The organism is Streptosporangium longisporum (assembly GCF_039534895.1).
Lineage (GTDB): Bacteria > Actinomycetota > Actinomycetes > Streptosporangiales > Streptosporangiaceae > Streptosporangium > Streptosporangium longisporum.
Genome location: NZ_BAAAWD010000012.1, coordinates 1 through 57,671 on the forward strand (window position 1 = coordinate 1; position 57,671 = coordinate 57,671).

The following is a 57,671-nucleotide window of genomic DNA, read 5'->3' on the forward strand; positions in this document are numbered from 1 at the left end:
GTCAGCACGGACTCTGTTCTCCCGGCCCGGTCTTCGGCGGGCGTGCTGGACGAGGCGGGCCGCGGGACGCGTATGCGGCCGGAACGGACGAGCTCTCTCGTACCGGCGGGTGGGCGGGGCCGTCATGTCGAACGGCGGTGGACGGCTTTTGGATCGACCGCTGGAGCGACGGCGAGCTCGTCGCACCGGACAGCGGGGCGGCGGTGCGAAGGTGGTAAGGTCCGTGACCGATCTGGGGGGCCGCACGACCTTCGCCGAGCTCGCCGCGGTGCTCGCGCGGCGTGCGTCGTGGTTCGCCCGCCGACAGCTGGCCCACCTCCCACCATCGCGGCGGTGCCGGTCGCACGCCCGTGGTCAGGCCTGTTTCGCCCCCGTGGTCCTCGCCTGGGCGCTGGGCGCCGTACGGGGTCCCGGTTGGTGATCCTCTGGACCACGTGGGCGCCCTGTGCCGGGGCACCCGCGGCCGTCACTGCCCGGTCCCGTGTGGCATCCGTGCCTGTCGGTCGTGGCGGAGTTCACGGTCGTCAGCGTCGAGCCGCCTGACGTTCGTCGAATGTGGAGAGCGTGAACGCATGACGTTCACGAAGAGACCCTGACATGAGGACCGTGAACATGAGGGCCCGGACATGAAGGCCGGACATGATCGCCGACCCCGCGGGCCGAGAACAGGCGGACCCTCAATCCCGCCGCGCCGGGGCTCGGAGGAGGACGGGCGCCCGTCGCGGCCCGGTGGACTCGGTTGGAACCGGGTGGACCTGCGGTGGACCGCGGCGGCCCTGGATGGCTTCGACGATTCCCGGCGGACCCGGCGACCCGGGTGGCCCTGACGCCCCGGCGACCGGCCCGGTCTGGTGGTGCTGCGCGGCCTGGGCATGGCGACCTGCTCACCGCCGTGCCCGCGCTGCGCGCCCTGCGGCGCTCCCAACCGATTCACTGGATCGTGCGGCCGTACCCTCCGCCCTGGCACCCCTGGTCGCTGATCGTGCGCGGTGGACGATATTCGTGCGAAGTCGCCGGTCCCCGGTCCGTTCCCGCCGCTGGGGCGGATGCGTGGAGCGTCGCCGTCAACTCTGTACGGCGGGGCCCTCGACGGTCGCCGCGCTGCACCTACCGGTCCGGCCCGGCTGTCTGACCCACGCGCAAGCGGCCTTTCCCACCGTGGCACGGGCCGCCCTGGCGGGAGGTTCTGCACGATGTGACGCGCTGGTGCGACTATGATCGGCTGGTACGGCTCCCGGGCGAACCGGCAGGCCGATCTGCCCTGGACGCCCCGCCTGCGCCGAGGGGAGCCCGGCGTCGTCGTGCATCCCGGTGGCCGCTTACCCGGCAACGCTGGCCACCGGACGGGGTTCGCGCTGGTCGCCGCGGCGCTGCGGGAGGACGGGCACGAGGTGGTCGTCACCGTGGCGGTCGCCAGGGAGCGCGACTGGCCGAGCGGGTGGCGCTGCTCGCGCGGCTGCCGTCCTCGTGCGTGCTGCCGGGCGTACCGGGCCGCTGGAGCTGGCCGCGCTGGTGGGCCGGGGCTTGCCTGGTGATCTGCGGGGACACCGGTGTCGCCCACCTGGCGACCGCGTTCGCCACCCCGTCCGTGGTGATTGTTCGGCCCGTCCATCGCCCACGTCTCTGGGGTACCCCGCCGACGGACCGCACGTCGTGCTCTGGTCGGGCGGCCAGGGGGAGCCCTACGCCTACCGGCCCGCCAGGGGCTGCTGGAGATCGGTGTGCGGGACGTCCTCGGCGCCGCGGAACGCCTGCTTGAGGTGAGCGTACGGTGAGCGCCCGGCGGGTGGTGGTCACCGTGACGGTCGTCGATGCCGGGCGTCGTGGGGACGACGGTTGGGGGTCAGGCCCGGTGTGGGGGGGCTCGCGCGGGAACGCGCCGAGGCGAGGAACGCCTTAAGCCCGGTGATGACCTCGTGGTTGTCGGTGAGACCGTCCACGGTGTCCTCGAAACGCCGTGCGAGCCCGGTATGATCCGGCGGTCCAGGCCTCGTCGCCGGTCGCGCAGGGCGGCCCGGAGCGACTCGGCGTCCCGTGGAGCCGCTCGGTGGTCTCGTTTCACGCGGCCATCACCTCGGCGGTCAGTAGTCCACCCTGGCCCGAGAGCGGAGACGACGTCCCGCGCGGATGCCGGGCCTCGCTCATCAGCGTGGCGACCCGCTCGGCGCAGGTGCGACAGGTAGGCGCCTCGCGCGGCGGAAGAACGTGCTCGCATGTGAAACCGGCGAAGTAGTTAGCCACCCGACCGCCGGAGAAGTAGTGGTACCGCCAGGATCAGTGCCGAAGACGAGATGGCCGCCGACGCGGAACGAGCATCCGCCGGCGATCTCCAGGGCCCTCCGCCTCGTGCCGGCGGTGCACCTCTGATGCCGGGCGCTCCCGGGACACGCCGATCTCGTGCACCACTCTGCCGTGCCCCGAAATAGAGGTTCCACGGCAGGGTGAGGAGCACGACCAGCCAGATCAGACTGATCGCGCCGAGTCCCAGGACAGGAACGTGGAGCAGCGGGACGTCGGCGTACACGAGGAGCCACGCGGCGACCACGTGCAGACGAGGGCGGCAGTAAAAAATCCACATTTTCATGATCAGAGCATTTCGAAGGATCGCGAAGTCCGCGGGAGAGGCCGGGCACTCAGCCGCGCCTGAGCATCCTGACTCAGATCCGCGCCGCCCGTGCTACGGTCCCGCCCGGCCGTCCTCACTCCGGCGTGTGCCTCACTTCGCCTCGTGCCGGTTGCCCCGTTTCCGTTCCCCGGTCGGTCCTCACCCGTGGGACGTCCCGTCGGCCGCGTCCGTGGCCCGCTATCAGTGGGTTTCGGTCGTCCGGTCTCCGGGGCCTGGGTTTCGTCCCGTCCGATCTCCAGACTACCGTCGGCCGTCCACCGTGCCGAGGTCGTGCGGCCAGGCCGCGCGCGGCGCGCCACCGCCGAAGAGGCGGCGTGATCGGGATTGGACGGTGTGCGTGACGACGGTCGCCGTACCGGCGGTCCCTGAGCCAGCCGACGAGGCGCGCGGCGGCCTCCCCGGCGATGCCCCGGCCCTGCCAGGCGTCCCCACCACCCAGGCCACGGCCGTCGCGGTCCTGGGGTGACTGGTCGCCTGGACGTAGCCGCCACCGGTCCGGGCCGTCGAAGGCGGATCACCCGTGAGCCATGACTCCGCTGTTGCCGGGTAAGGGGCGGGCCGGCGACCAGGCGGGCCGTACCGGCTCGCGGAGCCGTTCGGGGGTCTCCGGAGAGGCCCCGACGAAGGTGTTGCAGGGCCGGATCGCCGAGCACCTCGGCCATCTCGTGCGCGTGCGTGGTGCACCGCAAGGGGTAGCGACGTGTGAGCCGGGCGGTCTCGGTGGTAGTTCGGCGTCCATAGTTCCGGACGAGTGTCCCACGGGGCGCCGCCGGGCGCTCCCCGGGTGAGTGGTGACTTTTCACGGTCCCACTCACGTGGAGCCCGGGGGACCTCCCGACGTGGGTGCGCGAAGGCCGCGGTGGGTCGTGGTGTGTGCCCGCCCGAGCGTGGCCGGAACGCGGATCCAGGCGTGTCATCGGACGCGTCCGTGAGCGCGGTCCGCGCGCGGTCAGGCGGTGGTGTGGCCGGTCGACGCTGCCCGTGCAGGACGTGCTTCGATGACCATTGACGCGGCACCGATTCATGCCCGCTACGGTTCGCCCAGCTCGCTGGCGGTGATCGTCAGGTGGCTTGGGTTGGCCCAGCGTGGACTCGTTTTGGCTGTAGATGACCTCGTGCGCGGCCCTCGAGCACCTGCTCCCCGCCTCGGAGATGTCGCCCGCCCGACGACTAATCACCGCGGGGTTGAAGAGAGATTTGACGATCGAGGGCGAGCACGTTCCGGCCGACGCTCGTCGGCCCGCCTGCCCTGGATCAGCTGGACGGTGCCTGGGTGTTTTGCCGGTCCGGTACCAGGCGGAACCACGTCCGCGGCTGTGTCCTCGCGTCCACCCCCTCCGCGCGGAGCCGGGTGGCCATGGCGGCGCCGCGCGACGGCCCTCCAGGCAGCCGAGGTTGCGTCAGCGGCGTGACTGTGTCGAGCCCGGAGCCACCCGGATGTGGCCATGTCGCGTGCGCGCCATGGGCACCCCGGGTGGCGGGCGGCGGTCGCTGATGATGCCGCAGCCGATACCGGTGCCGATCTTTATGAAGGTTAAGGTGTGGGTCGGGCCTGCGGGCGGGCCGCCCCAGTGCTCAGCCGAGTCGCCATGATGTTCACGTCGTTGTCGACGAGGACGGGGACGCCGAGGCGCTCGAGCGCGTAGCCACTCCGGGACGGTGAAAACCGTCCCACCCGGCATTATCGGCGGGTTTGACCGGGCTTTCTCCCTGAGCCGTAGACTCGACCGGCTCTCGTGAGACCGACGCCGTACGCCGCAGACTGGTGGTCGAGGCGGTGGCCGGTCCCGGCGAGTCATGGTCCTTCGAAGGTGTGCTGCAGCCAGCCGAGGGTCTGCCTCGGGGCGCGGTCTATGGGCATTCTCTCGACCGCGCGTTCGCGAGGACGTAGTGGTGCCGTGAGGTCGGTGATCGCGAACCGGGCGTGGGTCGCGCCCAGGTCGGCTGGCGAGGCCACCGCGGTCGGTTGCGGTTGAACGTGAGGCGATGGGGGACTGCCCCCGGAGGAGATGGCCTCCTCGGTGGGCACGATCACTCCAGGCTCACCGCGCGTCGAGCCGTGGGCGAGGGTGGACCTTGGCCAGCCGGTCAGGCTGGACCACTCGCGCGGGTCCGTGGGCCTGCGGCGTCGCGCAGGATGTTCAGAGGAGCGCCCGGCCCGGCGATCGAGCCGTTTCGGCCTCGTTGATTCATTCGCACAGTCAACACCTCTCGTCTCACGTGTTGAGGACTTTAAGCCCGTCAACGGCTCCATTATGCCCAGCGGAGAGGTACTTTTTGACGACCGCCGACTTAAGACGTGTGATGTGTGACGTTTTGAGGGTCCCGATGGTCCTGAACCGCCGGTCCGCCCGGCTTCCGGGGCGCCGGGTTCACGGGCGCCCCGGTTCCGTCCGGAAGCCCGGTGGCGCGCCGGGACGGCGGAAGAACGCGGCCACCTCGTAGGGGTCGGACGGGGTCGTGTGGCGAGGGCGAGCATCTCCTTTCGGCGTTCCGGTTCGACCTTGACGGGTGGGCCGAACACGTGCGGGCCCGCTCCGTCGTCCAGCAGCCGGGTGAGCATCAGGTCGCCGGGCAGTGCCTGGCCGCCAGCAGCTACGTGTCGGCCAGCGTCCCCGCTCCCCACCGGCCGACCCACCGGCCGACCCACCGGCGTCCCCGGTCGCGTCCCGGCGTCCGTGCCGCTTCCGGATGGGGCCGGTGCCCGCGGACGGGTCGTTCCCCGGACGGGTCCTTCCGCGGGTCGTTCCCGGGTCCGGTGACCGCGGCCACGGTGATCTCGTTCCCCGGACACGTCCCAGGACTCCCACAGCCGCAGCGGCGTCCGCCGCCAGGACTCCAGCAGGCTCACCTCGTTCGTCGCGCAGCCAGTCCCCTCGCGCGGGCCAGGAACTCGCCGACGACGTCGTTCTCGAACAGCGCCAGGTCCGCCAGGGCGGGCTCGGCCCGCGGACGCTCAGCCCGATCAGGTCCTCGATCAGCGCCTGCGGGCCGGGCGGTAGGCGTACACGAGCAGCCTGGCGGAACAGGTGCGCGGCCCGTTCGGGCAGCGGGTCGCCCGGGTCGGTGGGCCACGCGGCGTACTCGGCCGCGTCGCGCTCGGCCGGCCTCCAGGCCGGGGGAGAGGAAGAGCACCTCGGAGTCAGCCCGGCGGCCTCGATACGAGCGGCTCCTCGCCTCGGCCGACCTGTCGCCAGCACAGCGCGGCCGGTTCGTAGGGGCAGCGCCTCGGCCCACGGCCGGGGCGAGCGGCTCGCGGCTCCACCTCGTCGGCGATCCTGGCGATGTCACCTTCTGCGACCGGGCAGGTAGGTGAAGGCCTTGGACATTGGTCGGCGCCCTCGCCGTAGGTGCGCAGCGCGCTGCGCACCAGGGCCAGCATGATGATGTCCAAGGGGGTCGAGATTCGGCGACGGCGCCACGTCCACTGCGCGCCGGACGATGCCCAACCGGCCGTCGCGCAGCTCCAGCGAGGCGTTGTCGCGTCAGCGGGGCCAGCGGCGGCAGCGGGTCGGCGAAGGTCTCGGGCGCCTTCATCAGTAGCTCAGACCACGACTTCGACCGGCACTGCCTGGCTGGGCTCGCAGGCCCTCGTGCGAAGGCGCGCAGCGGGTCGATCGCCTGCTCGCCAACGCCTGACGACCCGCATCGCGCGTTCGGGCGGGGTCGTCCTCCAGCCGGCCACGGAGCACCTTCAGGGCGCAGCCGCGCAGGCGCAGTCTCGGAGCCTCCTGGCCCGGTTCCACCCCGTCTCACCAGCCGTCGGGCCCGGTCAGCGCGGGCTCGCCGTGGTGTCGATCGGAGGTACGGGATCCCGGCCGCCCCGGGCCAGCGCACGCCGTCGCCGTCGGCAAAGACGTGCCAGCAGCCTCAGGTCGTCGGAGGCCGGAGCACCCCGCTCGCCAGTGTCGGCCGGGTTGAGTGAGGTGCGTCAGCCCGGGGGCGCCTCTCGCTCAGCGTCAGGAGGTCGTGCTCATCCCCTCATTGTTTCTCGACGTCCGGCATGGGGATGCCGCCCTCCCCCCTTTCGGAGTCCCGTTCGCTCCGTAAGGGGTAAGGGCGGCCGGGGGGTGCGGCCGGGGTGCCGGCCGCCGGACCGGCCGGAGGTTCTCGGGCCGGTGTGGGGCCGATCGCGCGGCGGGTCGGGTGACGTCCGCGTGCTCATGGCCCCGCCGGGGCCGTCCGCCTACGGCCTGGTCAGGCCGAGGGTGTACGAGCCCGAGCCGCTGGTAGGCGTGCACCCGCACCCGGTAGGTGCCGCGGTGCCGTTGTAGGTGAACGCCTCGTCGGGGCCGGAGCTGTGTCCGCTGGCCACGGTGGTCCAGGTGGAGCCGCTCAGCTTCCTGCAGGTAGGCGTCGTTAGTCGGTGCCGTTGGGGCCGTCCAGGCAGACGCGGTGGACGCCCGCCGCGGCGCTGTAGCCGGCGGTGCCGGGCTGGTAGGCGTTGGCGTTGGAGGTTCAGCGAGCCGGTGTAGGTGTTGGTGTGTAGCCGGTGCAGCGGTGGGCGGCGTTGGTCCGCCCGGTCACCAGGGTGAGCCCGTAACACCGAGAGGATCTCGTTGATCGGCGTGTGGTAGAGGTCGTGCCGCGGAGGTGGCAGTTGCCCGAGCCGCCGAGGTGACGCCCTGCGCCTGCGTGCCGGAGATGTAGGAGCCGCCGGAGTCCACCGGGCTCGGCGCAGACGGTGGTGCGGGTCAGGCCCGTGATCGTGCCCTCGGGGTAGGTGTGACGCTGGTGTTGTGCTGGCTGACTAGGTGCCGCAGCGGTACTGGTGGTGGAGCCCGAGCGGCAGATGAGCTGCCACGACCTGCTGGGTGGAGCCGTTCACCGGCAGGATGCCGGCGCTGTAGCCGTTCACCACGCGGTGGGCGTCCAGTTGGCGTTGACCGGACCCACGCGTAGTCGTTGCCCGGGAAGGAGGAACCCTGGAAGGTGCCCTGGGCGACCCGGTTGAAGCCCTGGGTGGCGGTGCGACCGTGCCGCAGTGACCGGCGGTGGCGAAGCGCCCTGGCTGCCGCGGGTGACCGAGAAAGCCGACCGAGCACCGGCCGCCCATGTAGTAGGCGTCGCCGCCGCGGGACGTCGTACAGCGGCGTGGGTCTCCTGGGAGGCCTCGATGCGCGGACCAGCGAGGCGTCCACGCCGCTGCCGTTCACGAACGCCTGTGCTCGGCGACGTCGCCCGCAGCACGACGACGCTGTTTGGTGCGCGCGGTCGACGTACCAGGAGGGACGGACTTCGCGGCGCTGGCTCACGAGCCGTCCGAGGTGGGCCTTGGCCGCCTCCAGCGTGGGCAGGGATGCTTGAAGAGCTTGACCTCCCGCGCCGACTTCGCCAAGGAGGCGACCTTGGTGGAGTCGCTGTGGCGACGACCAGTGTTCCGAGGTGGGGGCCGTTCACCCATGCCCCGGCGTAGGCGGCACCGAGCTGTCGCGCGCAGGGCGGGCTCGATCTTGGCCGCGGCGGCCTCGTTGATCAGCCGGGGGCGGCCTGCTCGCCGGTCCGCGCGAGGTCACGCCGGATGGCGTCGAGCACCCGGGGGAGGGCTTGGCGGCGTTCGCCGCCACCTTGGCGCGGGCCTCGGCGAAGGTAGGGGGTCGCGGACTGCGCCCGGACCCTGCTGGCCAGGGCGGTGGCGGCCACCAGTGTGAGGCGAGCGCGAAGCCCGCCGTCACGGCACTTCTGCGGAGCATTGGTTCTCTCCTTGCGTGGGGGTCCCGTCACGGTAACGGTCCGTCCGCAAGGCAGGGGTCTACCAAATGTCTATCGTCACGTTATGGAGCGCGTAGCCCAGTCCGGGATTGTCGACCAGCCATTCGGCGCTACCTTCGTGCTCCGACACCCGACCGCGTCGGAGTGACGCGGCCTGGCGTGCTCGAGGATCGACGCCGCGACCGCGGCGCCGGAGGCCTCCGGGTGCCAGCCGAACAGCTGCCGCCAGCGCAACGGGGCCCCGGCGATCGGCACCAGCCGCAGCCCTTCGCGGGCTGGAAGGTCCCCTGGACACAGGCGGGTCGGCACGGCCCACCCTTGGCGAGGTCATGCAGGTGGCCACTCGGTCTCGTAGATGCGTCCGGGGGGTGAACCGGCGTGGGCAGGCCGTGGCGAGCAGTCGTGCCGAAGCAGCTGTCGCCCGGGGTGACCGTCCACTGCTCGTCGGCCAGCTCGGCCAGCTCCTCCCTCCTTCCTTCCACCAGCGGATGGTCCTCGTTGAGCAGCACGAAGACCGGGTCGATGCCCACCGTCGACCACACCACCGGGCCCCTCCACCGGAGCGGGCTCATCCCGCACGCCCCGATGAACGCGAAGTCGATCCGGCCGAGCATCACCATGGGTGGTGAGCTCCTTGGCCGACCAGGAGGTGTGGGTGCTGACCGGTGGTGTTGGGCCAGGCGGTGGCGAGGCGGTCCATCAGGCCGCCCAGGATCGGCCCCGTTGGTGGCGCCGAGCGGTAGCTGGGAACGTCGAGTTCGCGTTGGCGAACTGAGTGCCTCCTCCTGGGTTCACGGGCGGGCGTGTGCAACAGCACCATCCGCCCTGGACACACCAGCTCCCCCGGGGCGTGGGCCGTGCGCGTTGTGGTCGTGCGTTCGAAGAGAGCTCCCCCGAGCCACGCTCTATCCGTTTGAGTTGCGCGGTCGTGCGGGTTGTGCAAGTCCGAGGTGAGTGGCGGCCTTGGTGGACGCTGCAGCCTGTCACACCGCGCGCACGATCTTGAGATGTCGGAGCTCGAGATCCATACCGGGAACGTAAGGCCGCAACGTTTATGGCGCAATGCCAACATGTCATGAAATATGACTCAATTTTGTCGAATCGTTCCAATGGCCGTTGCGGATGGAAGAAGGACGCCGGGTTTTCGGACGACCTTTTTATCCTCCTCTGAGACTGAATATCCGTCCGTCCCTGGTGGGAGGCTAGCTTCGACCCTTCCTTACCACTCGTTTTCCGGGATCCGGATTCACCGATGTTTTCGGTCAGCCCGACGGCCCCTATCTCAGCATGCGAGATATCCCCCCGAGCCCTCGGCGGACAGGAACCCGCGATGACCGGAAGGAGTCCGCTGAGCGGCCGGTACGGCGGTGCGGGGAAGCGCCGGGAGAAGGCCGGGACGCCCTTGGTTGACGCTTCGTGACACCGTACGACGGGACGTGACGGCGGGCGGCGAGGGGTGACGGCACGGGGTGACGGCACGGGGTGATGTGCGGGACGACGGCACGGGACGACGGCAGGGGACGCGCGTGGTGCCGGCCGGGTGCCCGTGACGGCGGGGCCCGCGCGGGGCGAGGAAGGGAAGTGTGCGGGTAGGGACAGGGGGGTTTCCCGGTCGGGGACGCGGTTATGATCCGCCGATGGAACGTGGCCGCGACTCACCTGTCCGCAGGCCCGGATCCGCCCGGCCCGGTGTCCTCCCCGGGACGGACGAGCCGGGCCAGCCGCGCGGCAGAGGAGGCGCGCCGGACGGTTGTCGATCTCGTCGTGTGCGGTGAGGCGACGGGCGGCCGGGTCCACCCTGATTGGCCCGCAGGTATCCTGAAGCGGCCGAGCTTGCCCCATCCCTGCCGAGCCCCCTGGCCTCTCAGCCGGGAACGCAGGGCCGGGCCGTCCGAGCGGACCCAGAGCAGGCGCACCACGGGCCCTCCCAGCTGCTCGACCCATCGCTCCCAGACGGCCGCGTCGTGCATCACCTGGGTGGTGAAGGGGCCCTCCACGCACACGTGCGAGACCGGTGCGAGCGGATCTGCCGGGCGACCTCGGTCAGGCCCTCGTGACTCGTGCCTCTTGACGTTCTCGTCGTACAGGGGGCCCTCGTCGCTCGCCCTCGTCGCGGCCGTGGGCCCGAGGGTGGCCGCCACGAAACCGCCGTAGACGGTGTCCTTTGTGGAGCAGGCCGGGACCGGGTTCCAGCAGCGTCAGCAGCGCCGGCCGCCACGGTCGACTTGCCGGCCCCCGTCCGGCCGTCTCACCACCCACAGCGCCGCCGGCCGCCCGCACGCGTGCCCCCGGAACCACCGGAACCACCGCAACCGCCGGGAGGCGCCGTGACCGCCGGACCACCCCGGGCCCGTCCCCCGTCATGCCGTCCTCAGTCTTCCAGACCTCGTCCACGCTCCCGGCGACGCCGGACGCCTGGGCGAGCCCGGCCTTCGAAGGCCGGGCGCCACAGGGCCGGGTCGAGGACGTCGGCTGCCGAACACGGTGATCGCCGCCTCGTGCGGGCCGACGTGCGCGATCCGGGCGTCGCCCAGCTCGGCGACCTCGGCCTCGAAGCGGGCCCTGGGCGAGACGTGCGCCAGCGGCTCCATGATGAGACGAACGGAGCTGCCCGCGGCCAGGTTCGTGACGTTGCTCGCCGAGCGCACCCCGCCGTCCATGTAGCGGCGCCCGTTGATCTCACCGGCGGGAACCGCACGGGAACCGCGCAGCTGGAGGCGACGGCCGAGACCAGCGGTTGCCCCGGAGTCGTGCGGTCCCAGACCACGAACTCGCCGGTCCCGGCTTCGACCGCGGTGATCAGCAGGCGGCGCACGTGCCACTCCCTTTGACGGGCAGCCGGTCGCCGATCGTCTCGAGTCCTGGCACCGGTGTCCGGCACGGCCAGCGGAGCTCGCCCACCCGGCGCCGGGCCTCCTGCGGCTCAGGGTCGGGTCGTAGAGCAGGCTGAAGGCGGCCTGACCGCCTCCATGTCCACCGTGAGTAGGCGGTCGCGGTCCTCCGACCGCGCCCGCCCGCCGCAGACCGCGGTCTCCAGATCGGCCCCCTCGTGGCCACGAGGGCCCCCACCACCGATCCGCCGGAGGTCCCCGGCACCACCAGGTCGGCCTCCCCAGGTCCGACGCCCGCCCGGCGCAGGCCCCGTGATTGACCCGGGCTCCAGGCGATGCCCGCCACTCCCTCCGCCAACCCCACCATGCTCTCGTCATGCGCCCCATTCTTACCTGTTCATCCCTTGAGGCCGAACGGGAGATGCCCTCGATGACCCAGCGCTTGGGCGACGGGTAGATCAGTGATCACCGGATTGCTGGCGATCACGCACGCCGGCCATCACAGGTCGTAGCGGATGCTGTTGGCGCTCTGGTAGTTGCCGCGGCGCGCCAGGCAGGGTCAGCGTCCTCGGACTGGGAGCAGCACGAAGATCGGCCACAGGAAGTTCGTTCCAGTGGTCAGGAACGACAGCAGCAGGAACAGCGTGCCAGCGCCGGGCGGGCCAGCGGCAGCGCGATGGTGGTGAAGATCTGCCACCGGTGTTGCAGCCGTCCGAGCTCTCGGAGCGGCCCTCCTCGTTTAGCTCCCGGGCAGGGTTGATGAAGAACTGCCGCGGAAGAACACCGCCGAACGCCCCCGCCGCCGCCGGGACGATCACCGCGGCCGGCTGTCCACCCAGGCGAACTCGTTGACGATCAGGAAGTTGGGGATCAGCAGCATCCACCGCACCGGCGGCCGACAGCGTGCGCCACGACCGTCGCGAAGATCGTGCTCCGCCCGCGGAAGCGGAGCCTGGCCAGCGCGTACGCGGCCGGAGCGGCGGTCACCAGGACCAGGGCGCGTGGCCGGTGGCGGCGGCGAGGCTGTGTTGAGGAGGACCACGTCACTGATCGGCGCTGATCCGCGCTGCGAGCAGCTGCGGTAGGCGTCCAGCGAGATCGGTCGGGGATACTCACTGCGGCTCGGTGAGCGGCCGCCTCGCGGGTCTTGAACGAGGGGACGACATGTAGACCAGCGGGCTCTGTACAGCGCCGCGATCACCGCCGAGGACCAGGTGCAGCAGGTGCGCCGCAGCCTTCGGATGTCGGTGTGTCATCCGTGCTCCTGTCCCTGAACGGCGCCGAAGACGCAGGGCGCTGAGCCACCATTCAGGAACGCGGCGAGGATGAAGCTCATCGCGGACGCGGTGGCCCATGTCGAACTGGCGCAGAGCCTGGTCACTCGTGCGATGAGGTGTACTGATCGCGTCTTCGTCCTGGTCGGCGGGCGCCCCGCGGGTGATGATGTAGGACGGGCCGAACATGTTGGCCGAGGCCATGATCGTGGCGCTTGCCAGCACGAACACCGTGACCGGCGCAGCCCCGGCAGGGTGCACCGAGCGGAACCGGTGCCAGGCGGAGGCGCCGTCGAGCCAGCGCGGCTCACGTGCAGCTCGTCGCGGGATGTGCTGGACGAGCCACGCCAGCAGAAGATGACGCGAGTTCAGGCCGAGCGTCCACCATGACCGTCACGCCCGACCAGGACAGCGATCCAGGCGGGCACCACGCGTCGTTGTGTCCACTGCACGTCCGAGGCCGTGGTAGTGGTTTGACCATGCGATGTTGCCGTCCAGCACAGAGACTGCCAGACGAACCCGACGACGCCACGCGCGCATGCACGTACGCGCGAAGTAGCAACGGCCTGGCGGTCAGACGTTGCGTCCCGCGACGCGGCCGTTGCATCAGGAGCAGCGAGCGCGACCAGCAGCGGCGCAGCACGATGAAGCAGCGGCACCGACGCGACCGTGAAGATGCCGGTGGTCCTTCATGCCGTACACAGTAACCGCGAGCCGTCCACGCTGTCGGGGCGTACAGCTCATGACGTAGTGTCTCCAGCCCGACGAACGGCCCTTGTCCGCGGAGTTGGATACGTCCACTCGTGCAGGTCCTGAGTGCCAGAACCCCTAGCCACGAGCGGCAGCACCATGTAAGATCGGCGAAGAGCGCCAGGTAGGGGGCGAGAACGCGTACGCGTCCACGCCCTGCATTCTGCGATGTGCGCCCGAGCCTTGGCGGGCCGGTCCGGTCCGGCGGTGCGGACCGGCCCATCTCCTCGTGAGTCGAGGCTCACTTCTCCTAACTTCCGCTTGTTGTGCGCGGAGCAGCTTGCTTCGGCGGTGACGCCACGCCCCTCCTTCAGCGCGTCGGCCAGACGCCTGCTTCGCACGGCCTGGCGATGGCGAGCTCCAGCGCCTTGGACTGCACGTCACCGACGCCGGGCAGCGGCCGGCAGGAGCGGAAGATGTTCACGTCGGAGGCCAGCCTGATCTGCGGCATGGTCGGCGATCGCCGGGTCCTGCGGGCGGAGTTGCGCGCCGGGGATCAATCCCGGCCTTGGCCCACTCGGTCGACTGGCGGCTGATGTGGTCGATGAAGAACTTGGCCGCCTGGACCTTGTTCGGATCCTTGCCCGCCTGGAGGTCATCACGAATTTGTGCGAGGAGGCCCACGCCGCGGCCGTGCCGCCGATGTTTCGGGATCGGGGACATGCCCCACTTCAGTGGACTTGGCGTTGTCTTCAGGTCGTTGATCTGCCAGATGCCGTCCCAGGTGAAGCTGACCTTGTCCGTTCTTGAAGGCGGCGTACTGGCTGTCCTGGGCGACCTTGGCGGGGCTGAGTGCCCTTGTCGATCTGCTCGACCATCCAGCCCAGGGCCTTGGCCCCCGCGTCGGAGCCCCACAGCGCCTTCGCGGGCCCGTCCTCGCTGTAGAGCTCGCCGCCGACTGCCACAGCAGGGTCATGAACATCAGGTGGGGCCGGCCACTTGCTGGGCATCCAGAACGGGTTCTCGATCCCTGCCTGCTTCAGCCTGCCAGGGCCTCCTCTACCGGCCTGTCGGACGGGGCCTCGCTGAGGTCGATCTTCTCCAGGTGGGAGGTGTTCCAGTAGTCGCCAGGCTGTGCACGTCAGCGGACGCTGTAGCGCTTGCCCTCGTAGATCCGGCGTTCCACACCGCGGGGATGAAGTCGCCTCGCTGAGCTGCACGCGCGCCGACCACGTCGTCCAGCGGGATCAGCGTCTGCCGGGGGCGAAGGTGCCGATCCAGTCGTTGTGGATGACCGCCACGTCCGGGCCCTTGCCCCGGTGATGGCCGTCGGCATGGCCGGGTACAGGTCCTCCCAGCGCCGGTGACGTTTGCGGCCTCGATGCGGCCGGCTTACTCCTTGTTGAACGCCTCCAGCATGGTCCGCATGTGCTGGCCGTCACCGCCGGTGAAGCCGTTCCAGTAGTCCGAGCGTCACCTTCGGGCCGGAGTACTCGGCGAAGGTCGGCGCGGCCGAGGCCGGCGAGAGGCACCGGATCGATCTTGGTACCGCCACCGCAGCGGCCAGCGCCGCGGTGAGGCCGCGGCGCCGGTCAGGCCCATGAACGAGCGGCGGGACAGGGACTGTCATTGTTTCCTACTCCTGAAGGTGCGAAGCGGACGATGTTTCCACGAAACGGGTAGAAGGTTCAGGAAGGCGCGGCGGCCCTCCAGGCGCGCGCCCGCGCCCGGCCTGGGCGTGACGCGGTCGGGCGCGTCGGCGGTGTTGACCGCGACAGGTCGTCGTCGTGAGCTCCATGTGCTCCACGGGCCGCAGGCCGTCGGGCAGCGTGAGCTCCAGCGCGCACGGGCCGTTCCGGTCGCGGTTGACCACGACAGCACCAGCTCGCCGGTCGCCTCGTCCGTGCGTGGCGGTCGCCCAGATCGCGGGCGCCTCCCCGTACCTGGCGGTCGGGATCGTCTCGCACTCGGGCTCGACCCGCAGCACCTGCCCGCGGGCGTGCCTGGCGGTCAGCGCGAACGGGTGGAAGATGCTCTGCCGCCACGCCGGGCCGCCCGGCTCGGTCCTGATCGGGGCGATCACGTTGGCCAGCTGCGCCTGGCAGGCGACGCCGACCCGATCGGCGTTGCGCAGCAGCGTGATGAGCAGGCTGCCGACCACCACCGCGTCGGTCACGTCGTAGGTGTCCTCGATCAGCCGCGGGCGCTCCTGCCAGTCCAGCGCGGACTCGCCCGGGAAGCGGCTCTGGTACCAGACGTTTCCACTCGTCGAAGGAGAGCCTGATCCGCTTGGTGCTGCGCAGCTTGGCGCCCACGTGGTCGGCGGTGGCCGCGATCGAGCGGATCATGTGCTCCATGTCGGCGCCGCTGGCCAGGAAGGAGTCGACGTCGCCGTCGGAGGGGTCGTAGTAGGCGTGCAGCGAGATGTAGTCGACCATCTCGTACGTCGCCTCCAGCACCTCCGCCTCCCACGAGCCGAACGTCGGCATGCCGCTGTTGGAGCTGCCGCAGGCCACCAGCGACAGGCCGTCGTCGAAGCGCAGCAGGGCCCGCGCGGTCTCGGCGGCGAGCCGGCCCGTACTCGGCGGCGGTCTTGTGGCCCATCTGCCACGGGCCGTCCAGCTCGTTGCCCAGGCACCACAGCCGCACGTCGTGCGGCGCCTCGACACCGTGCGCGCGGCGCAGGTCCGACAGGCGGGTGCCACCGGGGTAGTTGCTGTACTCGACCAGCTCCAGCGCCTCGGCGACCCCCCTGGTGCCGAGGTTGAGCGCCATCATCGGCTCGACCCCGGCCTTGGCGGCCCAGGTCATGAACTCGTTGAGCCCGAAGGCGTTGCCCTCCAGGCTGCGCCAGGCCATGTCCAGCCGCGCCGGACGCTCCTCGACCGGGCCGACGCCGTCCTCCCAGCGGTAGTTGGAGACGAAGTTGCCCCCGGGGTAGCGGACCAGCGTCACCCCGAGCTCGCGGGTCAGCTCCAGCACGTCGGTGCGCAGGCCGTCGGCGTCGGCCAGCGGGTGGCCGGGCTCGAAGACACCGGTGTAGACGCAGCGGCCCATGTGCTCCACGAAGGAACCGAAGAGCCGGGGTTCCACCGGGGCGATCCGGAAGGCGGGGTCCAGGGTGAGACGGGCGGTGGTCGCCACGGCACGACCTCTCTGTTAACGCGACATTTCGTGGTAGGTGGTTTCTACAACGTTGTTTCAACGTTGTAAACAGCCGCTTCGGAAGTCGATACCGGGGCGTTACGATCGTCGGGACCGGATCTCGTACGACCCCGCGGAGCGTCGGCCGGGCCGGGCGACGGGGGCCGCGACGGGAATGGGGGAGCGGTGGGAGCGAGCCTGCGCGACATCGCGCGCCTGGCCGGGGTGTCGGTGAAGACCGTCTCCAACGTCGTCAACGGGTACGCCCGCGTGTCGCCCGAGACCCGGGCCAAGGTGGAGGAGGTCCTCTCCCAGCTGGAGTACCGGCCCAACCTGTCGGCGAGGAACCTGCGCCAGGGACGCACCGGCGTGATCGCCCTGGCGCTGCCCGAGCTCGACGCCCCCTACTTCGCGGAGCTGTCCAGGTTCGTCATCGACGCCGCGGCCGAGCTGAGGTGGCTGGTGGTCATCGAGCAGACCGACGGCAGCCTGGAGCGGGAACGGCGCATCCTCGACGGCGTCCGCGACCACCGGGTGGACGGGGTGATCCTCAGCCCGATCGCGATCGGCGCCGACGAGCTGGCCGCGCGCACCGACGCCACCGCGCTCGTGCTGCTGGGCGAGCGGATCCACGACGGCCCGGCCGACCACGTGGCCATCGACAACGTCCGGGCGGCGCGCGACGTCACCGAGCACCTGATCGGGCTCGGCCGCACCCGCATCGCCGCGCTGGGCGCCGAGGACAACGCCGCCAGCGGCACCGCCCCGCTCCGCCTGGCCGGGTACCGCGAGGCCATGGCCGCCCACGGGCTGCCCGAGACGATCGCCACGGTCGAGCGCTACCGCAGGGACCAGGGGGCGGCGGCGATGGCCGGGCTGCTGGAGCGCGCGGAACCGCCCGACGCGGTGTTCTGCTTCAACGACCTGCTGGCGCTGGGCGCCCTGCGCACCCTGCTGTCATGCGGGCTGCGGGTGCCCGAGGACGTCGCGCTGGCCGGCCTCGACGACATCGAGGACGGCCGGTTCAGCACCCCGACCCTGACCACGGTCGCCCCCGACAAGGCCGAGCTGGCCCGGATCGCGGTCGACCTGCTCAAGCAGCGGATCGAGGGCCCGGCCGACCACCCCCCGAAGGAGGTCGGCGCGGGCTACCGGCTGGTGGCCAGGGAGAGCACCCTCGGCCGGTCGCCCGCGCGACCGCGGCCGGCGGGTCCCGGCCGGTGACCGGTTCTCCGATGACCTGTGACCGGCGCTCCGGCGCTCCGGTGCTCCGGGTGACCGGTGCGCCGGGGGCGGGGTCAGACGTCGCGGGCCTTGAGGCCCTCCTGGGCCTCATCGACGCCCCAGGAGATGATCCTGCGCGGGTGGATGCGGATGACCTCGCGGCTGAGGTAGGGGAAGGGGGGCTCGTGGTCCTCGATGGCCTCGGCCTCGCCGCGGATCTCCACGCCCCGCACCCGCCAGGGGTCGGTGGAGGCCAGGTCGTCCACCACGAAGGCCACCCGCGGGTTCGTCCGGACGTTGCGGAACTTCCTGGTGGTCCCCATCGCGCGGCCGTAGATGTCGACGGTGCCGGTCTCGGGGTCGATGTGGAAGCCGGTCGGGCTGTTCTGCAGCCCTCCGGCGGAGTCGGTCGTGGCCAGCCGGCCCAGGTGCCGGTCCTTGAGATAGGCGAGCTCCGCCTCCGTGAATATCATGTCCCCACTCTGTAACCTCAATTTATGTTGAGGTCAAGTTAGACTGGCGCATGCCCAACACTCCGGAGATGACCGTCGGCCAGCTCTCCGCCCGCAGCGGGGTGGCCGTCTCGGCCCTGCACTTCTACGAGGCCAAGGGGCTCATCCGCAGCCGCCGCACCGCCGGCAACCAGCGCCGGTTCCCGCGCGACACCCTGCGCAGGATCGCCTTCATCCGCGTCTCCCAGCGCGTCGGCATCCCGCTCAGGACGATCCAGGAGGCGCTCGCCGCCCTTCCCGACGGCCGCACTCCCACCAGGGAGGACTGGGAGCGGCTCTCCGCCGTCTGGCAGGACGAGCTGGACGGGCGCATCAGGCAGCTCGAACGGCTCCGGCACGGACTGACCGACTGCATCGCCTGCGGCTGCCTGTCGCTGGACCGCTGCGCGCTGGCCAACCCCGACGACGTGGCCGCCGCGCGGGGTCCCGGCTCGCGCCTGATGGTCGCCCCGCGCCGGGAATGCGCTCCCACCTGCGCGGTGGACTGACGCCCGCCACCGTCCCCGGCCCGTCCGCGACGCTCCGGGACGGCGGTACGGGAGTGGGTTTTTTAGTTGTCCATCCAAACTATTGACGCCCCGGGGTCCGGCGTGTGAACCTCTGGGCGTTCATGCACGCGCATCATGGGCGGTCGACGGTCAGGGTCCCGTCACCTGATCGTGCATGGCGGTTTGTCCGTTGCATTGCGAAGGGAAGCCGTACATGCGAAGAAGGCTGTTCAGCGCGCTCGCCGCCGTGGCGATGGCGTGTGCCACGGTGGGCGCGGCCGGCGCGGGGGCGGGTGCCTCGGCGTCCGCAGCCGGGGCCGGAACCGTGTCCGGCCCCGCGGCCCGCTCCGTGGCCGCCGCCGAGCCGTACGAGTGGAAGAACGTGCGGATCGACGGCGGCGGGTTCGTGCCGGGGATCGTGTTCAACCAGAAGGAGAAGAACCTCGTCTACGCCCGCACCGACATCGGCGGCGCGTACCGGTGGGAGCAGGCGAGCAAGAGCTGGACCCCGCTGCTCGACTGGGTGGGCTGGGACAAATGGGGCTACAACGGGGTGGTCAGCCTGGCCACCGACCCGGTGGAGACGAACCGCGTCTACGTCGCCGCCGGCATGTACACCAACAGCTGGGACCCCAACAACGGGGCCATCCTGCGCTCCGCCGACAAGGGCGCCACCTGGCAGGCCACGACGCTGCCGTTCAAGCTCGGCGGCAACATGCCCGGCCGCGGGATGGGCGAGCGGCTGGCCGTCGACCCCAACAGGAACAGCGTCGTCTACTTCGGCGCTCCCGAGGGCAACGGCCTGTGGCGCAGCACCGACAAGGGCGTGACCTGGGCCAAGGTGGCGAGCTTCCCCAACGCGGGCAACCACGCCGACAACCCCGCCGACCCCAACGGCTACACCAGCCACCGTCCGGGCGTGGTCTGGGTGACGTTCGACCCGAGCTCGGCGACCGCGGGCAACACCACGCAGCGGATCTACGTCGGCGTCGCCGACAAGGAGAACACCGTCTACACCTCCGCCGACGGCGGGACCACCTGGAGCCGGGTGGCCGGGCAGCCCACCGGCTACATCGCCCACAAGGGCGTGCTCGACCACGTCAACCACACGCTCTACATCGCGACCAGCGACACCTCCGGCCCCTACGACGGCGCCAAGGGCGACGTGTGGAAGCTGAACACGACCACCGGCGCGTGGACCCAGATCAGCCCGGTCCCCTCCAGCTCGTCCGAGGCGTACTACGGCTACAGCGGTCTCACGATCGACCGGCAGAACCCCGGCACGATCATGGTCGCCACCCAGATCTCCTGGTGGCCGGACGTGATCTTCTTCAGGTCCACCGACTCCGGCGCGACCTGGACCCGCATCTGGGACTTCACCTCCTACCCCAACCGCAGCTTCCGCTACACCATGGACGTCTCCTCCTCGCCGTGGCTGACCTTCGGGACCAACCCGCAGCTGCCCGAGGTGACGCCCAAGCTGGGCTGGATGACCGAGTCGCTGGAGATCGACCCGTTCGACGGCAACCGGATGATGTACGGCACCGGCGCCACGCTGTACGGCACCGAGGACCTCAAGAAGTGGGACACCGGCGGCCAGCTCACCATCAAGCCCATGGCCAAGGGGCTGGAGGAGACCGCGGTCCTCGACCTGATCAGCCCGCCGTCCGGGCCCCCGCTGGTCAGCGCCCTGGGTGACATCGGCGGCTTCCGGCACACGAACCTCGACGCCGTGCCCCCGATGATGTTCACCTCCCCGATCTTCACCTCCACGACCAGCCTCGACTACGCCGAGACCAACCCGGCCGTCATGGTCCGCGCGGGCAACTTCACCGACGCCGACCGGCCGAACGACAGCCACGCCGCGTTCTCCACCGACGGCGGCGCCAACTGGTTCCAGGGGAGCGAACCGGCCGGGATCAACGAGGGCGGCACGATCGCCGCCGCGGCCGACGGCTCCCGGTTCGTCTGGGCGCCCAAGGGCGTGGGCGTGCACCACTCGGTCGGCTACGGAAACTCCTGGACCGCCTCCACCGGCCTGCCGACCGGCGCCGTGGTCGAGTCCGACCGGGTGAACCCGAACAAGTTCTACGGCTTCAGCGCCGGGAGGTTCTACGTCAGCGTCAACGGCGGCGCCTCGTTCACGGCCACCGCCGCGACCGGGCTGCCCGCCGAGGGCAACGTCAAGTTCAAGGCCGTACCCGGCCGTGAGGGCGACATCTGGCTGACCGGGCCCGCAGGCGACACCGGCGCCGCCGCGGGCATCTGGCACTCCACCGACGGCGGCGCGTCGTTCACCAAGCTGCCCGGCGTCACGAACGCGGTCAACATCGGCTTCGGCAAGGCCGCGCCCGGCAAGAGCTACCAGGCGCTGTACACGCTCGCCACCGTCGGCGGCGTCACCGGCGTGTTCCGCTCCGACGACACCGGCGCGAGCTGGGTCAGGATCAACGACGACCAGCACCAGTACGGCAACGCGGGCGAGGCCCTCACCGGCGACCCGCGCGTCTACGGCCGCGTCTACCTCGGCACCAACGGCCGCGGCATCCTGTACGCCGACAACGACGGGACCGTCCCGCCCGACGACACCGTCGCTCCGACCCGGCCGGGTACGCCGGTGGCGTCGGCGGTCACCTCTTCGGGGGCGACGCTGACGTGGGCGGCCTCGACGGACGCGGTGGGTGTGAGCGGGTACGACGTCTATCGTGAGGCGGGTGCGACGGACGTGAAGGTGGCCACGGCCTCCTCGGCGTCGTACGCGCTGAGCGGGTTGAGCGCGGACACCGCGTACACGTTCTACGTGATCGCCCGCGACGCGGCCGGCAACAGCTCCACCGCCTCGGCGCCGGTCACGTTCAGGACCGCGGCCGGACAGGGGGACACCGTCGCTCCGACCCGGCCGGGTACGCCGGTGGCGTCGGCGGTCACCTCTTCGGGGGCGACGCTGACGTGGGCGGCCTCGACGGACGCGGTGGGTGTGAGCGGGTACGACGTCTACCGTGAGGCGGGTGCGACGGACGTGAAGGTGGCCACGGCCTCCTCGGCGTCGCACGTGCTGAGCGGGTTGAGCGCGGACACCGCGTACACGTTCTACGTGATCGCCCGCGACGCGGCCGGCAACAGCTCCACCGCCTCGGCGCCGGTCACGTTCACGACCGCGGCCGGGCAGGGCGGGGGCTGCACCGCGACCTACAAGGTCGCCAACTCCTGGCCGGGCGGGTTCCAGGGCGAGGTGACGGTGAAGAACACCGGCACCTCGGCGACCACCGGCTGGACCGTCACCTGGTCGTTCCCGAACGGCCAGACGATCAGCCAGCTCTGGAGCGGCGTGCACACCCAGACCGGTGCCGCCGTCACGGTGAGGAACACGAACTGGAACGGCGCCCTGGGTGCCGGGGCGTCCACCGTGTTCGGCTTCGGCGCGAGCTGGACCGGCACCAACGGCGTCCCGTCCACCGTCACCTGCACCGTCTCCTGACGACCGCCCCCTGGCCGTCCCCGCGAGGACGGCCAGGGGGGAGGACCCGCCGGTGAAACCGGCCGCCGAGGCCGGGGGGTCCTGGCGGCCCGTCACCGGCCTCCCGGCCCGGAGTGAGAACCACGACGGGCCGGGAGCGCGTACGGCCCCGGCCGAGCCCTGAACGGGCCCGGCCGGGGCCGTCCTGGTTCCGGCACTCCCTCGCACGGGTGACGCGGCCCTCCCGGCGGGACGGCGTGCCGCGGGCCCGGGCTCGGTCTTATGGCCGGTACGGGTCCGTCTTCAGGATGAGATCCGCCCTCCGCGGAGGCCCGCCCGCCCGGCAGACCCTATTGTGGAAGAAACCGACAGTCCGGGGGAGAGCATGGCGATCTCAGATGGGGTGCGCGGCCCTCGGGACGCGGCGGAGGGCTCGCCGAACCCGCCGCGGCTCGACGAGACCGGTGAGACCGGTGCCCCCGGGGCTCCCGGGGCCCGGCGGTCCGGCCTGCACGGCAGGCTCGACGACATCAGGTCCACCCGCACCGGCCGTCTCACCCTGAAGATCGTCATCGGTGTGGTCGGCGCCGTGCTGGTCATCGGCGGCCTCATCATGGTGCCCTTCCCCGGCCCCGGCTGGCTGGTCGTCTTCGCCGGGCTGGCCGTGCTGGCCACCGAGTTTCACTGGGCCCACCGGCTGCTGGAGTTCGGCAAGCGGACCCTGTCGGCCTGGACGGCCTGGCTCGGCCGCCGGGGCTGGACCGTCAAGATCCTGGTCGTCCTGGTCGCCGCGGCCACCGCCGGAGTCATCGTCTACTTCGGCCTCAAGCTCAGCTTCGGCCTCGACCTGGTCGTCGAGGCGCAGAAGCTCCTCCTCCGCTAGACCGGCCCGCGCGCCTCGCCGCGACCCGGCTCCCGACGAGTTTTACCCGGTGGAGTACGGCTCGTTATCTTTCCCGGATGTGACTCTCCGTAGTGTCTCCACGTCCGATCCGCAGGGACGGATCGGCAGAGACGATTAAGGAGAGTGACGTTCTATGCGCGCCCTGTCCTCGATGCTGGTCCTCGCGGCCGCCGGAGCCGCCATCCTGACCGGCACCCCCGCCCACGCCGACGACGTCAACCTGGCCGCGAGGGTGCAGCCGGGCGAGGAGGTCTTCCTCACGCCCGAGCTCGTCCCCGCGGCCCAGTACAACGGGAACGTCCTGATCAAGCTCGACAACAACAGCGTCCCCGTCAAGGTCAAGATCGGCAACTGCCGTGGCCGGTACATCGGCACGCTGCCGATCGCCGCCAACGACCACGCCGCGTACGTGGCCGCCAGCACCACCCCGCCCGCGCAGTGCATCCGCTACCGCGTGAAGAACATGGGCAACACCCCGGCCGCCATCACGGGCACCGGTTACTTCTAGACACCGGTGACGTCGAGGGGGGTCGCGCGACGCGCGGCCCCCCTTCCGGCGTTCACGCGACGCCCCACCCGCACCCGGGGCGGGTCACGGGCGCTCGCGGCCCGCGATCAGGACGGCCACCCCGTCCAGGATGCGCTCCAGGCCGAACGAGAGGGCGTGGGCGGGGTCGGTGATCGCCTGGTGGGCCTCACCGGCCGCCTGCCCGACGCGGGAGGCGACCGGGAAGCGGCCGGCGTCCACGAGCCGTTCGAGCAGCGGGGCGTTGGACAGCCACCACTCGGCGTCGTCCATCCCGCTCTCCCGCTGGACGCGCAGCTGGTCGGCCCTGGACCTGGCGATGCTCTCGACGTGGGAGAGGACCAGGCCGAGGACCGAGTCCATCTCGACGTCCGACAGTCCCCAGCCCTCCAGGGGACGCAGCTCGGCCTCGTACTTGAGCGTGGCGTTCGGGCCCAGCGTGGAGCGCGGGTCGCGGGCCTGGAGCATCCACGGGTTGCGCCGGTAGAGGTCCCAGTTACGGGCGGCGATGAACTCCAGCGCGCCCCGCCACCCGCCGGGCTGCCGCGACGGCGCGTCCACGTCGGCGTACAGCTCCCCGTACGTGGCGTCGATCATCAGGTCGACCAGCTCGCCCTTGCCCGGCACGTGGGTGTAGAGGGACATGGTCCCCACCTCCAGCCGTTCGGCGACGTGGCGCATGGAGACCGCGTCGAGCCCCTCGGCGTTGGCCAGCTCGACGGCCGCCAGGACGATCGAGCGCACCGTCAGCCCGGAACGCCCCGGTTTGCTGTGCGAGCCCCACAGGAGGGCAAGGCTGCGGGCCGGGTCGGCGTCGGAAGCTTTCTTCGCACTCACGGGATCGGTCTCCAGATTCTCGGCGTCAGGACCACCGTAACGGAGCCGTACGGTGTACCGTACTCAATACGGCAAAGGCGTGCCGGGCCGGCGGATCCTCCGTCCGGGCCGGCACGAAAGGACGGGTGAGAACGGGTGAGACGACAGGACGCCAAGGCCGGGTCCGCGATCGTCGCGGACGGCCTGCGCAAGGGGTACGCGGGCGCCCCGCCGGGCACGGGGCTCAACGGCTTCGACCTGGAGGTCGCGGCCGGGACGGTCTGCGGGCTGCTCGGTCCCAACGGGGCGGGCAAGACGACGGCCGTCAGGATCCTGGCCACGCTGCTGCGTCCCGACGGGGGCCGGGCGAGCGTGGCCGGGTTCGACGTCCGGACCGACGCCCGGCGGGTCCGCGAGCGGATCGGGCTGGTCGGGCAGTACGCCGCGGTCGACGAGATCCTCAGCGGGCGGCAGAACCTGGAGATGTTCGGCAGGCTGAACCACCTCTCCGCCGCCCAGGCGCGCAGCCGGGCCGGCGAGCTGCTGGAACGCTTCTCGCTGGCCGACGCGGGCCCCCGGTCGGTCGGCGGCTACTCCGGCGGCATGCGCAGGAGGCTCGACCTGGCGGTGAGCCTCATCGTGGCGCCGCCGGTGCTGTTCGTGGACGAGCCCACCACCGGCCTCGACCCGGCCGCGCGCCGGCAGGTGTGGGCGGCCGTGCGCGACCTGGTCGACGCGGGCACGACCGTGCTGCTCACCACCCAGTACCTGGAGGAGGCCGACCGGCTGGCCGACCGGATCGTGATGCTCGGGGCCGGCCGGGTCGTCGCCGAGGGCACCCCCGAGGAGCTGAAGTCCGCCCTCGGCGGCGACTGGCTGGACGTCGTCCTGGCCGACGCCGGGGACGCGGAGACCACCCGGGCCCTCGCGGCGCGGGTCGCCTCCGGCGAGGTCCAGGTGGACGCCGGGGCCTGCCGGGTCAGCGTCCCGGTCTCCGAGCGCACCCGGGCGCTCGTCACGCTGGTCACCGCGCTCGGCGACGCCGGGGTCGAGCCGGTGGACGTCACGCTGCGCCGTCCCACCCTGGACGAGGTGTTCCTGCACCTGACGGGCGACGACCCCCGGCCGGTGGCCGCGGGCGTCCCGGCCCCCGGCACGGAGGTGCCCGCATGAGCGTCACGACCCCCGCCCCCTCCGGCGCGTCCCCGGCGACCCGGGCGGCCCGCGTGTTCACCGACTCCTGGACGATCACCCTGCGGGACCTGAGGCACTGGGTCCGCAGACCGGGACCGGTCGTGCTGGGCTGGTTCTTCCCGGTGCTGATGGTGCTGATGTTCGGCGGCCTGTTCGGCGGCGCCATCGGCGCTCCCTCCGGCGGGCCCGGCGGCTCAGGCGCGGGCGACTACATCGACTTCCTCGTCCCCGGCATGTTCGCGATGACGATGCTGTTCGGCCTGGAGACCACGATGACGGCGGTCACCACCGACGCGGCCAGGGGGGTGACCGACCGGTTCCGCTCGATGCCGATGAACTCCTCCGTGGTCGTCATGGGCCGCGGGATCGCCGACATGCTCGACTCGGCCGTCGGGCTGGCCGTCATGTTCGCCACCGGGCTGCTGCTCGGCTGGCGCGGCGACGGCGGCCCGGCCGGCACGCTGGCCGCGGTGGGCCTGCTCCTGCTGCTGCGTTTCGCCGTGCTCTGGGTGGGGATCTTCATCGGCCTCGTCGCGGGCGGGCCTGAGGCGGTGGCGTCCGTGCAGATCCTCATCTGGCCGGTCGGGTTCCTGTCCAGCGTGTTCGTCGATCCGGCGACCATGCCCTCCTGGCTCGGCGCGGTCGCCGAGTGGAACCCGCTCTCGGCGACCGCGACCGCCGTCAGACGGCTCTTCGGCGACCCCGGCTGGGCCGGGGAGTCCTGGGTGGCGCAGCACGCGACGCTGATGGCGGTGCTCTGGCCGCTGCTGCTGATCGCCGTGTTCCTGCCGCTCTCGGCCCGTACGTTCCGCAGGCTCGGCGACTGAGGCGACGTCCCGCCCGGCCCGTCCGGGTTCGCCGAGGCTCGCCGGTGTCCCGGCCGGGACGGGACGGGCCGGGCCGAGCGGGCGGGGTGTCGCGGTGGCCGATCACATCGGCCGTCGCCGGAGGGGCGCCCGGTGTTTTACATCGTGGTGACGGGATCCGTCCCGCCCTGTAACCCAGGGTAGTGAGCCTGGAGGCATGAGTGAGACGGAACGGGAACGATCCGCCTCGGGGTGGACGCTCAACAGGGAACTGCTCAACGTCGGCGCGATCATCGTCGCCGCCGGTATCGCCCATCTGACGATGGGCCTGATAGGACACGAGAAGTACGGGCCGTTCATGCTCCTGCTGCTCGGCGGGGTGCTCGTCACGACGGCTCTCGGTCACCGCTTCTACGAACATCGGCGCCACCGCGTCCCCGCGGGCGTGGAGTGCCTCAGGTGCGGCACGCCGGTGGGGGACCCCTGACCGGCGGGACGCGGACCCCGCGGCCTTCCGATGTTCATCGCCACGGAAGGCCGCTTCCACACCTCTTCTAACCCTTTCGTTCTAGATCACGATCATGAGCGTTTTCCGACTTAGGATGCCGCCGTGTCCGTGACTCCTGGTATCCGCCGACTGCTCGGTCCTCTCGTCGCCTTGGCCCTGCCGTCGTGCCGTTCCCGGCGCCGCGCACGCCGCCGGCCCGTCACCGGACCGCGGTGGTCTCGCGGTGTCCCTCCGCGGGCTCCCCGCGACGGTGTCCCCGCGACGGTGTCCCCGGCGGGGTCCTCTCGACGCCGCCTCCACGCCTCAATTCACGGCCCCCCCGCGTCCTCGCGCGCCCGAGTCGTCGCACCGTCAACCCGGCACAATCTCGAAGGCCACGACCCTCAACCTCCTGACGTCCTCCACGAAACCGACCTCGCGACGGCACCCCTCCCCGATCTACGGTCGCGCCCAAGGCGCAAGCCTCGCGCCCACCGCTACCAACCCACACTCGCATGCTCGTGTTCGTGCTGACCTACCGCCAGCCACCAAGATCCGTACGTCCAAGAACGCCGTCGCCACTGCTGACCCACTAATCGTACGGCCGCAAGCAGGGCTACCGCATCGCAGAGCCTCCGGGGACCGCGTCTGCGGATCGGGCGACCGTCCCGAACCGGCGAAGCCGCACGGGCCCGTCACGCCGTGCGTTGTGCAGCGACTCCGCTCCCTCCGAAGGAGGGCCGAGGACCGGTGGCGTGACTGTGCTGACGCCAGGCGGCGCTCACCAACCGGTCAGACCGGCACCCGCGGAGAAGGACCGCCGGCCTACCCCCGCAACGCAGCCGAGGACCAGTGGGCCCCCACCTACACACCGCCGGCGCGCGACTGGGCCCTCGGCATCGCGCCGCAAGGTCCCGCAGCCGGCCCAAACCGTGCGGACAAGAACACAGTTCATCGCCGTCTCCCCTCCGGGGACGACCAGTGGTCGGGCCACCCGCAGGGAAACCATACCCGGGGCGGCAAGGGGGAGCAGAAAGAAGAATGGGGGACGACAATAAATATACAGAGGATAAATGTAAAGGAATCGTGTGTGTCTGAGAAATCGACCGGACCACCTGACTCGACCGGACAGGACGTGAAGGATATCAGCGTGGGAGCTCGCGAAAAAGTGCTGTGTAAGAAAGAGTGAGATACAAAACAGAGAGAGATTACCGCACGTCAAGCTCGGGCTGTCGTGCCGGGGCACGTGCGTCGTGTCAACACGGGGCGCGCGGGGGTAACAGGTAAGTGTGGTTGGAGTCCCAGTAGCGGCGGAGAAAGAGGAATCTCGTGAGGGGGATCTGAACATGAGGTGTAGACAGAAAAAGGGTATGAAAAAAGGAGGGGAGTGAAGGAGAGGGGGCTGTCTACGTCCCACCAGACCAACAAGTGTGGGCCGGATGCCGAGGCCCGGAGGAGAGAAGATACCAGGCGCAGGGTCCCAGACGCAAGACGTGCTAAAAGAATGTGTGAAGGCACCAGGGACGCGGCCCGACGAGGTAAGGCCTATCCACTCCCCTCCCAGCCCGGCCGGGCTGACCGTGTGCGGCGGACCGCGAGGTCCCCGGGCCGTAGACGTGCCGTGCCCCGGTTACGCGCAGCACGTCGCTCGCCGAGCTCAGCGGAACCGCGCCGACCCGTCGACCCTGTCTCCAGGTTGTCGGTCACTCGCGGAGGAGCACGACGAGCACGAAGCGGCACACCCACCGACGAGATTGCCTACGGTCACCCCCTGCGCCTCCGCTCCAGTCGTAGTGCGCAAGAGCCCGCGTTGACCGTAACGATCGTGGCCTGTTTGAATCCAATGGAGATTAAGTCACAGACACCGATCGCCGGTCCGTAGGAAGCACCCAGATGGCCTTGGCCGCCATGCCGACCTACCTAGCGTTAGGCGGCCAGCCGGTGAACGCGGCCCCTCGCTGCTATTGGTAGGTCTTCTTCCCAGAGTAATGTCACCCTGATCCGCTCGGTGGCCTGCGCCCAGTGAACTCCGGTGCCGCACCGAGGTTCGCCTCGAACGCGCCGGGACCCGTCGAACGCACCGAGACCCGTCAAGCCCCTCGATGCCCCCCGGGACACTCGTCCGTGACTCTCTCTCTACCACTGTGTCAAGCAGACCACCGGGTCCGGTGACGTGTCCGGCGCTGCGCGCCCGGAACGGCACGACCGGCACAGGCGACGAGAGGACCGACAGTCGGCGGGTACCAGAGTCACGGACACGGCGCGCATCTAAGTCCGTGACAAACGCTCATGATCGTGATCTAGACGAAAGGTTGAAGAGGTGTGGAAGCAGCGCCTTCCTGGCGATGAACAGCGAAGGCCGCGGGTCCGCGTCCCGCCAGGTTCATCAGGTCCCCACCACCGCGTGCCGCACCTGAGGCACTCCACGCGCGGGGACGCGTGCGCCGATGCGTTCGTAGAAGCGGTGACCGAGAGCGTCGGACGGCACGACAGAGCAGCAGTGAGCATGACGGTCCCGTACTCTCGTCGTCTATCAGGCCCATCGTCAGTATGGGCGATACGGAGGCGACAGCATGTGATCAGCGCCGGACGTTGAGCAGTTCCCTGTTGAGCGTCCACCCCGAGCGATCGTCCCGTCCGTCTCACTCATGCTCCAGGCTCACTACCTGGGTTCTACAGGGCGGGACGATCCCCGTCCCCAAACGATGTAAACACCGCTGCCCTCCGGCGACGGCGATAGTGTTTTGTCAGGCCACCGCGACACCTCCGCCCGCTCGCCTCGCCCGTCCCGTCCCGGCTCGGGACCTTCCGGCTGAGCTCTGACGAACCCGGACTCGGTGCCGTGCGGACGTCGCCTCAGTCGCCGCGCCTGCGGACGTACGGGGCGAGAGCGGCAGGACACGGCGATCAGCAGCAGCGGCCAGAGCACCGCCATCAGCGTCGCGTGCTGCGCCACCACAGGACTCCGCCCAGCCGGGCGTCGCTGACGAGCCGTCTGACGGCGTGGGTCGCGGCTCGCGAGAGCGTTCGCTCGGTCGACGCGCCGTGCCAGGAGGGCTTTCATGTCGTCGCGGATCGTCGACCACAGCTGACAGGAACCCGACGCAGATGAGTGATCTGCACGCGGCGCCATCCGCTCAGGCCCGCCCGCGACGAGGCCGTTGGAATGAAGATCACCACCCAGCGCACGGCGAAACGCCGCAGCAGGATGGCACGTCCCATCGCGGCCAGCAAGTGCCGGACCGGCGCTCCGTCGCCGCGCTAGCTTATTCTCGAGACAGCAGCCCGGTGGCGAACATGACGGCCAGCCGCGACGACAGTTATTGTGCGATGCAGCATGGCGGCGATCCCGCGGCCCATGACGACCACGGACTGTGTGAGTGCATCGGCGTCGTATGCGGAACGGTGCATGGTCACCGCCCACGGCCGCGGTCCGTTGGTGACGCCGGCAGCGTGGTTCTCCAGCCGAACGCAGTCGTGCATCGCGTAAACAGGCCGGGGACGTGTCAGGACGTCGATGTAGTCGCCCGCGACCTGAGCGCCCGGCCCGCCGAGGCGCCAGCGCGATGGCGCCGCGTGCCCGAACAGCCGCGAACTAGCAGCACCATCAGCACCGGAAGACCAGCCCCAGCACGACCGGGCGCCGGTCTGCGGACCATCAGTGCTCACGGTCCCGCCGTGATGTTCGTCAGAGTCGTGAACACGTGCGGGTCCGCCGGGTCGCCGGGACGCGCCGATGCGGGGTCGTGACGCTCATGCGGGCACCTCGTGCCCGGGGCCGCGGACGCCCGCGGCCACCGGACGTCGTCGCCCGTCAGGTGTGCAGGAACACCTCGTCCAGTGGGACGGCGCAGCGTGACGTCCACCGGCTCGACCCCGGCGTCGCCGAGCGCGTGTGACCAGCGTGACGAGCGCCGGGTGCGCTCGGAGACCGGACGCTGACCCGGCCGGTCCACCTGGACCTCGCCGGAGGCGACCGCGCCGCGAGGCCCGGGTGGTCTCCGCGTCCCCGGCGTCGGCCAGGACGACGTCCAGCCAGTCGCCGCCGAGGGCGGACTTCAGCTCCTCGGGGGTGCCCTCGGCGACGACCCGGCCGGCCCCGAGCATCACGATCCGGTCGGCCAGCCGGTCGGCCTCCTCCAGGTACTGTGGGTGGGGTGAGCAGCACGGTCGTGCCCGCGTCGACCAGGTCGCGCACGGCCGCCCACACCTGCCGGCGCGCGGCCGGGTCGAGGCGGTGGTGGCTCGTCCACGAACAGCACCGGCGGCGCCACGATGAGGCTCACCGCCAGGTCGAGCCTCCTGCGCATGCCGCCGGAGTAGCCGCCGACCGACCGGGGGCCCGCGTCGGCCAGCGAGAAGCGTTCCAGCAGCTCGCCGGCCCGGCTGCGCGCCTGGGCGGCGGAGAGGTTGTTCAGCCTGCCGAACATCTCCAGTTCTGCCGCCCGCTGAGGATCTCGTCGACCGCGGCGTACTGCCCGACCAGCCCGATCGCTCGCGGACCCCGCCGGCGTCGGTCCGACGTCGAACCGGCCACGCTCGCGGGCCCCCGTCGGAGCAGCAGCGTGGCCAGGATCCTGACGGCCGTCGTCTTGCCCCGCGTTGGGACCGGAGAGCCCGCAGACCGTCCCGGCCGCGACCTCCAGGTCGAAGCCGTTGAGCCCGTTGCCCGGCGGGGCGCCCGCGTACCCCTTGCGCAGGCCGTCCGCGACGATCGCGGACCCGCCTTGGCGTCCTGTCGTCCTCACCGTTCTCACCCGTCCTTTCGTGCCGGCCCGGACGGAGGATCCGCCGGCCCGGCACGCCTTTGCCGTATGAGTACGGTACACCGTACGGCTTCCGTTACGGTGTCCTGACGCGAGAATCTGGAGACCGATCCCGTGAGTGCGAAGAGCTTCCGACGCCGACCCGGCCCGCAGCCTTGCCTCCTGTGGGGCTCGCACAGCAAACCGGGGCGTTCGGGCTGACGGTGCGCTCGATCGTCCCTGGCGGCCGTCGAGCTGGCCAACGCCGAGGGGCTCGACGCGGTCTCCATGCGCCCAGCGTCGCCGAACGGCTGGAGGTGGGGACCATGTCCCTCTACACCCACGTGCCGGGCAAGGGCGAGCTGGTCCGACCTGATGATCGACGCCACGTACGGGGAGCTGTACGCCGACGTGGACGCGCCGTCGCGGCAGCCCGGCGGGTGGGGCGGGGCGCGCTGGAGTTCCTCGCCGGCCCGTAACTGGGACCTCTACCGCGCAACCCGTGGATGCTCCCAGGCCCCGCGACCCGCGCTCCACGCTGGGCCCGAACGCCACGCTCAAGTACGAGCCGAGCTGCGTCCCTGGAGGGCTGGGGACTGTCGGACGTCGAGATGGACTCGTCCTCGGCTGGTCCTCTCCCACGTCGAGAGCATCGCAGTCCAGGGCCGACCAGCTGCGCGTCCAGCGGGAGAGCGGGATGGACGACGCCGAGTGGTGGCTGTCCAACGCCCCGCTGCTCGACGGCTCGTGGACGCCGGCCGCTCCCGGTCGCCTCCCGCGTCGGTGGCAGGCGGCCGGTAGGCCCACCAGGCGATCACCGACCCCGCCCACGCCCTCATCGTTCGGCTGGAGCGCATCCTGGACGGGGTGGCCGTCCTGATCGCGGGCCGCGAGCGCCCGGACCCGCCCCGGGTGCGGGTGGGGCGTCGCGTGAACGCCGGAAGGGGGGGCCGCGCGTCGCGCGACCCCCCTCGACGTCACCGGTGTCTAGAGTACCGGTGCCCGTGATGGCGGCCGGGTGTGTTGCCCATGTTCTTCACGCGGTAGCGGATGCACTGCGCGGGCGGGTGGTGCTGGCGGCCACTACGGCGGCGTGGTCGTTGGCGGACGATCGGCAGCGTGCCGATGTACCGCCACGGCAGTTGCCGATCTTGACCTTGACGGGACGCTGTTGTTGTCGAGCTTGTATCAGGACGTTCCCGTTGTACTGGGCCGCGGGACGAGCTCGGGCGTGAGGAAGACCTCCTCGCCGCTGCACCCTCGCGGCCAGGTTGACGTCGTCGGCGTGGCGGGGGTGCCGGTCAGGATGGCGGCTCCGGCGGCCGCGAGGACCAGCATCGAGGACAGGGCGCGCATAGAACGTCACTCTCCTTAATCGTCTCTGCCGATCCGTCCCTGCGGATCGGACGTGGAGACACTACGGAGATCACATCCGGGAAAGATAACGAGCCGTACTCCACGGGTAAAACTCGTCGGAGCGGGTCCGCGCGAGGCGCGCGGGCCGTCTAGCGGAGGAGGAGCTTCTGCGCCTCGACGACCAGGTCGAGGCCGAAGCTGAGCTTGAGGCCGAAGTAGACGATGACTCCGGCGGTGGCCGCGGCGACCAGACGACCAGATCTTGACGGTCCAGCCCCGGCGGCCGAGCCAGGGCCGTCCAGGCCGACAGTCGCTTGCCCGAACTCCAGCAGCGGTGGGCCCAGTGAAACTCGGTGGCCAGCACGCCAGCCCGGCGAAGACGACCAGCCAGCCGGGCCCGGGGAAGGGCACCATGATGAGGCCGCCGATGACCAGCACGGCGCCGACCACACCGATGACGATCTTCAGGTGAGACGGCCGGTGCGGTGGACCTGATGTCGTCGGCTGCGTGCAGGCCGGACGCCGGGCCCGGGAGCCGCGCGGCACCGGTCCCACCGGTCTCGTCGGAGCCGCGGCGGGTTCGGCGAGCCCTCGCCGCGTCCCGAGGGCCGCGCACCCCATCTGAGATCGCCTATGCTCTCCCCCGGACTGTCGGTTTCTTCTCCACAATAGGGTCTGCGGGCGGGGCGGGCCTCCGCGGAGGCGATCTCATCCTGAAGACGGACCCGTACCGGCATAAGACCGAGCCCGGGCCCGCGGCACGCACGTCCCGCCGGGAGGGCCGCGTCACCCGTGCTGAGGAGTGCCGGAACCAGGACGGCCCCGGCCGGGCCCGTTCAGGGCTCGGCCGGGGCCGTACGCGTCCCGGCCCGTCGTGTTTCTCACTCAGGGCCGGGAGGCCGGGAGGGCCGCCAGGACCCCCCGCCTCGGCGGCGGTTTCAACCGCGGGGTCCTCCCCCCTGCCGTCTCGCGGGGACGGCAGGGGGCGGTCGTCAGGAGACGGTGCAGGTGACGGTGGACGGGACGCCGTTGGTGCCGGTCCAGCTCGCGCCGAAGCCGAACACGTGGACGCCCCGGCACCCAGGGCGCCGTTCCAGTCGTGTTCCTCACCGTGACGGCGGCACCGGTCTGGGTGTGCACGCCGCTCCAGAGCTGGCTGATCGTCTGGCCGTTCGGGAACGACCAGGTGACGGTCCAGCCGGTGGTCGCCGAGGTGCCGGTGTCTTCACCGTCACCTCGCCCTGGAACCCGCCCGGCCAGGAGTTGGCGACCTTGTAGGTCGCGGTGCAGCCCCCGCCCTGCCCGGCCGCGGTCGTGAACGTGACGGCGCCGAGGCGGTGGAGCTGTTGCCGGCCGCGTCGGCGGGCGATCACGTAGAACGTGTACGCGGTGTCCGCGCTCAACCCGCTCAGCACGTGCGACGCCGAGGAGGCCGTGGCCACCTTCACGTCCGTCGCACCCGCCTCACGGTAGACGTCGTACCCGCTCACACCCACCGCGTCCGTCGAGGCCGCCCACGTCAGCGTCGCCCCCCGAAGAGGTGACCGCCGACGCCACCGGCGTACCCGGCCGGGTCGGAGCGACGGTGTCCCCCTGTCCGGCCGCGGTCCTGAACGTGACCGGCGCCGAGGCGGTGGAGCTGTTGCCGGCCGCGTCGCGGGCGATCACGTAGAACGTGTACGCGGTGTCCGCGCTCACCCGCTCAGCGCGTACGACGCCGAGGAGGCCGTGGCCACCTTCACGTCCGTCGCACCCGCCTCACGATAGACGTCGTACCCGCTCACACCCACCGCGTCCGTCGAGGCCGCCCACGTCAGCGTCGCCCCCGAAGAGGTGACCGCCGACGCCACCGGCGTACCCGGCCGGGTCGGAGCGACGGTGTCGTCGGGCGGGACGGTCCCGTCGTTGTCGGCGTACAGGATGCCGGCGGCCGTTGGTGCCGAGGTAGACGCGGCCGTAGACGCGCGGGTCGCCGGTGAGGGCCTCGCCCGCGTTGCCGTACTGGTGCTGGTCGTCGTTGATCCTGACCCAGCTCGCGCCGGTGTCGTCGGAGCGGAACACGCCGGTGACGCCGCCGACGGTGGCGAGCGTGTACAGCGCCTGGTAGCTCTTGCCGGGCGCGGCCTTGCCGAAGCCGATGTTGACCGCGTTCGTGGACGCCGGGCAGCTTGGTGAACGACGCGCCGCCGTCGGTGGAGTGCCAGATGCCCGCGGCGGCGCCGGTGTCGCCTGCGGGGCCCGGTCAGCCAGATGTCGCCCTCACGGCCGGGTACGGCCTTGAACTTGACGTTGCCCTCGGCGGGCAGCCCGGTCGCGGCGGTGGCCGTGAACGAGGCGCCGCCGTTGACGCTGACGTAGAACCTCCCGGCGCTGAAGCCGTAGAACTTGTTCGGGTTCACCCGGTCGGACTCGACCACGGCGCCGGTCGGCAGGCCGGTGGAGGCGGTCCAGGAGTTTCCGTAGCCGACCGAGTGGTGCACGCCCACGCCCTTGGGCGCCCAGACGAACCGGGAGCCGTCGGCCGCGGCGGCGATCGTGCCGCCCTCGTTGATCCCGGCCGGTTCGCTCCCCTGGAACCAGTTGGCGCCGCCGTCGGTGGAGAACGCGGCGTGGCTGTCGTTCGGCCGGTCGGCGTCGGTGAAGTTGCCCGCGCGGACCATGACGGCCGGGTTGGTCTCGGCGTAGTCGAGGCTGGTCGTGGAGGTGAAGATCGGGGAGGTGAACATCATCGGGGGCACGGCGTCGAGGTTCGTGTGCCGGAAGCCGCCGATGTCACCCAGGGCGCTGACCAGCGGGGGCCCGGACGGCGGGCTGATCAGGTCGAGGACCGCGGTCTCCTCCAGCCCCTTGGCCATGGGCTTGATGGTGAGCTGGCCGCCGGTGTCCCACTTCTTGAGGTCCTCGGTGCCGTACAGCGTGGCGCCGGTGCCGTACATCATCCGGTTGCCGTCGAACGGGTCGATCTCCAGCGACTCGGTCATCCAGCCCAGCTTGGGCGTCACCTCGGGCAGCTGCGGGTTGGTCCCGAAGGTCAGCCACGGCGAGGAGGAGACGTCCATGGTGTAGCGGAAGCTGCGGTTGGGGTAGGAGGTGAAGTCCCAGATGCGGGTCCAGGTCGCGCCGGAGTCGGTGGACCTGAAGAAGATCACGTCCGGCCACCAGGAGATCTGGGTGGCGACCATGATCGTGCCGGGGTTCTGCCGGTCGATCGTGAGACCGCTGTAGCCGTAGTACGCCTCGGACGAGCTGGAGGGGACCGGGCTGATCTGGGTCCACGCGCCGGTGGTCGTGTTCAGCTTCCACACGTCGCCCTTGGCGCCGTCGTAGGGGCCGGAGGTGTCGCTGGTCGCGATGTAGAGCGTGTGGTTGACGTGGTCGAGCACGCCCTTGTGGGCGATGTAGCCGGTGGGCTGCCCGGCCACCCGGCTCCAGGTGGTCCCGCCGTCGGCGGAGGTGTAGACGGTGTTCTCCTTGTCGGCGACGCCGACGTAGATCCGCTGCGTGGTGTTGCCCGCGGTCGCCGAGCTCGGGTCGAACGTCACCCAGACCACGCCCGGACGGTGGCTGGTGTAGCCGTTGGGGTCGGCGGGGTTGTCGGCGTGGTTGCCCGCGTTGGGGAAGCTCGCCACCTTGGCCCAGGTCACGCCCTTGTCGGTGCTGCGCCACAGGCCGTTGCCCTCGGGAGCGCCGAAGTAGACGACGCTGTTCCTGTTGGGGTCGACGGCCAGCCGCTCGCCCATCCCGCGGCCGGGCATGTTGCCGCCGAGCTTGAACGGCAGCGTCGTGGCCTGCCAGGTGGCGCCCTTGTCGGCGGAGCGCAGGATGGCCCCGTTGTTGGGGTCCCAGCTGTTGGTGTACATGCCGGCGGCGACGTAGACGCGGTTCGTCTCCACCGGGTCGGTGGCCAGGCTGACCACCCCGTTGTAGCCCCATTTGTCCCAGCCCACCCAGTCGAGCAGCGGGGTCCAGCTCTTGCTCGCCTGCTCCCACCGGTACGCGCCGCCGATGTCGGTGCGGGCGTAGACGAGGTTCTTCTCCTTCTGGTTGAACACGATCCCCGGCACGAACCCGCCGCCGTCGATCCGCACGTTCTTCCACTCGTACGGCTCGGCGGCGGCCACGGAGCGGGCCGCGGGGCCGGACACGGTTCCGGCCCCGGCTGCGGACGCCGAGGCACCCGCCCCCGCGCCGGCCGCGCCCACCGTGGCACACGCCATCGCCACGGCGGCGAGCGCGCTGAACAGCCTTCTTCGCATGTACGGCTTCCCTTCGCAATGCAACGGACAAACCGCCATGCACGATCAGGTGACGGGACCCTGACCGTCGACCGCCCATGATGCGCGTGCATGAACGCCCAGAGGTTCACACGCCGGACCCCGGGGCGTCAATAGTTTGGATGGACAACTAAAAAACCCACTCCCGTACCGCCGTCCCGGAGCGTCGCGGACGGGCCGGGGACGGTGGCGGGCGTCAGTCCACCGCGCAGGTGGGAGCGCATTCCCGGCGCGGGGCGACCATCAGGCGCGAGCCGGGACCCCGCGCGGCGGCCACGTCGTCGGGGTTGGCCAGCGCGCAGCGGTCCAGCGACAGGCAGCCGCAGGCGATGCAGTCGGTCAGTCCGTGCCGGAGCCGTTCGAGCTGCCTGATGCGCCCGTCCAGCTCGTCCTGCCAGACGGCGGAGAGCCGCTCCCAGTCCTCCCTGGTGGGAGTGCGGCCGTCGGGAAGGGCGGCGAGCGCCTCCTGGATCGTCCTGAGCGGGATGCCGACGCGCTGGGAGACGCGGATGAAGGCGATCCTGCGCAGGGTGTCGCGCGGGAACCGGCGCTGGTTGCCGGCGGTGCGGCGGCTGCGGATGAGCCCCTTGGCCTCGTAGAAGTGCAGGGCCGAGACGGCCACCCCGCTGCGGGCGGAGAGCTGGCCGACGGTCATCTCCGGAGTGTTGGGCATGCGCCAGTCTAACTTGACCTCAACATAAATTGAGGTTACAGAGTGGGGACATGATATTCACGGAGGCGGAGCTCGCCTATCTCAAGGACCGGCACCTGGGCCGGCTGGCCACGACCGACTCCGCCGGAGGGCTGCAGAACAGCCCGACCGGCTTCCACATCGACCCCGAGACCGGCACCGTCGACATCTACGGCCGCGCGATGGGGACCACCAGGAAGTTCCGCAACGTCCGGACGAACCCGCGGGTGGCCTTCGTGGTGGACGACCTGGCCTCCACCGACCCCTGGCGGGTGCGGGGCGTGGAGATCCGCGGCGAGGCCGAGGCCATCGAGGACCACGAGCCCCCCTTCCCCTACCTCAGCCGCGAGGTCATCCGCATCCACCCGCGCAGGATCATCTCCTGGGGCGTCGATGAGGCCCAGGAGGGCCTCAAGGCCCGCGACGTCTGACCCCGCCCCCGGCGCACCGGTCACCCGGAGCACCGGAGCGCCGGAGCGCCGGTCACAGGTCATCGGAGAACCGGTCACCGGCCGGGACCCGCCGGCCGCGGTCGCGCGGGCGACCGGCCGAGGGTGCTCTCCCTGGCCACCAGCCGGTAGCCCGCGCCGACCTCCTTCGGGGGGTGGTCGGCCGGGCCCTCGATCCGCTGCTTGAGCAGGTCGACCGCGATCCGGGCCAGCTCGGCCTTGTCGGGGGCGACCGTGGTCAGGGTCGGGGTGCTGAACCGGCCGTCCTCGATGTCGTCGAGGCCGGCCAGCGCGACGTCCTCGGGCACCCGCAGCCCGCATGACAGCAGGGTGCGCAGGGCGCCCAGCGCCAGCAGGTCGTTGAAGCAGAACACCGCGTCGGGCGGTTCCGCGCGCTCCAGCAGCCCGGCCATCGCCGCCGCCCCCTGGTCCCTGCGGTAGCGCTCGACCGTGGCGATCGTCTCGGGCAGCCCGTGGGCGGCCATGGCCTCGCGGTACCCGGCCAGGCGGAGCGGGGCGGTGCCGCTGGCGGCGTTGTCCTCGGCGCCCAGCGCGGCGATGCGGGTGCGGCCGAGCCCGATCAGGTGCTCGGTGACGTCGCGCGCCGCCCGGACGTTGTCGATGGCCACGTGGTCGGCCGGGCCGTCGTGGATCCGCTCGCCCAGCAGCACGAGCGCGGTGGCGTCGGTGCGCGCGGCCAGCTCGTCGGCGCCGATCGCGATCGGGCTGAGGATCACCCCGTCCACCCGGTGGTCGCGGACGCCGTCGAGGATGCGCCGTTCCCGCTCCAGGCTGCCGTCGGTCTGCTCGATGACCACCAGCCACCTCAGCTCGGCCGCGGCGTCGATGACGAACCTGGACAGCTCCGCGAAGTAGGGGGCGTCGAGCTCGGGCAGCGCCAGGGCGATCACGCCGGTGCGTCCCTGGCGCAGGTTCCTCGCCGACAGGTTGGGCCGGTACTCCAGCTGGGAGAGGACCTCCTCCACCTTGGCCCGGGTCTCGGGCGACACGCGGGCGTACCCGTTGACGACGTTGGAGACGGTCTTCACCGACACCCCGGCCAGGCGCGCGATGTCGCGCAGGCTCGCTCCCACCCGCTCCCCCATTCCCGTCGCGGCCCCGTCGCCCGGCCCGGCCGACGCTCCGCGGGGTCGTACGAGATCCGGTCCCGACGATCGTAACGCCCCGGTATCGACTTCCGAAGCGGCTGTTTACAACGTTGAAACAACGTTGTAGAAACCACCTACCACGAAATGTCGCGTTAACAGAGAGGTCGTGCCGTGGCGACCACCGCCCGTCTCACCCTGGACCCCGCCTTCCGGATCGCCCCGGTGGAACCCCGGCTCTTCGGTTCCTTCGTGGAGCACATGGGCCGCTGCGTCTACACCGGTGTCTTCGAGCCCGGCCACCCGCTGGCCGACGCCGACGGCCTGCGCACCGACGTGCTGGAGCTGACCCGCGAGCTCGGGGTGACGCTGGTCCGCTACCCCGGGGGCAACTTCGTCTCCAACTACCGCTGGGAGGACGGCGTCGGCCCGGTCGAGGAGCGTCCGGCGCGGCTGGACATGGCCTGGCGCAGCCTGGAGGGCAACGCCTTCGGGCTCAACGAGTTCATGACCTGGGCCGCCAAGGCCGGGGTCGAGCCGATGATGGCGCTCAACCTCGGCACCAGGGGGGTCGCCGAGGCGCTGGAGCTGGTCGAGTACAGCAACTACCCCGGTGGCACCCGCCTGTCGGACCTGCGCCGCGCGCACGGTGTCGAGGCGCCGCACGACGTGCGGCTGTGGTGCCTGGGCAACGAGCTGGACGGCCCGTGGCAGATGGGCCACAAGACCGCCGCCGAGTACGGCCGGCTCGCCGCCGAGACCGCGCGGGCCCTGCTGCGCTTCGACGACGGCCTGTCGCTGGTGGCCTGCGGCAGCTCCAACAGCGGCATGCCGACGTTCGGCTCGTGGGAGGCGGAGGTGCTGGAGGCGACGTACGAGATGGTCGACTACATCTCGCTGCACGCCTACTACGACCCCTCCGACGGCGACGTCGACTCCTTCCTGGCCAGCGGCGCCGACATGGAGCACATGATCCGCTCGATCGCGGCCACCGCCGACCACGTGGGCGCCAAGCTGCGCAGCACCAAGCGGATCAGGCTCTCCTTCGACGAGTGGAACGTCTGGTACCAGAGCCGCTTCCCGGGCGAGTCCGCGCTGGACTGGCAGGAGCGCCCGCGGCTGATCGAGGACACCTACGACGTGACCGACGCGGTGGTGGTCGGCAGCCTGCTCATCACGCTGCTGCGCAACGCCGATCGGGTCGGCGTCGCCTGCCAGGCGCAGCTGGCCAACGTGATCGCCCCGATCAGGACCGAGCCGGGCGGCCCGGCGTGGCGGCAGAGCATCTTCCACCCGTTCGCGCTGACCGCCAGGCACGCCCGCGGGCAGGTGCTGCGGGTCGAGCCCGAGTGCGAGACGATCCCGACCGCCAGGTACGGGGAGGCGCCCGCGATCTGGGCGACCGCCACGCACGACGAGGCGACCGGCGAGCTGGTGCTGTTCGTGGTCAACCGCGACCGGAACGGCCCGTGCGCGCTGGAGCTCACGCTGCCCGACGGCCTGCGGCCCGTGGAGCACCTGGAGCTCACCGACGACGACCTGTCCGCGGTCAACACCGCCGACGCGCCCGACCGCGTCACGCCCAGGCCGGGCGCGGGCGCGCGCCTGGAGGGCCGCCGCGCCTTCCTGAACCTTCTACCCGTTTCGTGGAACATCGTCCGCTTCGCACCTTCCCCCCAGGAGTAGGAACAATGACCAGTCCCCTGTCCCGCCGCTCGTTCATGGGCCTGACCGGCGCCGCCGGCCTCACCGCGGCGCTGGCCGCCTGCGGTGGCGGTACCAAGATCGGATCCGGTGCCTCCTCGCCGGCCTCGGCCGCGCCGACCTTCGCCGGGGGGGAGTACTCCGGCCCGAAGGTGACGCTCGACTACTGGAACGGCTTCACCGGCGGTGACGGCCCGCACATGCGGACCATGCTGGAGGCGTTCAACAAGGAGTACGCCGGCCGCATCGAGGTCCGCAACGTCACCCGGCGCTGGGAGGACCTGTACCCGGCCATGCCGACGGCCATCACCGCGGGCAAGGGCCCGGACGTGGCGGTCATCCACAACGACTGGATCGGCACCTTCGCCACCCGGCAGACGCTGATCCCGCTGGACGACGTGGTCGGCGCGCTGCAGCTCAGCGAGGCCGACTTCATCCCCGCGGTGTGGAACGCCGGGATCTACGAGGGCAAGCGCTACAGCGTCCCGCTGGACGTGCACAGCCTGGCCGACTACTGGAACACCTCCCACCTGGAGAAGATCGACCTCAGCGAGGCCCCGTCCGACAAGGCCGGGTACGAGGAGGCCCTGGGCAGGCTGAAGCAGGCAGGGATCGAGAACCCGTTCTGGATGCCCAGCAAGTGGCCGGCCCACCTGATGTTCATGACCCTGCTGTGGCAGTTCGGCGGCGAGCTCTACAGCGAGGACGGCGCGAAGGCGCTGTGGGGCTCCGACGCGGGGGCCAAGGCCCTGGGCTGGATGGTCGAGCAGATCGACAAGGGCCTCAGCCCCGCCAAGGTCGCCCAGGACAGCCAGTACGCCGCCTTCAAGAACGACAAGGTCAGCTTCACCTGGGACGGCATCTGGCAGATCAACGACCTGAAGACCAACGCCAAGTCACTGAAGTGGGGCATGTCCCCGATCCCGAACATCGGCGGCACGGCCGCGGCGTGGGCCTCCTCGCACAACTTCGTGATGACCTCCCAGGCGGGCAAGGACCCGAACAAGGTCCAGGCGGCCAAGTTCTTCATCGACCACATCAGCCGCCAGTCGACCGAGTGGGCCAAGGCCGGGATGATCCCGGCGCGCAACTCCGCCCGCCAGGACCCGGCGATCGCCGACCTGCCGCAGATCAGGCTGGCCTCCGACGTGAACATCTTCCGCTTCCTGCCGCCGCTGCCCGGCGTCGGTGACGTGCAGTCCAAGGCGCTGGAGCTCGCCATCGCCAAGGCCGTGCTGAAGCAGGCGTCCCCGGCCGACGCGCTGAAGGAGGGCGTGGCGTCCGCCGACAAGCTGCTCGCCGCCAACAAGCGGAAGTACGAGAAGTGAGCCTCCTCACCGAGGAGATGGGCCGGTCCGGCACCGCCGGACCGGACCGGCCCGCCAAGGCCGGGAGCACACGCAGAATGCGGGCGTGGACGCCGTACGCGTTCCTCGCCCCCTACCTGGCGCTCTTCGCCGTCTTCATGGTGCTGCCGATCGGCTTCGGGTTCTGGACCAGCCTGCACGAGTGGGACATCAACCTCCCGGACAAGCCGTTCGTCGGGCTGGAGAACTACGTCGAGCTGTTCGACCCCGACAGCGTGGACGGCTCGCGGTTCTGGACGGCCATGAAGGCCACCGGCATCTTCACGGTCGCGTCGGTGCCGCTGCTCATCGTGCTGCCGCTGCTGGTCGCGCTGCTGATGAACGGCCGCTTCGCGGGACGCAACGTCTACCGCGCCGTCTACTTCGCGCCGTACGTGCTGGGCGTGGCGGTCGTCGGGTTCGTCTGGCAGTTCCTGCTGGACGGCAACATCGGCCTGGTCAACCACTACCTCGGCCTGGACGTGCAGTGGACCAACGACGTGGTGCCCGCCTGGATCGCCCTGGTGGGCGTGACGGTCTGGTGGACGCTCGGCCTGAACTCGGTCATCTTCCTGGCCGGGCTCCAGGACATCCCGCGCGAGCTGCACGAGGCCGCGATGGTCGACGGCGCCTCCGCCTGGCACCGGTTCCGCTCGGTGACCCTGCCGGGGCTGCGGCCGGTCACGGTGTTCGTGGTCAACGCCACGATCCTGGCCTCGGCCAACATGTTCGGCCAGTCCTACATCATCACCCGCGGGGCGCCCGCCGACCAGACGAAGACCGCGATCTACCTCATCGCCGAGACCGGTCTGCGCCAGTTCGACATGGGCACCGCGTCCGCGATGAGCTTCATCCTCGCCGCGTTCCTGATGGTGGCCAGCGCCCTGGTCTTCGGCGCCTTCAGGGACAGGAGCACGCGATGACCACCGACATCCGAAGGCTGCGGCGCACCCTGCTGCACCTGGTCCTGGCGGTGATCGCGGCGCTGTACCTGAGCCCGCTGGTCTACATGTTCGTCACCTCGTTCAAGACCCGCGAGGCGGCCGGCTCCACCGAGCCGCAGTGGATCCCCGACCCGATCTCGCTGGACGCCTACCGGCAGCTGCTCGGCAGCGCGGACAGCCCGATCATGACGTGGTTCCTCAACAGCCTCGCCGCCGCCACCGGCCACGCGGCCCTGGTCCTGGTGACCGCCGCTCCGGCCGCGTACGCGCTGGCCAGGCTCCGCTTCCGCGGGCGGAGCACGATCTTCGCGACGGTCGTGGCGACCCTGTTCGTGCCGCCGGTGGTGCTGCTGATCCCCAACTTCCTGATCGTCAACGAGTTCGCCTGGGTGGACAGCCTGCCCGCGGTGATCGTCCCGGCGGCGGCGGGGGCGTTCGGCGTGTTCTTCCTGCGGCAGTTCTTCATCACCCTGCCCGGGGAGCTGGAGGAGGCCGCCGAGCTGGACGGCTGCAACCGGTGGCAGATCTTCACCACCATCGCGCTGCCGCTGGCCCGCCCGGCGCTGGCCACGCTGTTCCTGCTGTCGTTCCTGACCAACTGGAACGACTTCCTGTGGCCGATCTTCGTGCTGCTCAGTCCCGAGTCGCTGACCCTGCCTGCGGGCCTGGGCAACTTCCAGAGCGCCAACAGCATCCGCTACGACCTGCTGATGGCCGGGGCGGTGATCGCCAGCATCCCGGTGATCCTGATCTACCTCGTCGCCCAGCGCTGGGTCATCGAGGGCATCTCCCGTTCCGGCCTCAAGGGATGAACAGGTAAGAATGGGGCGCATGACGAGAGCACTGGTGCTGGGTGGCGGAGGAGTGGCGGGCATCGCCTGGGAGGCCGGGGTCATCACGGGCCTGCGCCGGGCGGGCGTGGACCTGGGAGAGGCCGACCTGGTGGTCGGGACCTCGGCCGGATCGGTGGTGGGGGCCCTCGTGGCCACCGGGGCCGATCTGGAGACCGCGGTCGGCGGGCGGGCGCGGTCGGAGACCGCGACCGCCTCCTCGGTGGACATGGAGGCGGTCATGGCCGCCTTCAGCCTGCTCTACGACCCGACCCTGGAGCCGCAGGAGGCCCGGCGCCGGGTGGGCGAGCTCGCGCTGGCCGTGCCGGACACCGGTGCCAGGATCGAGACGATCGGCGACCGGCTGCCCGTCAAGGAGTGGCCGTCGCGCCGCCTGCTGATCACCGCGGTCGACGCCGGGACCGGCGAGTTCGTGGTCTGGGACCGCGACTCCGGGGCACCGCTGGTCTCGGCCGTCGCCTCCAGCTGCGCGGTCCCGTGCGTGTTCCCGCCGGTGGAGATCAACGGGCGCCGCTACATGGACGGCGGGGTGCGCTCGGCGAGCAACGTCGACCTGGCCGCGGGCAGCTCCGTCGTCGTCATCCTGGAGCCGCTGGCGCACGTCTCGCCCAGGGCCCGCTTCGAGGCCGAGGTCGCCGAGCTGGGCGACGCCCGGATCGCGCACGTCGGCCCCGACGAGGCGGCGATCACCGTGTTCGGCGCCGACGTCCTCGACCCGGCCCTGTGGCGCCCGGCCTTCGAGGCCGGGCTCGCCCAGGCGTCCGGCGTCGCCGGGAGCGTGGCCGAGGTCTGGAAGGACTGAGGACGGCATGGACGGGGGACGGGCCCGGGGTGGTCCCGGCGGTTCCGGCGCTCCCGGCGGTTGCGGTGGTTCCGGTGGTTCCGGGGGCACGCGTGCGGGCGGGCCGGCGGCGCTGTGGGTGGTGAGCGGCCCGCCGGGGGCCGGCAAGTCGACCGTGGCGGCGGCGCTGCTGACGCTGCTGGACCCGGTCCCGGCCCTGCTCGACAAGGACACCGTCTACGGCGGTTTCGTGGCGGCCACCCTCCGGGCCCACGGCCGCGACGAGGGCGAGCGCGAGGGCCCCTGGTACGACGAGAACGTCAAGAGGCACGAGTACGAGGGCCTGACCGAGGTCGCCCGGCAGATCCGCTCGCACGGCTGCCCGGTGCTGCTGGAGGGCCCCTTCACCACCCAGGTGCACGACGCGGCCGTCTGGGAGCGCTGGGTCGAGCAGCTGGGCGGGCCCGTGGTGCGCCTGCTCTGGGTCCGCTCGGACGGCCCGGCCCTGCGTTCCCGGCTGGAGGCCAGGGGGCTGGCCAGGGATGCGGGCAAGCTCGGCCGCTTCGAGGAGTACCTGCGGGCCATCAGGGTGGACGAGCCGCCCGTCGTCCCGCACGACGAGATCGACAACCGTCCCGGCGCGCCTCCTCTCGCCGCGCGGCTGGCCCGGCTCGTCGTTCCCGGGGAGGACACCGGGCCGGGCGGATCCGGGCCTGCGGACAGGTGAGCGCGGCCACGTCCATCGGCGGATCATAACCGCGTCCCCGCCCGGAACCCCTGTCCCGTACCCGCACACTTCCCTGTCCTCCGCCCCGCGCGGCCCCGCCGTCACGGGCACCGGCCGGCACCACGCGCGTCCCCTGCCGTCGTCCCGTGCCGTCGTCCCGCACATCACCCCGTGCCGTCACCCCGTGCCGTCACCCCTCGCCGCCCGCCGTCACGTCCCGTCGTACGGTGTCACGAAGCGTCACCCGAGGGCGTCCCGGCCTTCTCCCGGCCGCTTCCCCGCACCGCCGTACCGGCCGCTCAGCGGCTCCTTTCCGGTCATCGCGGGTCTGTCCGCCGAGGGCTCGCGGGGGATATCTCGCATGCTGAGATAGGGGCCGTCGGGCTGACCGAAACATCGGTGAATCCCGGATCCCGGAAACGAGTGGTAAGGAAGGGTGAATCTCGCCTCCCACAAGGGACGGAACGGATATTCAGTCTCAGAGGAGGATAAAAAGGTCGTCCGAAACCCGGCGTCCTTCTCATCCGCAACGGCCATTGGAACGATTCGACAAAATTGAGTCATATTTCATGACATGTTGGCATTGCGGCCATAACGTTGCGGCCTTACGTTCCCGGTATGGATCTCGAGCTCCGACATCTCAAGATCGTGCGCGCGGTGGCACAGGCTGGCAGCGTCACCAAGGCCGCCACTCACCTCGGACTTGCACAACCCGCACTGACCGCGCAACTCAAACGGATAGAGCGTGTGCTCGGGGGAGCTCTCTTCGAACGCGACCACAACGGCGCACGGCCCACGCCCCTGGGGGAGCTGGTGCTGTCCAGGGCGATGGTGCTGTTGCCCGCCGCCCGTGAACTCCAGGAGGAGGCACTCAGGTTCGCCAACGCGAACTCCGACGTTCCCAGCTACCGGCTCGGCGCCACCAACGGGCCGATCCTGGGCGGCCTGATGGACCGCCTCGCCACCGCCTGGCCCAACACCCCGGTCAGCACCCACACCTCCTGGTCGGCCAAGGAGCTCACCACCATGGTGATGCTCGGCCGGATCGACTTCGCGTTCATCGGGGCGTGCGGGATGAGCCCGCCTCCGGTGGAGGGGCCGGTGGTGTGGTCGACGGTGGGCATCGACCCGGTCTTCGTGCTGCTCAACGAGGACCATCCGCTGGTGGACAGGAAGGAGGTGGAGCTGGCCGAGCTGGCCGACGAGCAGTGGACGGTCACCCCGGGCGACAGCTGCTTCGGCGACTGCTTCGCCACGGCCTGCGCCCGCGCCGGGTTCACCCCCCGGACCATCTACGAGACCGACGTGGCCACCTGCATGCACCTCGCCAAGGTGGGCCGTGCCGCCGCCCTGTGCCAGGGGACCTTCCAGCCCGCCGAAGGGCTGCGGCTGGTGCCGATCGCCGGGGCCCCGTTGCGCTGGCGGCAGCTGTTCGGCTGGCACCCGGAGGCCTCCGGCGCCGCGGTCGCGGCGTCGATCCTCGAGCACGCCAAGGCCGCGCACTCCGACGCGGTCGGGCGGAGCAGAAGGTACGCCGAATGGCTGGTCGACAATCCCGGACTGGGCACCGCTCCATAACGTGACGATAGGGGACATTTGGTAGACCCCTGCCTTGCGGACGGACCGTTACCGTGACGGGACCCCCCCACGCAAGGAGAGAACCAATGCTCCGCAGAAGTGCCGTGACGGCGGGCTTCGCGCTCGCCCTCACACTGGTGGCCGCCCCCGCCCTGGCCCAGCAGGGTCCGGGCGAGTCCGCGACCCCCCTACACCTTCGCCGAGGCCCGCGCCAAGGTGGCGGCGACCGCCGCCAAGCCCTCCCCCGGGCTGCTCGACGCCATCCGGCGTGACCTCGGCGGCACCGGCGAGCAGGCCGCCGCCCGGCTGATCAACGAGGCCGCCGCGGCCAAGATCGAGCCCGCCCTGCGCGGACAGCTCGGTGCCGCCTACGCCGGGGCATGGGTGAACGGCCCCACCTCGGAACTGGTCGTCGCCACCAGCGACTCCACCAAGGTCGCCTCCCTGGCGAAGTCCGGCGCGGAGGTCAAGCTCTTCAAGCACTCCCTGGCCACGCTGGAGGCGGCCAAGGCCACCCTCGACGGTCTCGTGAGCAGCGCGCCGAAGTCCGTCCCCTCCTGGTACGTCGACGTGCGCACCAACAGCGTCGTCGTGCTGGCGGGCGACGTCGCCGAGGCACAGGCGTTCGTGAACGGCAGCGGCGTGGACGCCTCGCTGGTCCGCGTCGAGGCCTCCCAGGAGAAGCCCACGCCGCTGTACGACGTCCGCGGCGGCGACGCCTACTACATGGGCGGCCGGTGCTCGGTCGGCTTCTCGGTCACCCGCGGCAGCCAGGGCGGCTTCGCCACCGCCGGTCACTGCGGCACGGTCGGCACCGCCACCCAGGGCTTCAACCGGGTCGCCCAGGGCACCTTCCAGGGTTCCTCCTTCCCGGGCAACGACTACGCGTGGGTCGCGGTCAACGCCAACTGGACGCCCACCGGCGTGGTGAACGGCTACAGCGCCGGCATCCTGCCGGTGAACGGCTCCACCCAGCAGGTCGTGGGCAGCTCCATCTGCCGCTCGGGCTCCACCACCCAGTACCGCTGCGGCACCATCAGCCAGCACAACACCAGCGTCACCTACCCCGAGGGCACGATCACGGGCCTGACCCGCACCACCGTCTGCGCCGAGCCCGGTGACTCCGGCGGCTCCTACATCTCCGGCACGCAGGCGCAGGGCGTCACCTCCGGCGGCTCGGGCAACTGCACCTCCGGCGGCACGACCTACCACCAGCCGATCAACGAGATCCTCTCGGTGTACGGGCTCACCCTGGTGACCGGCGGGACCAACCCGCCGCCCACCGGCTGCACCGGCTACACCAACACCTACACCGGCTCGCTGACCTCCAACGCCAACGCCTACCAGCCCGGCACCGCCGGCTACAGCGCCGCGGCGGGCGTCCACCGCGTCTGCCTGGACGCCCCCAACGGCACCGACTACGACGCCTACCTGCAGAAGCTGAGCGGCTCCACCTGGACCACCGTGGCCAGCGGGACCAGCTCCGGCCCCGACGAGGCGTTCACCTACAACGGCACCGCGGGCACCTACCGGGTGCGGGTGCACGCCTACAGCGGCTCGGGCTCGTACACCCTCGGCCTGACCAGGCCGTAGGCGGACGGCCCCGGCCGGGGCCATGAGCACGCGGACGTCACCCGACCCGCCGGGATCGGCCCCGGGCCCGAGAACCTCCGGGCCGGTCCCGGCGGCCCCGGCCCCCGGGCCGCACCCCCCGGCCGCCCTTCCCCCTTCCCGGAGCGCACGGGCTCCGAAAGGGGGGAGGGCGGCATCGCCATGCCGGGACGTCGAGAACAATGAGGGGATGAGCGACCTTCTGACGCTGAGCGAGGGCGCGGTGCTGACGCACCTCGTCACCCGGGCCGAACTGGCGAGCGGGGTGCTTCCGGCCTCCGACGACCTGAGGCTGTGGGCACGGCTGGCCGACGGCGACGGCGTGCCGCTGGCCCGGGGCGGCCGGGTCCGTACCTCGATCGACACCGGCGAGCCCGCGCTGACCGGGCCCGACGGCTGGCTGGACGGGGTGGAACCGGGCCAGGTGGTCGCGCTGCGCCTGCGCGGCGGCGCCCTGGAGGTGTCCGTGGCCGGGCTGGAGGACGTCCCGGCCGAACGGGCGATGCGGGTCGTCCAGGCGTTCGGCGAGCAGGCGCTCGACGCGCTGCGCGCCTTCGCCGAGGGCCTGGAGCCCAGCCCCGGCGTGCCGGTCGACGTCGTGGTCCTGGAGCTGCTGATGAAGGCGCCCGAGACCTTCGCCGACCCGCTGCCGCCGCTGGCCCCGCTGCTGCGCAACGCCTCGCTGGAGCTGCGCGACGGCCGGGTGGGCATCGTCGGCGCGCCGTGGGACGTGGCGTCGGTCGCCGATCTCGCGCCCCTGGACATCATCAGGCTGGCCCTGGTGCGCAGCGCGCTGCGCACCTACGGCGAGGGCGCCGACCTGTCCAAGGCCGTCACCTACCTGTCCCGGTCGCAGAAGGTGCTCGCCAGGATCGCCGACGAGGTGGAGCGCGAGCCGCTCGCCCCGGCCGTGGCCGAGGCGCTGCCCCGTACCGAACCGGCCGCGCTGCTGCTGGTCGCCAGGTCGGCCGAGGGCGAGGGCCGCTCGTTCGAGGCCGCCGGGCTGATCTCCGAGGTGCTCTTCCTCTCCCCCGGCCTGGAGCCGGCCGAGCGCGACGCGGCCGAGTACGCCGCGTGCCGCACCGACCCGGGCGCCCCGCTGCCCGAACGGGCCGCGCACCTGTTCCGCCAGCTGCTCGTGTACGCCTACCGCCCGGCCCGCAGGCGGCTGATCGAGGACCTGATCGGGCTGAGCGTCCGCGTGGCCGAGCCCGCCCTGGCGGACCTGGCGCTGTTCGAGAACGACGTCGTCGGCGAGTTCCTGGCCGCGCGAGGGGACTGGCTGCGCGAGGACGAGGTGAGCCTGCTGGAGTCCTGGCGGCGGACGCCGCTGCGGCTGTGGGAGGTCCTGGACGTGTCCGGGGACGAGATCACCGTGGCCGCGGTCACCGGACCCGGGAACGACCCGTCCGGAAGCGACCCGTCCGGGGACGACCCGTCCGCGGGCACCGGCCCCTCCGGAAGCGGCACGGACGCCGGGGACGCGACCGGGGACGCCGGTGGGTCGGCCGGTGGGTCGGCCGGTGGGGAGCGGGTGACGCTGGCCGACGAGCTGCTGGCGGGCCAGGCACTGCCCGGCGACCTGATGCTGACCCGGCTGCTGGACGACGGCGCGGGCCCGCACGTGTTCGGCCACCCGTTCAAGGTCGACCCGGAACGCCGAAAGGAGATGCTCGGCCTGCTCACCGACCCCGTCGACCCCTACGAGGTGGCCGCGTTCTTCCGCCGTCCCCGGCGCGCACCGGGCCTTCCGGACGGAACCGGGGCGCCCTGAACCCGGCGCCCCGGAAGCCCGGGCGGACCGGCGGTTCAGGACCATCCGGACGCCTCAAACGTCACACATCACACGTCTTAAGTCGGCGGTCGTCAAAAGTACCTCTCCGCTGGGCATAATGGAGCCGTTGACGGGCTTAAGTCCCTCAACGGTGAGACGAGAGGTGTTGACTGTGCGCATGATCAACGAGGCGAACGGCTCGATCGCCGGGGCCGGGGCGCTTCTGAACATCCTGCGCGACGGCCGGGCCCGGACCCGCGCCGAGCTGGTCCAGCTGACCGGGCTGGCCAGGTCCACCCTCGCCCAGCGGCTCGACGCGCTGGTGAGCCTGGAGTGGATCGTGCCCACCGAGGAGGCCATCTCCTCCGGGGGCCGTCCCGCCATCGCCTTCACGTTCAACCGCACCGCCCGCGTGGTCCTCGCCGCCGACCTGGGCGCGACCCACGCCCGGGTCGCGATCACCGACCTCGGCACCACCGTCCTGGCCGAACGCGCGGTCGAGATGCCCATAGACCGCGGCCCCGAGGAGACCCTCGGCTGGCTGCAGCACACCTTCGAGGACATGCTCGCCGGGACCGGCCACCGCCTCGACCAGGTCTGCGGCGTCGGCGTCGGTCTCCCGGGCCCGGTCGAGTACGGCTCGGGACGCCCGGTCAACCCGCCGATAATGCCGGGCTGGGACGGTTTCCCCGTCCCGGAGTGGCTCGGCTCGCGCCTCGGCGTCCCCGTCCTCGTCGACAACGACGTGAACATCATGGCGCTCGGCGAGCACTGGGCGGCCCGCCCCGAGGCCGACCACCTCATCTTCATAAAGATCGGCACCGGTATCGGCTGCGGCATCATCAGCGACCGCCGCCTGCACCGGGGTGCCCAGGGCGCGGCCGGCGACATCGGCCACATCCGGGTGGCCTCCGGGCTCGACACCGTCTGCCGCTGCGGCAACCTCGGCTGCCTGGAGGCCGTCGCCGGCGGCGCCGCCATGGCCACCCGGCTCCGCGCGGAGGGGGTGGACGCCGAGGACAGCCGCGACGTGGTCCGCCTGGTACGGACCGGCAACACCCAGGCGGTCCAGCTGATCAGGCAGGCGGGCCGCGAGGTCGGCGACGTGCTCGCCTCGATCGTCAACTTCTTCAACCCCGCGGTGATAGTCGTCGGCGGCGACATCTCCGAGGCCGGGGAGCAGGTGCTCGCGGGCCTGCGCGAGGTCATCTACAGCCGGTCGCTGCCGCTGGCCACCCAGCACCTGACGATCACCGCCAGCGAGCTGGGCGACCGTGCGGGCATGATCGGTGCCGCGGTCATGGTCATCGAGCACGTCCTGGCACCGGGCAGCGTCGACCGGTCCATCACCACCGCCTGACCGCGCGGCCGCGCTCGGACGGTCCATGACCACCGCCTGATCGCGTTCCGGCCACGCTCGGGCGGTCACCACGACCACCGCGGCCTTCGCGCACCTCGGGAGGTCCCCCGGGCTCCACGTGAGTGGACCAGGTGAAAAGTCACCACCTCACCCGGGGAGCGCCCGGCGGCGCCCGTGGGACACTCGTCCGACCATGGACGCCGAACCCATCGAGACCGCCCGGCTCACGCTCGTACCCCTTGCGGTGCACCACGCGGCCGAGATGGCCGAGGTGCTCGGCGATCCGGCCCTGCACACCTTCGTCGGGGGCTCTCCGGAGACCCCCGAACGGCTCCGCGAGCGGTACGCCCGCCTGGTCGCCGGCCCGCCTCCCGGCCACGCGGAGTCGTGGCTCAACTGGGTGATCCGCCTCGACGGCCCGGACCGGCTGGTCGGCTACGTCCAGGCGACCGTCACCCGTGACCGCGCGGCCGTGGCCTGGGTGGTGGGGACGCCGTGGCAGGGCCGGGGCATCGCCGGGGAGGCCGCCGTCGCGCTCGTCGGCTGGCTCAGGGACCGCGGTACGGCGACCGTCGTCGCCACCGTCCATCCCGATCACGCCGCCTCGTCGGCGGTGGCGCGCCGCGCGGGCCTGGCGCCGACCTCCGGCAGGGTGGACGGCGAGGTCGTCTGGAGATCGGACCGGGACGAACCCCAGGCCCCGGAGACCGGACGCCCGGAACCCCACTGATCGCGGGCCGGACGCGGCCGAGGGACGTCCCGGGTGAGGACGACCGGGGACGGAACGGGGCACCGGCGAGGCGGAGTGAGGACGGCCGGAGTGAGGACGGCCGGGGCGGGACGGAGCACGGGCGGGCGGATCTGAGTAGGGATGCTCAGGCGCGGCTGAGTGCCCGGCCTCTCCCGGGGCTTCGCGATCTTCGAAATGCTCTGATCATGAAATGGTGGATTTTTCTGGTCGCCCTCGTCGGCACGGTGGTCGCCGCGTGGCTCCTCGTGTACGCCGACGTCCCGCTGTCCACGTTCCTGTCCCTGGGACTCGGCGCGATCAGTCTGATCTGGCTGGTCGTGCTCCTCACCCTGCCGTGGAACCTCTATTTCGGGGCACGGCAGGTGGTGCACGAGATCGGCGTGTCCCGGGAGCGCGGCATCGAGGTGCCCGCCGGGCACGAGGCGGAGGCCCTGGAGATCGCCCGGCGGATGCTCCGGTTCGCCGTCGGCGGCCATCTCGTCTCGGCACTGATCCTGGCGGTCATCACCTACTTCTCCGGCGCGTCGGTGGGCTACTACTTCGCCGGTTTCTACCTGCTGAGCACGTTCTTCCGCCCGGCGGGCGCCTACCTGTCGCACCTGCGCGAGCGGGTCGGCACGCTGATGAGCGAGGCCCGGCATCCGCGCGAGGACGTCGTCTCGCTCGTGGCCAGGGTGGACGTACTGACCGCCGAGGTGGCCGCGCTGAACGAGACCACCGAGCGGCTCCACCGGGACGCCGAGTCGCTCCGGGCCGCCCTGCGCGACGGCGACGAGGCCCTGGACCGCCGGATCACCGGGCTCGCACGGCGTTTCGAGGACACCGTGGACGGTCTCACCGACAACCACGAGGTCATCACCGGGCTTAAGGCGTTCCTCCGCCTCGTCCGCGCCGACGCCCACGACCGGGCCTGACCCCCACCGTCGTCCCCACCGACGCCGGCATCGACGCCGTCACGGTGACCACCACCCGCCGGGCGCTCACCGTACGCTCACCTCAAGCAGGCGTTCCGCGGCGCCGAGGACGTCCCGCACACCGATCTCCAGCAGCCCCTGGTCGGGCCGGTAGGCGTACGGGTCCCCCTGGCCGCCCGACCAGAGCACGACGTGCGGTCCCGTCGGCGGGGGTCCCCAGAGCGTGGGCGGGACCGGGCCGAACATCACCACGGACGGGGTGGCGAACGCGGTCGCCAGGTGGGCGACACCGGTGTCCCCGCAGATCACCAGGCACGCCCCGGCCACCAGCGCGGCCAGCTCCAGCGGCCCGGTACGCCCGGCCAGCACGCACGAGGACGGCAGCCGCGCGAGCAGCGCCACCCGTTCGGCCAGGTCGCGCTCCCTGGCGCCGCCGGTGACGACCACCTCGTGCCCGTCCTCCCGCAGCGCCGCGGCGACCAGCGCGAACCGTTCCGGTGGCCAGCGTCTGGCCGGGTACGCGGCACCGGGATGCACGACGACCGGCCGGGACTCCCCCTCGGCGCGGGCGGGGCGCTCCAGGGCCAGATCGGCCGGGTCGGCCGGGATGCCGTACCAGCCGAGCAGGTCGCACCAGCGCGTCACCTCGTGCACGCCGTCCCGCCAGGGCGGTCCGGGCACGGTGGGAAAGGCCGGGTGCGCGTGGGTCAGCAGCCGGGCCGGACCGGTACGGTGCAGCGCGGCGACCCCGTGCGGGCCGCCGCCGTACAGGTTGACGGCGACGTCCACGCTCCGGCCGAGCGGCGGGACGTGACCGGGACCGGCGACGTCGCAGATCTCGTCCACCGCGCCGATCAGCGGCACCAGGGGTGCCAGGGCGGAGGGTACGGCCAGCACGATCCGGTGATCGGGGTGGGAGCGCCGCAGGGCGCGCAGCGCGGGCACGGCGGTGAGCAGGTCGCCCATGCCCAGGCCGCGCAGCACCACCATGACCGGCCGGTCCGCCGGGGCGGTCAGGGCCACCGGGGTCGCCGGGTCCGCCGGGATCGTCGAAGCCGCCAGGGCCGCCGGGTCCACCGGGTCCACCGGGTCCACCGAGTCCACCGGGGCCGCGACGGGCGCGTCCTCCTCCGGAGCCCCGGCGTCGGCCGGGAGAGGGTCCGCCTGTTCCGGCGCGGGGTCGGCGCTCATGTCCGGGCCTTCATGTCCGGGCCCTCATGTCACGGTCCTCATGTCAGGGTCTCCTTCGTGAACGTCATGTCACGCTCTCCTTCGCGAACGTCAGGCGGTCGACCGCCTCGACGACCCGTGCACTCGCCACCGACGACAGGCACGGATGCCCCGGGACCGGGCAGGTGACGGCGCGGGTGCCCCGGCAGGGCGCCCGCTGGTCCCCGAGGATCACCACCGGGACCCCGTACGGCGCCCAGCGCCCGGCCGGGACCACGGGGGCGAACAGGCTGACCACGGGCGTGCCGACCGCCGCCGCGAGGTGGGCGGGGCCGCTGTCGGCGGCGACCACGACGCACGCCCCGGCGAGCACCGCGGCGAGCTCGGCGAAGGTCGTGCGGCCCCCCAGATCGGTCACGGACCTCCCCTTCGCACCGCCCGCGCTGTCCGGTGCGACGAGCTCGCCGTCGCTCCAGCCGTCGATCCAGCCGTCCACCGCCGTCTCGACATGACGGCCCGCCCACCCGCCGGTACGAATGAGCTCGTCCCGTTCCGGGCCGCACGCGTCCCCGGGCCCGCCCCTCGTCCAGCCGCCCGCGAAGACCGGGCCGGGAGACAGGCCGTGCTGACCGGCACCGGAGGCGAGCCGCGCGGTGAGCACCCGCTCGTCGGCACCGCCGGTCACCACGACCCTGTGTCCCGAGCGCGCGAGGTCCTGGACGGTACGCGCCCAGCTCTCCACCGGCCACGCCCTGGCCGGACAGGAGACGCCGGGGTGGACGGCCACGTAGCCCGGTGGCCCGGTGAGGTGGCCGACCTCCGGCAGCGGGTGCCGTACGGCGAGACGCCCGTCGTCCCCCGGGGGGAGGTCGAACCCCGCGGACCGGGCCAGGGCGAGCATGTGTTCCGCCTCGGGCGGGTCCGCGCCCTCGTCGGCGACGTGCCGTACGTCGAGCAGCGAGCCGGCCTGGTCGGCGGAGGCCGCGGTGATCCTGAACGCGCCCGCCAGCCTGAACAGCAGGGCCAGCGGCAGCGGGGACTCGTGGGCCGAGGTGAGGATCAACGCCTGGTCGGGGGCCACGTCCCGGACGATCCGCAGCAGCCTCAGCACGTGCGGCCCGGTCACGGGTGGCACGGACGGTGCGGACGGTGCGGACGGTGCGGACGACGTGGGCAGTGCGGACGACACAGGCGACGCGGTCACGGGTGGTGCGGCCGGCTCGATCCAGGGGGCGCGCCACTCCACCGTCCGCGAGACGCCGGGCAGCAGGCGGGCCGCGTCACTGCCGTAGGGCCCGGTCAGCAGCACGACCTCTCGCGCGCCCGCCGCCACCGCCCGGATCGCGGGTCCTGCCAGCAGGACGTCTCCGGCGTTGTCCAGGCGGGCGACGAGCACGGTGCCGCTCACCGCGGGTCCGTCTCCGCGTCGTCCACGGAGGCGGCCGGCGGAACGCGGAAGATCGCCTCTACACCGGGAAATCTCATGGCGCCGGCCTCTCGCTCGATACCTACTGACTACCGAGAGCAGCGTTCTTCAAACCGAAAAATCGCATATAGAGGCAGTTAAAGGTATTAAGTGGTCGTCTTTATCACTATAAGTAACTACTTTGACGGTTATCTCATCCTTCGTTCGGGTACCTTCACCGCCGGACGGAACGGACGCGCCGGGACGCGATGGGACCCGGTGGGACGGTGGCCCGGTGGGACGGTGGCCCGGTGGGACGCGGTGGAACCCGGGGGACCCGGGGGACCCGGGGGACGCGCCAGGGCCCGTCGGGTGCCGGCACCCCCCGGACCGGACGTGTCCATCGGAACCAGGCCGACTCCCCCTCCGGGATCGGTCAGCCGGTGACGAGGTGGGCGTTGGGCTCGCGGGCGCGCTCCGCCAGCTCGGGGATCTCCAGCACCGTCACCCCGGCCGCCGCCAGCTCCTCGACCCCGTGGCAGTCGACGAAGAGCAGCGGCTCGCGCCAGGCCATCACCACCCGGCCCGCGCCGCTCTCCAGGATCAGGCGGGTGCAGGTCTTCGGGCGTGACCTGCGCGCGCTGCACGGCTCCAGGCTGCTGTAGACCGTGGCGCCGACCAGCCGGGGATCGTCCGGGTCGAGCTTGGCGAGCGCCGCCTCCTCGGCGTGCACGTGCGGGTCGGTCTCCCGGGAGTACCCGCGGGCGAGTTCCTCCCCCCGCGCGGAGACCACCACGGCCCCCACCGAGAAGGCCGTCCCCGAGGGCGGGCACAGCCTCGCCAGGTCGCACGCCAGCCCCAGCCAGTCGCGGTCGTTCATGCGCTTCTCCCCCCGTGCACGGCAGGCCGGATCAGGTCAGCAGGTAGCGGATCAGGGTGACGTCACCCATGGCGCGGACCTCGGCCACCTCCATCCTGCGGCGGCCGTCGCGCGGGAAGGGCCCGTCCCCGACGAAACGCGGGGCGCCGGGGTCGCCGACGAAGAACGGCGCGACGGCGAGGTGGAGCTCGTCGACGAGATCCTCCCGCAGGAAACGGGTGTGCACCGACGTACCGCCCTCGACCATGAGGCGGCGCACCCCCCGCCCGTACAGGTCGGCGAGAACGCGGCCGAGGGCGATCGGGTCCCCCGCGTCGACCACCTCGGCCCCGAGACCCCCGGAAGCTCCGACAGCCCCGGGAGGTCCGACAGCCCCGAAGGCTTCGGAAGCTCCGACGGCCCCGGGCGCTCCGACGGCTCCGGAGGCCCCGGAGACCTTGGAGGCCCTGGAGGCCTTGGAGGCGCTGAGGCCCGTGGAGGCCCCGGCGTCTCCGGACGGCCCGGAAACCCCGGTGCCACCCGAACCCCCGGCGACAGCGTCGCGCAGGCGTCCGGTGAGACCC

Annotated in this window: 47 protein-coding genes and 1 pseudogene (1 of these 48 running past the window's edge); 26 read left to right on the forward strand and 22 right to left on the reverse strand. The window is 71.6% G+C overall.

Annotated features, from left to right (window positions below; translation table 11 throughout):
- Positions 1–223 precede the first annotated feature (223 nt).
- The 3 genes from ABD832_RS21300 to ABD832_RS42240 all read left to right on the forward strand — a co-directional run bounded on the left by ABD832_RS21300 (position 224) and on the right by ABD832_RS42240 (position 1,759).
- Positions 224–421: a hypothetical protein gene (locus ABD832_RS21300; RefSeq protein ID WP_344898161.1), complete on the forward strand. Its 198-nt coding sequence runs from the start codon at positions 224–226 to the stop codon at positions 419–421.
- Between the two features lie 793 nt (positions 422–1,214).
- On the forward strand, positions 1,215–1,535 hold the full coding sequence (locus tag ABD832_RS21305) for a hypothetical protein (protein ID WP_344898163.1): 321 nt from the start codon (positions 1,215–1,217) through the stop codon (positions 1,533–1,535).
- A complete protein-coding gene (locus ABD832_RS42240) occupies positions 1,532–1,759 on the forward strand; it encodes a glycosyltransferase family protein (protein WP_425582625.1) in 228 nt (75 codons plus the stop codon). Before ABD832_RS21305 ends, ABD832_RS42240 begins: the two co-directional genes overlap by 4 nt.
- A gap of 5,053 nt (positions 1,760–6,812) precedes the next feature.
- On the opposite strand, the gene ABD832_RS21310 is transcribed toward ABD832_RS42240, so the two are convergent.
- The 7 genes from ABD832_RS21310 to ABD832_RS21340 all read right to left on the reverse strand — a co-directional run bounded on the left by ABD832_RS21310 (position 6,813) and on the right by ABD832_RS21340 (position 16,277).
- Positions 6,813–6,941 carry a hypothetical protein gene (locus tag ABD832_RS21310; RefSeq protein WP_344898164.1) on the reverse strand — a complete coding sequence of 43 codons (129 nt, stop codon included), beginning with the start codon at positions 6,939–6,941 and terminating at the stop codon, positions 6,813–6,815.
- A gap of 1,160 nt (positions 6,942–8,101) precedes the next feature.
- The gene (locus ABD832_RS21315) at positions 8,102–8,269 is read right to left on the reverse strand and encodes a hypothetical protein (RefSeq protein ID WP_344898166.1); all 168 of its coding nucleotides are present in this window, start codon (positions 8,267–8,269) and stop codon (positions 8,102–8,104) included.
- Positions 8,270–10,698: 2,429 nt separating this feature from the next.
- Positions 10,699–10,998 (reverse strand): hypothetical protein, encoded by a 300-nt coding sequence (locus tag ABD832_RS21320; RefSeq protein ID WP_344898168.1) that lies wholly within the window; start codon positions 10,996–10,998, stop codon positions 10,699–10,701.
- Between the two features lie 1,283 nt (positions 10,999–12,281).
- Positions 12,282–12,674, reverse strand: a complete 393-nt coding sequence (locus tag ABD832_RS21325) for a hypothetical protein (RefSeq protein ID WP_344898170.1) — start codon at positions 12,672–12,674, stop codon at positions 12,282–12,284.
- A gap of 829 nt (positions 12,675–13,503) precedes the next feature.
- Entirely contained in the window at positions 13,504–13,644 is a 141-nt protein-coding gene (locus ABD832_RS21330) for a hypothetical protein (protein ID WP_344898172.1), read from the reverse strand.
- Positions 13,645–14,769: 1,125 nt separating this feature from the next.
- On the reverse strand, positions 14,770–15,354 hold the full coding sequence (locus ABD832_RS21335; protein ID WP_344898456.1) for an alpha-L-arabinofuranosidase C-terminal domain-containing protein: 585 nt from the start codon (positions 15,352–15,354) through the stop codon (positions 14,770–14,772).
- Entirely contained in the window at positions 15,327–16,277 is a 951-nt protein-coding gene (locus ABD832_RS21340) for a hypothetical protein (RefSeq protein ID WP_344898174.1), read from the reverse strand. Before ABD832_RS21340 ends, ABD832_RS21335 begins: the two co-directional genes overlap by 28 nt.
- Positions 16,278–16,463: 186 nt before the next feature.
- On the opposite strand from ABD832_RS21340, the gene ABD832_RS21345 reads away from it, so the two are divergent.
- Complete coding sequence (locus ABD832_RS21345) at positions 16,464–17,501, forward strand: LacI family DNA-binding transcriptional regulator (RefSeq protein ID WP_344898176.1); 1,038 nt, start codon at positions 16,464–16,466, stop codon at positions 17,499–17,501.
- 74 nt (positions 17,502–17,575) lie between these two features.
- Here the strand turns inward: ABD832_RS21345 and ABD832_RS21350 are convergent, their stop codons facing one another.
- A complete protein-coding gene (locus tag ABD832_RS21350; RefSeq protein ID WP_344898178.1) occupies positions 17,576–17,974 on the reverse strand; it encodes a PPOX class F420-dependent oxidoreductase in 399 nt (132 codons plus the stop codon).
- A gap of 50 nt (positions 17,975–18,024) precedes the next feature.
- Between ABD832_RS21350 and soxR (ABD832_RS21355) the strand changes: the two genes are divergently transcribed.
- The 4 genes from soxR (ABD832_RS21355) to ABD832_RS21370 all read left to right on the forward strand — a co-directional run bounded on the left by soxR (ABD832_RS21355) (position 18,025) and on the right by ABD832_RS21370 (position 23,370).
- Entirely contained in the window at positions 18,025–18,501 is a 477-nt protein-coding gene (gene soxR / locus ABD832_RS21355) for a redox-sensitive transcriptional activator SoxR (RefSeq protein WP_344898180.1), read from the forward strand.
- 214 nt (positions 18,502–18,715) lie between these two features.
- Complete coding sequence (locus ABD832_RS21360; protein ID WP_344898182.1) at positions 18,716–21,979, forward strand: cellulose binding domain-containing protein; 3,264 nt, start codon at positions 18,716–18,718, stop codon at positions 21,977–21,979.
- A gap of 364 nt (positions 21,980–22,343) precedes the next feature.
- On the forward strand, positions 22,344–22,841 hold the full coding sequence (locus ABD832_RS21365) for a TIGR02611 family protein (protein WP_344898184.1): 498 nt from the start codon (positions 22,344–22,346) through the stop codon (positions 22,839–22,841).
- 154 nt (positions 22,842–22,995) lie between these two features.
- Positions 22,996–23,370 carry a hypothetical protein gene (locus tag ABD832_RS21370; protein ID WP_344898186.1) on the forward strand — a complete coding sequence of 125 codons (375 nt, stop codon included), beginning with the start codon at positions 22,996–22,998 and terminating at the stop codon, positions 23,368–23,370.
- 84 nt (positions 23,371–23,454) lie between these two features.
- Here ABD832_RS21370 and ABD832_RS21375 read toward each other — a convergent pair whose 3' ends face one another.
- Positions 23,455–24,225: a TetR/AcrR family transcriptional regulator gene (locus ABD832_RS21375; RefSeq protein WP_344898188.1), complete on the reverse strand. Its 771-nt coding sequence runs from the start codon at positions 24,223–24,225 to the stop codon at positions 23,455–23,457.
- 135 nt (positions 24,226–24,360) lie between these two features.
- Here ABD832_RS21375 and ABD832_RS21380 point away from each other — a divergent pair, with 135 nt between their 5' ends.
- The 3 genes from ABD832_RS21380 (at position 24,361) to ABD832_RS21390 (ending at position 26,691) form a co-directional block, all read left to right on the forward strand.
- Positions 24,361–25,377, forward strand: a complete 1,017-nt coding sequence (locus ABD832_RS21380) for an ATP-binding cassette domain-containing protein (protein WP_344898190.1) — start codon at positions 24,361–24,363, stop codon at positions 25,375–25,377.
- A complete protein-coding gene (locus ABD832_RS21385) occupies positions 25,374–26,225 on the forward strand; it encodes an ABC transporter permease (RefSeq protein ID WP_344898192.1) in 852 nt (283 codons plus the stop codon). The genes ABD832_RS21380 and ABD832_RS21385 overlap by 4 nt, the downstream gene beginning before the upstream one ends.
- A 196-nt stretch (positions 26,226–26,421) precedes the next feature.
- Positions 26,422–26,691 (forward strand): hypothetical protein, encoded by a 270-nt coding sequence (locus ABD832_RS21390; RefSeq protein WP_344898194.1) that lies wholly within the window; start codon positions 26,422–26,424, stop codon positions 26,689–26,691.
- A gap of 4,106 nt (positions 26,692–30,797) precedes the next feature.
- Here the strand turns inward: ABD832_RS21390 and ABD832_RS21395 are convergent.
- Entirely contained in the window at positions 30,798–31,439 is a 642-nt protein-coding gene (locus ABD832_RS21395) for an ATP-binding cassette domain-containing protein (protein WP_344898196.1), read from the reverse strand.
- Positions 31,440–31,762: 323 nt separating this feature from the next.
- Here ABD832_RS21395 and ABD832_RS21400 point away from each other — a divergent pair, with 323 nt between their 5' ends.
- Complete coding sequence (locus ABD832_RS21400; protein WP_344898198.1) at positions 31,763–31,915, forward strand: hypothetical protein; 153 nt, start codon at positions 31,763–31,765, stop codon at positions 31,913–31,915.
- A gap of 23 nt (positions 31,916–31,938) precedes the next feature.
- Entirely contained in the window at positions 31,939–32,316 is a 378-nt protein-coding gene (locus ABD832_RS21405; protein ID WP_344898200.1) for a hypothetical protein, read from the forward strand.
- 308 nt (positions 32,317–32,624) lie between these two features.
- On the opposite strand, the gene ABD832_RS21410 is transcribed toward ABD832_RS21405, so the two are convergent.
- The 7 genes and pseudogenes from ABD832_RS21410 to soxR (ABD832_RS21430) all read right to left on the reverse strand — a co-directional run bounded on the left by ABD832_RS21410 (position 32,625) and on the right by soxR (ABD832_RS21430) (position 37,739).
- The gene (locus ABD832_RS21410) at positions 32,625–32,792 is read right to left on the reverse strand and encodes a hypothetical protein (protein WP_344898202.1); all 168 of its coding nucleotides are present in this window, start codon (positions 32,790–32,792) and stop codon (positions 32,625–32,627) included.
- A gap of 15 nt (positions 32,793–32,807) precedes the next feature.
- Positions 32,808–33,413, reverse strand: coding sequence for a PGPGW domain-containing protein (locus ABD832_RS42245; protein WP_425582626.1), 606 nt, complete (start codon positions 33,411–33,413; stop codon positions 32,808–32,810).
- A 264-nt stretch (positions 33,414–33,677) separates the two neighbouring features.
- On the reverse strand, positions 33,678–34,082 hold the full coding sequence (locus ABD832_RS21415; protein ID WP_344898457.1) for a cellulose binding domain-containing protein: 405 nt from the start codon (positions 34,080–34,082) through the stop codon (positions 33,678–33,680).
- Between the two features lie 122 nt (positions 34,083–34,204).
- Positions 34,205–34,288, reverse strand: a pseudogene (locus ABD832_RS42250) (hypothetical protein); the annotation flags it as partial.
- A complete protein-coding gene (locus ABD832_RS21420; RefSeq protein ID WP_344898204.1) occupies positions 34,257–34,490 on the reverse strand; it encodes a hypothetical protein in 234 nt (77 codons plus the stop codon). The pseudogene ABD832_RS42250 and the gene ABD832_RS21420, both read right to left, overlap by 32 nt.
- Positions 34,487–37,048: a beta propeller repeat protein gene (locus ABD832_RS21425; RefSeq protein WP_344898205.1), complete on the reverse strand. Its 2,562-nt coding sequence runs from the start codon at positions 37,046–37,048 to the stop codon at positions 34,487–34,489. The genes ABD832_RS21420 and ABD832_RS21425 overlap by 4 nt, the downstream gene beginning before the upstream one ends.
- A 214-nt stretch (positions 37,049–37,262) precedes the next feature.
- A complete protein-coding gene (gene soxR / locus ABD832_RS21430) occupies positions 37,263–37,739 on the reverse strand; it encodes a redox-sensitive transcriptional activator SoxR (protein WP_344898180.1) in 477 nt (158 codons plus the stop codon).
- Positions 37,740–37,789: 50 nt separating this feature from the next.
- Here soxR (ABD832_RS21430) and ABD832_RS21435 point away from each other — a divergent pair, with 50 nt between their 5' ends.
- Positions 37,790–38,188 carry a PPOX class F420-dependent oxidoreductase gene (locus ABD832_RS21435; RefSeq protein WP_344898178.1) on the forward strand — a complete coding sequence of 133 codons (399 nt, stop codon included), beginning with the start codon at positions 37,790–37,792 and terminating at the stop codon, positions 38,186–38,188.
- Between the two features lie 74 nt (positions 38,189–38,262).
- Here the strand turns inward: ABD832_RS21435 and ABD832_RS21440 are convergent, their stop codons facing one another.
- Positions 38,263–39,300: a LacI family DNA-binding transcriptional regulator gene (locus ABD832_RS21440; RefSeq protein ID WP_344898176.1), complete on the reverse strand. Its 1,038-nt coding sequence runs from the start codon at positions 39,298–39,300 to the stop codon at positions 38,263–38,265.
- Positions 39,301–39,486: 186 nt separating this feature from the next.
- Between ABD832_RS21440 and arfA the strand changes: the two genes are divergently transcribed.
- The 12 genes from arfA to ABD832_RS21500 all read left to right on the forward strand — a co-directional run bounded on the left by arfA (position 39,487) and on the right by ABD832_RS21500 (position 53,653).
- Positions 39,487–40,998 carry an arabinosylfuranosidase ArfA gene (arfA, locus tag ABD832_RS21445; protein WP_344898207.1) on the forward strand — a complete coding sequence of 504 codons (1,512 nt, stop codon included), beginning with the start codon at positions 39,487–39,489 and terminating at the stop codon, positions 40,996–40,998.
- Positions 40,999–41,003: 5 nt separating this feature from the next.
- Positions 41,004–42,344 carry an extracellular solute-binding protein gene (locus tag ABD832_RS21450; RefSeq protein WP_344898209.1) on the forward strand — a complete coding sequence of 447 codons (1,341 nt, stop codon included), beginning with the start codon at positions 41,004–41,006 and terminating at the stop codon, positions 42,342–42,344.
- Entirely contained in the window at positions 42,341–43,285 is a 945-nt protein-coding gene (locus tag ABD832_RS21455) for a carbohydrate ABC transporter permease (protein WP_344898211.1), read from the forward strand. Before ABD832_RS21450 ends, ABD832_RS21455 begins: the two co-directional genes overlap by 4 nt.
- Positions 43,282–44,118, forward strand: coding sequence for a carbohydrate ABC transporter permease (locus ABD832_RS21460; protein ID WP_344898213.1), 837 nt, complete (start codon positions 43,282–43,284; stop codon positions 44,116–44,118). Before ABD832_RS21455 ends, ABD832_RS21460 begins: the two co-directional genes overlap by 4 nt.
- Before the next feature lie 19 nt (positions 44,119–44,137).
- Positions 44,138–44,959 (forward strand): patatin-like phospholipase family protein, encoded by an 822-nt coding sequence (locus ABD832_RS21465; protein WP_344898215.1) that lies wholly within the window; start codon positions 44,138–44,140, stop codon positions 44,957–44,959.
- A 7-nt stretch (positions 44,960–44,966) separates the two neighbouring features.
- Positions 44,967–45,665 carry a P-loop nucleotide/nucleoside kinase family protein gene (locus ABD832_RS21470; RefSeq protein WP_344898217.1) on the forward strand — a complete coding sequence of 233 codons (699 nt, stop codon included), beginning with the start codon at positions 44,967–44,969 and terminating at the stop codon, positions 45,663–45,665.
- A gap of 618 nt (positions 45,666–46,283) precedes the next feature.
- On the forward strand, positions 46,284–47,243 hold the full coding sequence (locus ABD832_RS21475; RefSeq protein WP_344898219.1) for a LysR family transcriptional regulator: 960 nt from the start codon (positions 46,284–46,286) through the stop codon (positions 47,241–47,243).
- 528 nt (positions 47,244–47,771) lie between these two features.
- On the forward strand, positions 47,772–48,836 hold the full coding sequence (locus ABD832_RS21480) for a S1 family peptidase (RefSeq protein ID WP_425582629.1): 1,065 nt from the start codon (positions 47,772–47,774) through the stop codon (positions 48,834–48,836).
- Between the two features lie 208 nt (positions 48,837–49,044).
- A complete protein-coding gene (locus tag ABD832_RS21485) occupies positions 49,045–50,628 on the forward strand; it encodes a hypothetical protein (protein WP_344898223.1) in 1,584 nt (527 codons plus the stop codon).
- A gap of 178 nt (positions 50,629–50,806) precedes the next feature.
- Positions 50,807–51,988, forward strand: a complete 1,182-nt coding sequence (locus tag ABD832_RS21490) for an ROK family protein (protein ID WP_344898225.1) — start codon at positions 50,807–50,809, stop codon at positions 51,986–51,988.
- 193 nt (positions 51,989–52,181) lie between these two features.
- A complete protein-coding gene (locus ABD832_RS21495; protein WP_344898227.1) occupies positions 52,182–52,718 on the forward strand; it encodes a GNAT family N-acetyltransferase in 537 nt (178 codons plus the stop codon).
- A 206-nt stretch (positions 52,719–52,924) separates the two neighbouring features.
- Entirely contained in the window at positions 52,925–53,653 is a 729-nt protein-coding gene (locus ABD832_RS21500) for an Mce/MlaD family protein (RefSeq protein WP_344898229.1), read from the forward strand.
- A gap of 66 nt (positions 53,654–53,719) precedes the next feature.
- Here ABD832_RS21500 and ABD832_RS21505 read toward each other — a convergent pair whose 3' ends face one another.
- From ABD832_RS21505 to ABD832_RS21520, 4 genes are all read right to left on the reverse strand, one after another.
- Positions 53,720–54,844 carry a glycosyltransferase family 9 protein gene (locus tag ABD832_RS21505; protein ID WP_344898231.1) on the reverse strand — a complete coding sequence of 375 codons (1,125 nt, stop codon included), beginning with the start codon at positions 54,842–54,844 and terminating at the stop codon, positions 53,720–53,722.
- Between the two features lie 64 nt (positions 54,845–54,908).
- Complete coding sequence (locus ABD832_RS21510; RefSeq protein WP_344898233.1) at positions 54,909–56,231, reverse strand: glycosyltransferase family 9 protein; 1,323 nt, start codon at positions 56,229–56,231, stop codon at positions 54,909–54,911.
- A 433-nt stretch (positions 56,232–56,664) separates the two neighbouring features.
- Complete coding sequence (locus tag ABD832_RS21515; RefSeq protein ID WP_344898235.1) at positions 56,665–57,108, reverse strand: cytidine/deoxycytidylate deaminase family protein; 444 nt, start codon at positions 57,106–57,108, stop codon at positions 56,665–56,667.
- A 31-nt stretch (positions 57,109–57,139) separates the two neighbouring features.
- On the reverse strand, positions 57,140–57,671 hold the 3' portion of the coding sequence (locus ABD832_RS21520; protein WP_344898237.1) for a RibD family protein. Its footprint extends 350 nt past the window's final position; the window shows 532 of its 882 coding nt (coding positions 351–882); the start codon falls outside the window, past its right edge — the gene reads right to left on this strand; its stop codon occupies positions 57,140–57,142.

Bases quoted from the DNA above. Each gene is read 5' to 3' on its own strand.
- ABD832_RS21305 (WP_344898163.1), top strand. From the start codon at position 1,215: ATGATCGGCTGGTACGGCTCCCGGGCGAACCGGCAGGCCGATCTGCCC.
- ABD832_RS21320 (WP_344898168.1), bottom strand. From the start codon at position 10,998: ATGGACGGCGGGGTGCGCTCGGCGAGCAACGTCACGAACCTGGCCGCG.
- ABD832_RS21330 (WP_344898172.1), bottom strand. From the start codon at position 13,644: ATGCCGCAGATCAGGCTGGCCTCCGACGTGAACATCTTCCGCTCCTGC.
- ABD832_RS21350 (WP_344898178.1), bottom strand. From the start codon at position 17,974: ATGATATTCACGGAGGCGGAGCTCGCCTATCTCAAGGACCGGCACCTG.
- soxR (WP_344898180.1), top strand. From the start codon at position 18,025: ATGCCCAACACTCCGGAGATGACCGTCGGCCAGCTCTCCGCCCGCAGC.
- ABD832_RS21360 (WP_344898182.1), top strand. From the start codon at position 18,716: ATGCGAAGAAGGCTGTTCAGCGCGCTCGCCGCCGTGGCGATGGCGTGT.
- ABD832_RS21365 (WP_344898184.1), top strand. From the start codon at position 22,344: ATGGCGATCTCAGATGGGGTGCGCGGCCCTCGGGACGCGGCGGAGGGC.
- ABD832_RS21370 (WP_344898186.1), top strand. From the start codon at position 22,996: ATGCGCGCCCTGTCCTCGATGCTGGTCCTCGCGGCCGCCGGAGCCGCC.
- ABD832_RS21385 (WP_344898192.1), top strand. From the start codon at position 25,374: ATGAGCGTCACGACCCCCGCCCCCTCCGGCGCGTCCCCGGCGACCCGG.
- ABD832_RS21390 (WP_344898194.1), top strand. From the start codon at position 26,422: ATGAGTGAGACGGAACGGGAACGATCCGCCTCGGGGTGGACGCTCAAC.
- ABD832_RS21400 (WP_344898198.1), top strand. From the start codon at position 31,763: ATGTCCCTCTACACCCACGTGCCGGGCAAGGGCGAGCTGGTCCGACCT.
- ABD832_RS21410 (WP_344898202.1), bottom strand. From the start codon at position 32,792: ATGCGCGCCCTGTCCTCGATGCTGGTCCTCGCGGCCGCCGGAGCCGCC.
- ABD832_RS42245 (WP_425582626.1), bottom strand. From the start codon at position 33,413: ATGGGGTGCGCGGCCCTCGGGACGCGGCGAGGGCTCGCCGAACCCGCC.
- ABD832_RS21425 (WP_344898205.1), bottom strand. From the start codon at position 37,048: ATGCGAAGAAGGCTGTTCAGCGCGCTCGCCGCCGTGGCGATGGCGTGT.
- soxR (WP_344898180.1), bottom strand. From the start codon at position 37,739: ATGCCCAACACTCCGGAGATGACCGTCGGCCAGCTCTCCGCCCGCAGC.
- ABD832_RS21435 (WP_344898178.1), top strand. From the start codon at position 37,790: ATGATATTCACGGAGGCGGAGCTCGCCTATCTCAAGGACCGGCACCTG.
- ABD832_RS21450 (WP_344898209.1), top strand. From the start codon at position 41,004: ATGACCAGTCCCCTGTCCCGCCGCTCGTTCATGGGCCTGACCGGCGCC.
- ABD832_RS21460 (WP_344898213.1), top strand. From the start codon at position 43,282: ATGACCACCGACATCCGAAGGCTGCGGCGCACCCTGCTGCACCTGGTC.
- ABD832_RS21465 (WP_344898215.1), top strand. From the start codon at position 44,138: ATGACGAGAGCACTGGTGCTGGGTGGCGGAGGAGTGGCGGGCATCGCC.
- ABD832_RS21470 (WP_344898217.1), top strand. From the start codon at position 44,967: ATGGACGGGGGACGGGCCCGGGGTGGTCCCGGCGGTTCCGGCGCTCCC.
- ABD832_RS21475 (WP_344898219.1), top strand. From the start codon at position 46,284: ATGGATCTCGAGCTCCGACATCTCAAGATCGTGCGCGCGGTGGCACAG.
- ABD832_RS21485 (WP_344898223.1), top strand. From the start codon at position 49,045: ATGAGCGACCTTCTGACGCTGAGCGAGGGCGCGGTGCTGACGCACCTC.
- ABD832_RS21490 (WP_344898225.1), top strand. From the start codon at position 50,807: ATGATCAACGAGGCGAACGGCTCGATCGCCGGGGCCGGGGCGCTTCTG.
- ABD832_RS21495 (WP_344898227.1), top strand. From the start codon at position 52,182: ATGGACGCCGAACCCATCGAGACCGCCCGGCTCACGCTCGTACCCCTT.
- ABD832_RS21500 (WP_344898229.1), top strand. From the start codon at position 52,925: ATGAAATGGTGGATTTTTCTGGTCGCCCTCGTCGGCACGGTGGTCGCC.
- ABD832_RS21505 (WP_344898231.1), bottom strand. From the start codon at position 54,844: ATGAGCGCCGACCCCGCGCCGGAACAGGCGGACCCTCTCCCGGCCGAC.
- ABD832_RS21515 (WP_344898235.1), bottom strand. From the start codon at position 57,108: ATGAACGACCGCGACTGGCTGGGGCTGGCGTGCGACCTGGCGAGGCTG.